The sequence below is a fragment of the Nonomuraea sp. bgisy101 genome (genome assembly GCF_057708945.1).
In genome coordinates this window covers 1-56,880 of sequence record NZ_JBYITD010000051.1, presented here as the reverse complement: position 1 = coordinate 56,880, position 56,880 = coordinate 1, and the positions used below count along the sequence as shown (strand labels likewise).

The window sequence follows — 56,880 nt, the reverse complement described above, 5'->3', positions numbered from 1 at the left end:
GCCTGCTCTCGATCCGGACATGACCATCACGCCCTGAGCGGCGTGCCCGCCGCCCAGGGCGTGATGGGCGGGAACAGCGCGGCGGCCCGCTGCCAGTTCGGGTTCTCGCAACGCGCGCATGTCAGGGTCTCGTGCCGCGACCACGAGGCCCATCGCCCCAGGGCCGTTGTCTCCTGGCAGGAGCATGGTCGACAGGCTGTCGTAGTGGTCCAGCGGCCACACGTACGGCTCGGGCGGCGGACCTTCGAAGTATCGTCCATAGGCGGTGAACCTGGTCTCCGTCCATTCCTCGTCCAGGGGCGGCGCGCCGATGTCGGCGAGCATCCGGCCCAATCGTGAGTTGCGGCCGCCGGCGTCCACCACCAGATCGGCGCGGAAGACCTGCCGCCCGCGGTGACCACGCCGTTGACGTGCGGCCGGCCCGGTACCCTCGAGTCGCCTGTCACCAACCCCGACACTGTGACGCCCCGGCTGACCGTGATACCACGGGTGCGGGCGGCGACGGCCGCCAGCGCCGTCTCCAGCACCGGACGGCAGGCCCCGAGCAAGTCGAACCGCTCATCACCGGGCAGCCGGCCGCCCACGGCCGGGATCGCCCAGGCGCCGGCGACCGGGCTGTGCGTCGCGGCTCCGGCCCTCTCCAACTCGGAAAGGACCCCGGCAACTCGCGTCGCAGCAGGCTCCTTGCCCCCCGCCGAGCAAGGCGCGCGGAAGACGGAACTGCGCCACGCCCGGCCGCTGCCATTGCTCCCAGGCATGGACGGCGCCGCCGGAAGCCCTGGGTCCTTCTCCAGAACCTCAACCTCGTGCCCGTCGAACGCAAGCAGCAGCGCCGCCGACAATCCGGTGACGCCGGCTCCTAGCACGATCACATCAGGCATTTCGGCCTCCAGCACTCCGTCATCAGTAGCGGACGAGGTCTCACGTTTGCCCCGGACGATGCTCACTTCCTAGCTAAGTCGGTCAATGGCCGGTTTCTACTCACTTGCGGGAGTGAGGTCCGCGGCCAACCGCACCGCGTTCCGCCTGGCCGATCCCGGTCCGCGCCCTGGCGAGTGCGCGTCACGACGCTGCCGCACCAACGGGCGGGGATCGGCCAGAAAGTGGTCTGTGGAACGGACAGTGCCCACGCCTAGATTCGGCCTCGCCCGCCAACTCCGGATCAGGAATGCGGTCAGTCAGCTGACCCACATGGCTGGACGAACGCTCGTCCTGCCGCGTTGTAACTAGGAGAACGTCATGAAGCCCGCCCTCTCCATCAGTGCCGTGATCGCGGCTCTGGCCGCCACTGCTGTCGCCGCGCCCGCGGCCGCTTCCGCCAGTGCCCCGGCTGGCGCCGCCACAGGGACGTCAGCCGCCGCCCCGCCCGCCGGCACCTTGAACCTCAGCAACCGCCGAACCAACCTGCAACTGGAGGTCGGCGACGTCGGTGCCAGCGGCAAGGGCAAGGTCTTCAGCAGGTTCGCCCGCGGAGGCGGTGACACCGAACAGCAGTGGAACTTCATCAACGGCGGCAAGCTGGTGAGCAGGAAGCTCGTCCGAGGGCAAACCGTGTGCTTGGAGACCGACAGCGGCAATCGACTGTTCGTCGCCCGATGCGTGGGCGGCAAGCAGACCCAGAAGTGGGCGTTCAAACTGGCGCTCGACGCTCCGGGTGCCTTCAAGGACGCCTTCGTCATCCAGAACTTCGCGACGAAGAAGTGCCTGACCAGCGCCGAGGCGAATGCGCGGCGCAACGCCGCGGTAGGAGTCGGCTCCTGCAAGAGCAGCAACCCGCTCCAGCAGTGGTTCGCCGCACCGCTCGCGGGCGACTAGTGTCCTGCGCGGCGGTCTAGGTCCATACGACGGCTTACCAGGCGCCTGGAGGCGTCATTGACCTTGGAGCGATGTCAGCATGCTCAGCGAGACCGACCAGAAGATCATCGATGAGCTCCAGACCAGTTCGGCGAAAGGCAGCGCTCTGCTCCTGCTGACGACCATCGGGGGCTGGACGGGCTACAGCCCGGCTCCTGGCCGCCGCGGCGACCAGCGACGACTTCCCGATGCCGGGTTCGCCATCGACCAGGACCACGCCGCCGGTGCCGGCTCGCAGCTGGGCGATGGCATCTCGCAGCACCGCCATCTCGGCCTCGCGTCCGACCAAGGGTGCCGAAGGGTGGAAGGACATCGTCGCGTTCCCCTGCTGCATCGGGACTTGGGGGATCCGTGACCAGTATCCCGCGCATTCGTCGTCATTGACCAGATGTCCCGCTGCCGTACCTGATGTCTCCCAAAGGGTACTTGCACTGCGGGATCATCCTCATCGTGCGGATCACGTCCTGTTGAACTGCCGGCCACGGCCCGCATCCGTGGCCTCACGATCTGACCGGGAATGCGCGCCGCCCTCGGCGTGGCTGACGCTCTATCCGGCTCACGATCCACTCCTGGGAGACGGAGCCAGGTAGCTGACTGAAGCCGCAGGTCACCAGGGGCGGCCCGTCGGCGCGGCGCCCCCGTTGCTGGAGGCAGGTGGTGAACGGCGCCGTACTCCAGATCGCCGCCAGGGCGAATCGCCGCGACAACGCCGGCATGGGCACGCCTGGGCATGAGCACTGCCCGCGCCGGCGTGGACAGGAGTTGGTGGCCGAATGGTCTGGGAAACGAGCAGTCCTTTGAGGTCGTCTAGGCCCAGACGACGAAGGAGCCGTACATGATGGAGATCGAGGCGAAGACCCTCACCCCGACCGAGTCGACCAACCGCAGGACCGTCGCCGAGATCTACTCGGCGCTGGCCACCGGCAACATGGAGGCGTTCGAGGAGCGCCTGGCGCCCAACGTGAAGTGGACGGTGATCGCCGGCGCCGGGAGCGGCGGCACTTTCTACGGCAGGCACAGGATCGTCGGCATGGCCCTCGCACCGATCGCCGCGGACTGGGCCGACTTCGAGGTGACCCCCTTCGAGCTCACTCCGGCCGGCGACAAGCTCTTCGTCGTGGGCGAGTACCGTGGGGTGCACCGAGCGAGCGGGAAGGTGGGAGCGGCCAGGTTCGTCCATGTCTGGCACCTGAGGGATGGGTTGGCGCAACGATTCGAGACTGTCTACGACAGCCACGCCATGTGGCGGGCGACACAGTAGCCTCCGACTTGCCAAGCCGAGACATATCCCGGCCTCTCCCGCTTCAGGCGTGATGCCTTGCGACGGCTGCTCAGATGCCATCGACGGTGACGACTGTCGTCAGTAGTTTCGTTGGTTCCGGGCGCCGCCGAGCTACATCACATTGACGGCCCGTGTGAATGCCCGGACGTGATGCGAGGCCCGCTTCCTGAACCGTCGTGCCTGGCAAAATGAGCACCTTGTGGACACGGACCGGCCTGGGAATTGAGCAACGATCCACCCGAGGCTGGTCCGGCACGATGCCTGACCGAGGGAGCATACGCACATGCTTGCCAAGCCTTCCGCTCCGCAGGAGCGCAGCGCCACCGCCCGCGCCCGGCTTCTGGCCGCTGCCGACGAGCTCTTCTACGCTGAGGGCATCCATGCGGTCGGCATCGACCGCGTCATCCAGCACGCCAGCGTCGCCAAGGCCACCCTCTACAACACCTTCGGTAGTAAGGAAGAACTGGTGCGCGCCTACCTGCGGGCCCGCCACGCCGCCACGCGGGAGCACATGAGCCGCGAGCTCGAACGGCGCTACCGCACGCCACGGGAGCGCCTTACCGGGGTCTTCGAGGTGCAGGGCCTATCCTTCACCGCCCAGGGCTTCCGCGGCTCCGCCTTCGTCACCGCCGGCGCCAACACGCCACCCGGCGGGGCTGTCGAGGAGGTGTCCTCCGACTACCGCGCCTGGCTCCACTCGCTCTTCCACGATCTCGCCGAACAAGCCGGGGCCAACGACCCCAAGGGATTGGCCCGCCAACTCGTCCTGCTGTACGACGGCGCGGGCATCAGTGCCTGGCTGGATCACGACCCGAGCGCCGAAGCCATTGCCCGGACCGGCGCTCAAGCGCTGGTCGACATCGCCATACCCGAGCCCATAGCCGTATCTTCGTGATGACTTTTGGTCACTTCTGGGGAGCGGGATTCGCGGTGGCGCGGTAGTGCCACATGGGCGGCCGTCCTCGGTGTCCAGCCGTCGCAGGCGGCCAGGCGTGATCCGGCCGCTGCAGAGCAGGAGCGCCTCGTACACACGGCGGCATTCGTGTGGCTGGCCGAGCGCCGACACGGCGGCGTCGCGCAGGCGGGTCGCTGACAACCATGCCCAGTCACGCGAAGCCTTCCGAGCCGACGGCGTTCGGTCCTTGGCCACGTAGTACGTCGAGGGAGCCAGCTCGAGCACCTGGCAGATCGGCTCGATGCCGAACTCGTCGCGATGGGCGTCGATGAAGGCGACTCCGCCGACTTCAAGATCTCATTCGCCCGGCGCAGCTCACGAACCTCCCGCTCGAGCTCGGCGATCCGCTGCGCGTCCTGGGTCGACGTGCCGGGCCGCTGCCCGCCGTCGATCTCCGCCTGACGCACCCAGCTGCGCAGCGCCTCGCGGTGCACGCCGAGCTGCTGGGCCACCGCACGCTCACGAAGCTCATCGGGGTACTTCCTGGGGCTGGCATCGCGTGTGAATCTCCCTTCCGCCAGCACGATCATGCTGGCTTTAGGGCCTCCCACCAACCCGGACCGGTTCAAGGATATGAAGTGGTCAGTAAACGGCCTGGGATTCGGACATCGCACCGCCCGAGTATGGGGGCGCAACGCGCACCGAACGTTCGTTCTCAAGCCGAAAGGTCGTCAACAATGTCTGCTCGCGCCAGGACGCGTCGGGGTGCCCCGACGCACGCGCTCTGTTCGGGACCGCAGCCGCCGCGGCCCTGACACTGGGCCTGCTCTCCCCGCCTGCCTCCGCCACAACGGTGGGCACGTCCGGCGCCACCGCCGGGGAGTCAAGGCGGCGGCCCTCCTGTTCAACATTCAGAACTACCAGACCAAGCAGTGCATCCACCTCAATGGCGACGTCGTGGGTACCCCCTGCGAGTTCAACCACACCTACTCACTCTTCCGGCACGGCAGCGCAAACAGCATCCGCCACTACGGAATGGAGTCGACCCATTACCCAACCCATTACTGCCTGGACGCGAACGGCAACGGCGACGAGCAGCCGGTGAAGATCAACCCGTGCAACGGGGGCAACTACCAGAAGTGGACCCGCTACAGCGACGGCCACGTGAAGAACTGGGCCACCAAGAAATGTCTGGACATCAAGAGCGAGCGTCTCTTCATCGTGTACACCCGCAACTGCATGCCCGACAACCAGTGGCAGAAGTGGGCATTCAAGTAACTCCTTGAGGTCGTGGTTGGATCTGCGCTGTAGTGGCTTGGCCGGGCTGGGGCTTGGTGGCGTAGCGGCGGGCGTCGGTCAAGGCGGCGGGCGTCGGTCAAGGTGGTGGCCAGCCGGTAGGAGCCGGTGAAGACGGTGCCGTCGGTGCAGGCCACGGTGATCTGCGCGTCGATGATCCGCACTTTGACACCGTGCCGATTGCTGACAGGTAGGAGCCGTCGGCCAGGCGGGACAGGATCGGCGCGCGGTGATTGCTGCGCAGCCGGCCCAGGATCTGGGCTCCGGTGCCCGTCACCGCAGCGAGGAAGTCGTTGCCGTCAAAGCCCTTGTCCCACAGCACCAGCATGTCCGGCCTCAGCAGGTGCAGCAGCCGCTTGGCGTAGTCGGTCTCGCCCGTGGCGGTGGGGTGCGAAGACGGCGCCGATCAGCGCCCGGGTGCCGGTCTCCACCAGGGTCATCAGATCCAGTTGGGGATAGCCGCCATGAGCCCGCCGATCGAGCCAGGCCCGGTTCCGGCCGGCATCGGGAACCTTCAGTGAGCTGCAGCCGTCGAAGGAAACCGTCCGATAGCGGCCGAACCGCACCTCGGGCGTCACCGGCTGCGCCAGCGGGCCGCACACAACCTCGAACAGCGCCCGCATCGGCGCACCGCCCACCCGGCGGCGCAGGTCGCGTAACGCCTTCGCGGCCGGTGAAGCAACAGCGGGCAGCCCGGCCAGAGCGCTGGTCATCTTGTCCCAGACGAGCGGTAGCCGACCTCCGGGAACAGGCACATCGCCAGCAGAAAATACACCCCGACCCGCGAGGGAAGCTCCCGGAGCCGGTGCTGCACCCGGCATGTCTCCGCCAGCACCGCATCCACCAACTCGAACGGCACCACCTGGGTGAGCTCTCCCCGGTGGCCCGGTGCGAACACTCCCGCGGCCACCCGCACCACCCGGGAAATGACAAACTGATCCCCCACCGGGACTCCACTCTTCGGATGATCTTCGCCGACATCTGATCTACAGGAGCCCCGTTGCATCTCTCATCCGATTGACGAGAACTGAAAAGCCTTAACTACCTGGCCTTGAGGCAGGGCCCCTGAACTGGTCGACCCGTTGCAGGTCCATGGCGATGACGCGACATATCCGAAGGGAGCGGACGGCGCCTCCTGAGCCGCCGTCACACGATGCCGAGTCGCGGACCACCACCATGATCTGGCCGTGATCGTGAGCACCGAGGCGGCGCAGGCGTCCATGGCGGTGGTCGTCCGTTGTGCGTCTTGGAGCCGAAGACCACCTCGTCGGAAACCGCCCCCGCAGTGAATCGACGCCCATGTTCCCCGCCGTCTCGATCGCACCCTCAAAGCCGAGAGTGATGACGAGTGAGGTGACCCGGTCAGACCGGCCGCGCTCAGGTGCCCGGACAGTTAGTGAACAGCTTTCGGATTGGTGGACGAATAATTTCGTCTACCAGACTCTGGCTGCTCAGAAACGTTTCTCCGAAAACTTGAGGAGCTATCAGTGTTCAGACCAATTGCCAAGGCGACGAGTTGCGCCATGGCCGCGGTCGCCCTCGCCGGGATCACCGCCGTGGTGACCGCAACCCCGGCACTCGCAGACGGCACCGCCTGTAAGAGCGGAACGCTGAAGTCCGTACGCTCGGACGCCATCAACGCCGAGGGGTGGAGTGCCGAGGCGCGGGTGAAGGTCTGCATCCAGACCAGCAATACAACCAGAAAAGCCCTCGTTTCCAGCTGGATCACCTGGGTGGACACGGACCCCGTCTGCAGCATCAGGTTGCAGTATCTCGGGCCGCGTGGCTGGAGCGACGACGGAGACCCGGTGCCCTGGTACGACAACCGCTACAAGTACCCGCACCCGATGGGCGGGGTGATCGGCAACTACACCGGCCGCGTCAAACTGTGGTGCAAAGGCGAGCGAGCCTACCTGGACTCACCCAGCCGGCATCTGACCTGGTAGTGACACGCCCGCAACTGGCAAGGAGGCGTGCGAGTCCCGGGGGCGACCGGAGTAAGGGACCGCAGTGATCACGCGTGTGCCTTCCCGACTGACGTTGGCGCGTCGGCAGGGAAGGCACATCCCTTTCCGACCGCACCCCTCGCGTTTCCTGGCAAGGCCGCGGAATGGACGTCATCTACGCGGACCAAAGAATCAGGGCACAAGAGTGAGGAGCATCATGCCAATCCCCACGACCGGGGACACCTGGCCGAACCCGTTCATCGCCGTCGCCGACGGAGAGCGGCACGCGATCTACGCGGAGCTCACCGACAAGGGGCCCGTCCATCGCGTGACCCTGCCGACCGGCCGGCAGGGCTGGATGGTCACCAGCCACGCCGAGGCCAGGGCGCTGCTGTCGGACCCGCGGCTGGTCAAGGGCGGCTGGCAGACCGGCGTGTACGCGAGCAAACTGGGCAACGCGATCCGCCGCGACTCGCCTCGATGACGTCTACAACACGACGGATCTCGGACCGCCGGCCGACCAGCGTCACAGCGGGCTCGGCCGCACGCGTGACGCTGTGCCCGCCGTCTCTCCGACGCCTGCTCCGGAGGTGCTGGTGGACCGTGCGGGAGGGACACAACCGGTCAGTTCATCCACGGCGTGCTTCCTCTCCTGTCGCATCACTGTCCCGAGGCCTGCGACTACTCGACCATCCCCGCCGCAGCGCCGCAGCGGATTCACGCATTCTCCCATCCTCCTCACCCAACGGCGGACACCGGGACTGTCCAGTAAACGGCTCTGTCTCTCCTCTTCCTGTCCCAACACTGACGCGTCGGGCGTTTGAACCAACGCGGCCGACGTCGGCCGTCCAATGCGGATTCTGTTTCATGGGTTGTTGCATTCGGCTGGACGACCGAAACACCCACATGAAACGATCTCGGGGCGCGCGACGACGACTTCGTGCGCATGGAAAGCCAACGACTGCCCCATACGGCCGCGAACAGCGCGGCGACAGCGCCGACTCCCCCGTGCGGGGAAGCCGTGCACGTACAACACGCTGCAGTCGGGGTCGTACGGACGGCACCGAAGGCTGCCAGTTCCTCCGCCCCTCCGGCTGAGCATGGCACCACAGCATCGGGCTTGCGACTACTCATTCGGGAAGCCCGTTGTCCGCTCAACCCGCGCGCAGCCCCGTGATGAGGGACTCCGCGACATCCAGCAGTTCGCCGCGCGATCGTGTCGTCGCCTGCACGTCGACGAACACTTCATGAGCGCCCGCCGCGCTCAGGGCGAACAGGTACTCGATGATCTGGCTGACGGTACCGGCATGGGGCACGTGGGCAGGGTCGGCCGACTCATCAACGATCATCGGATTGAGCCGTATCACCATGCGCAGAGCCGATGGGTCCCGGCCGGCCCGCTCGGCGGCCTGCCGCGCCGTGCCCCACAACAACTCCAGGTACGGCTGAGGCAGTGCCACCCCCAGCCAGCCGTCGGCGCGCCTGCCGACGCGTTCCAGGGCCGCATGGGTGAAACCGGCGAGCAGGATCGGCGGACGGGGTCGTTGGGCGGGCTTGAGGTGAACGTGGGAAGGCGGCACCGTCCACAGCGGCCCCTTGTGCTCCACCACCTCCTCGACCCAGAGGGTCTCCATCAAGTCGAGCGTCTCCTCCAGCCGGACGCCCCTCCCCTGCCAGGGCACCCCCGCCGCCGCGTACTCGTCCCGCAACCAGCCCAGCCCGATGCCCACGTCTAGCCGCCCGCGGCTGAGCAGGTCGAGCGAGGCCAGGCTGCGAGCGAGCACGACGGCCGGCTGCCACAAGGCGTTGAGCGTGCTGGTCCCCAGCCGTATGTCGCTCGTGCTGAGGGCCGCCAAGGTCAGGGCGGACAACGGATCGAAGAACGTTGTGAAAGCCTCCGGGATCGTGCCGTCTCCTCCAGGATATGGATCACTGGGTGCCAGTGGCACGAGGATGCGGTCACTCGCCCACAGGCTGTCGTAGCCCATGCTCTCCAAACTCGCACTGGCACTGCCGATGAATTCCGGGTCGGCGAAGGCGCCATATTGTGGTACCGCGAAGCCGATGCGCATGCAGGATCCTTTGACCTTGAACGAAAAGTGGTTGTGGCGTGGAACGCCGCGTCCATTGCGGCGATCGCCACCAGGCAACGCCCAGGCACTCACTTCGGTGCGTCGCCCGGACGAGCCCCTAGAGACGCTTGCGGTAGACCACCAGGTCACATGGGGTGGCCGGCAACGGAGCCAGCGCCGGGTAGGACCCCTCGACCGGGCTGACGCCGGTCGCCGCGTCGGGTGTACCAGACGGGCAGGAACTCTTTGGATGGATGCGTCCAGGACCGGGGCGTGACGATTTCGAGCTGCATGACCGGGCGTCCGCTGTCGAGGGCGCGACACTCGGCGAAGGCGACCAACTCGTGGCCGATGCCGTGGCCGCTGTGCGCGGTATCGGCCGCGAGCATGCCGAACTCCGCCGCGCGGTGATCTAGGGGCGGATGCGGACGCAGCCGACGATGTCCCAGGCAGGCCACTGCGACCTGCGCGGCGGCGGTCAGCTCGGCGACCTCCTCGAGGATCGTACGGGCCGCGCCCGCATGCCACAGGCCGCTCTCGGCCTCGGCGTAGACCTCGTTGACCAGGCCGGACAGCCGCGCGAGCACGGCGGGGTCGGCGTGCGCGCCGGACGGCAGCAGAGATAGACGAAAATCGTGCACGATGCCCTCGTTGGTGGGTGGGTGCCACAGCGGCACCGTATCGGCCGGGTCTATGCCGTCGCTCGCGTCACGTCAACCGGCGTCCGGCCGCCAGATCCAGTCCCGCCGCTGTACAGCGGGCGCAGCCGGCGCGGCGAGAGCCGTCGGCAGTTCTTCCATGTCAAACTCCTTACTGGTGAGTTGCCGTTCCCCAGCAGCCAGTGATCTTCGCGAAATCGGGCCGCAGTGGTCTTCCGTATAGTCGGTGAGCGAACTGTCCACTTGCCAGCTCGTCCATTGCCCATGAACCGTCCGTTTCCGGGACGTGCGGCGTGGCGCGTGCCGTCAGCCGATGGCCTCCGTCGCCAAGCTGAGCGGCCGCTTTCCCGGCGGCCCGCTGGGCACGACCCTGAACGCGGTCGCGCTGCCCGATGGCAGCACCGATCCGTACATCCGGCAGGAGCGCTACCGCCAGCGGTTCACCGCCGATCTGTCACCGGGGCGCACCACCTTGGACGCCGCACCAGCGGCCGTTGAACGACCGGGCGCTCAATGCCTCCCGCCCCGCCGCCGTCGCCGACGTCATCCTCCAGGCCGTCAAAGCCATCGCCTGACGACCCTCGCCGCCGTGGGGCCGGCGGTGACGGCCGCCCAGTCGCGACGGAGATCGGACGCGAAGCCGCGCAACTCGATGATCGGGCTGAGCGGCTGCTCGGTGACCCAGTCCTGTGGTTCCGGCCCTCGCTGAACAACATGCACCGCGCGAACAAAAAGTGGGCAGGTGAAGATCTGGAAATGAGCAGCCGCCTCAGGTGCCCTTATACGAACGCGTCTCTCCTCCCCCACGCGGGGCCGCGGCGGAGATCCGCGCAGCGGGTGAGCGACGTGCATCAGCACCTGGATTCAAGGCGGATATCTATGATCAACTGGGTCGGCTTCATTCCTGCCGCTCTCCTCATCTCCCTCATCCCCGGAGCGAATCAGCTCCTTGGCCTGAGCAATGCCGTGCGCCATGGCACCGCGTATGCCCTGGCCGGAATCGGCGGGCGGCTGGCTGCCTTCGTCGTCCTCATCGGGCTGGTCGTGGCTGGGCTCGGCGCGATATTGGCCACCTCGGCCACGGCGCTCACGGTGATCAAGTGGGTGGGTGTCGTCTATCTCGCGTGGATCGGGTTCTCGAGTCTGCGCCGTGCCCGGCGCGCGCCGGCTGCCATCTCAACCGTCTCCCCGTCCGACACCGGCCAGAGGCTGCGGCCGCTCATCGTCAACGAATTCGTCGTGGGGATCAGCAATCCCAAGGCTCTGCTGCTCTTCGCCGTCTCTGCCTCATACGCTGCGTCGCCCGGCAGCAGGACGGAGCCGGTGACCTCGGCGACCAGCGTGGCTGCCTCTTCCGAGCGGAATAGGGGGACGTTCACGGAAGGTCACTCTCGAGGTCATTCTGCGGGCGGTCAAGGTCGTCGCCTGACGCGACGGGCCGACGGCGGGTGGCCTGTCCGGGGGCGGCCATCCGCCGTTGGCCGGCGGCAGGTGGACAGGAAATGGCCTGGCCGGTGGACAGGGAGCGGGGCGACCATGCCGGGACGGTTCACAGCATTCGATTTTCTGGAGAACACATGATAATGGTCCGGCCCGTCAGCCGGCGCAGTGTGCTGCGGGGCGCGGTGTTGCTCGGCGCCGCGGCGACCACCGTGGGCGTGACAGCAGCCCCTGCGGCCGCCGGTCCTGCCGGGATGCCGTCCTACCGCTACCTGCGTGACGCCCTGAACGTTTCGAAGTTGCGTTACAACCGCGATGGCGAGTTCATCTTCCCTACGATCCGGGGGGTGGGAGACAAGATCAGCGATGCTCGCGCCCGCTACTACCTCTACTACGCCCCGCACGAGAATCCCGGCGGCATCTGTGTGGCGTTCAGTGACTCTCTGAACCGGGAGTTCGTCGAGCACACCGCCAATCCGTTGATCGACAGATGGCTGCCGAGCACCACCGTCAGCCACGTCTCCTCTCCGCACGTCATCTGGGATTCGGCCACCAAGCAGTTCTTCTGCTACTTCCATGGTGAGAACACCGTGACCCGGGTGGCCCGCTCCCAGGACGGCATCAACTTCACCGACGAGACGCCCATCCTGAGCACTCGCCTCATACCGGGGACCTCTGAAACGTCATATGCGCGGGTGTTCGAGCACGCTCTGCCGGGGCGCAACAACAGGTACGTCATGGTCTTCATGGGTGTCAGGAACGGTCGGCGAATCTTCTACGGCTGGTCTCCCAACGGCTGGGACAACTGGCAGTTCAGCTCAACTCCGCTCGTCAACCACGAAGCCGACGGCGTGAGCGACATCTCAGGCCCCACGTTGGTCAAGCGCAATGGCACCGTGTACGTCGCATACCACGGCAGCGACGGCAAGATGCGCATCACTGAAGTCGGCGAGAACTTCGACAAGGAGGTCCACCTCGGCGTTTTCCACTCGCCGATCGCCTCGGACGAAGGCCGGGTGGCCGCGCCGTCCTTCGGCACGCAGGACGGCACCGAGTACATGTTCTACGAGGCCGGAGCGCGTCTGAAGGCGCGCATCTGCATAGCCCGGGCCGTCTGAGCGGCCTCAGCGCTCGCGCTCGCCGGCCTCTCTGAGCTGGGACTGGGAGGTGACGCCGAGGAAGGGGAAGGCCTGGTAGGGGCGTTCGCCCGGCGAACCCCCTGCCAGATGTGGTCCCAGAGCCGGAACAGGCTGACCAGGCGGCCGGAGCGGGTCCGCACCGGGTGCAGATGCGGCTTCGGGACTCCAGCCAGCTGTGTCGGGGCGGTAGACGTAGCGCAGCAGCTCCGTTCCGCCGCCCCCGTCACTGCAGTCGCGGACGGTGAGCTCCGTGCCGCTGTCGTGCACCGTGAGCCCTGCCCCGGTGCCCCGGCGGGTGGCCAGCGCGGTCATACGGCCTCCTTGACGCGCGGCCATAGCATGGCGCCACCGTCCATGGCGCGCACGAAAGGATCGTCACCGGTGAGTTCGCCGGCGGCGGAACGCGGAGGCGTAGGTGGCGGCGGCGAACTCCAGAGTGCGGCGCGCTTCGGCGAGGCTCACCGCAGGTTCGGTGCCGTGCCGCAGCGCGTCCAGGACCGCCGCGATCTGCAGCAGGTGCCCGCTCTCGACGTCGCCGCGTCGTCGCTCCGCCATTGGTCGGCCAGGTGCTCGTGGCCAGGGGCGGGAGTGAAGCGCCAGTGCTTCTCGCGGTAGCCGTGGAGGTGCTCCAGCTCGACGGTGGCGTGCTCGAAATCGAAGCGGAGGCGTGAGGTTTCGCGCGGGGCGAGCAGTTAATTGACGACATGGTGTCTGACGACCTTCTGCGGCATATGTGACAGCGACTTGCACGGCGTCGTCCGAGCCCGGCATGGGACGACCAGGAGGCGGCCACTTCGAGGAGGTCTGAGCGTACCGGGCCGCTGCGAGCGCATCGCCACGCTCGGCGGCGGCGCCCCCCGTTTCCCCGAGCGCGGCGCAACCCGAGCGAAGCTGCTCGCCGCTCTTGCCGGCTGAACGGGCGCCCGTCCTGCCCGAATAGGACGGCCGCCGTGGGCGAGAAGGGGTCGTGTCATCGGGTGATCGTGCCGAGCAGTTCCGCCCTCCTCAGGCCGGTCGCCGACGCGTCCGCCCCCCAGGGACTGGAGGGCTGGCTGAGGGAGCGGTGAGCGATCACCGTGATGTCCTTCGCTGAAGAGGGTGTGGCAGCGGGTGATTGGACGGTGGAGATCATGCCGTCCGCTGTCTCCGCTTCCCAGACCACTTGGCTGCCCAATATCCGGCCATGTGCTGTTCACCGCCGCCGTGGACACCCCCAGACGGGCCACGGTGCTCGCCCATTGGCCAGACAGAGGCCGGTCTGTGAAGTGGACAGTGCCGGACGCGACGCTGGGCCGGTGTGTTTGCGACAAGTGACGATGCCGGACATGGCCGGACGGGCGGAGTGGTGATGGTGGGAGAGCATGCCGAAGCGGCAGGGCTGCATGAGATCGTTCCTGGGGTCTTCGCCTGGGTGCAGCCGGACGGCACCTGGTGGGTGAACAACGCCGGAGTTGTGGCGGGCGACGACGGCGTTGTGGTCGTCGACACGTGCGCGACCGAGCAGCGTACTCGCCGATTCTTGGCGGCGGTCGCTGCAGCGGCCGGCGACGCCCCCGTGCGGATGGCGGTGAACACCCATCAGCACGGGGATCACTCCTCCGGCAACAGCCTGCTGCCGGACCACACCGTGATCTTCGGACACGAGGCGATGCGGGACGCGCTGCTGGCCGATCCCCTGATCGACGGGTGCCCGCCGATCTGGACCCCGGTCCCGGACTGGGGGAACGTGACGCGCCGCGTTCCTGACGTGGCGTTCCGGTCCGAGCTGACGCTCCACTCCGGCAGGCGCCGTCGAGCTGCGGCATCCCGGCCATGCCGCGCACACGACCGGCGACGTGGTGGCCTGGCTTCCTGAAGAGCGTGTGCTGTTCACCGGCGACCTGCTGTTCAACGGCCTCACGCCCATGGTTTTGATGGGGTCGCTGGAAGGGGCGCTGAAGTCGCTGGACTGGCTCGCGGCCTTCGAGGCCGAGCACGTGGTGCCGGGACACGGGCCGCTCGCGGGCAGGAGCGATCTGCCGGAGATTCTGGCCAGGCACGAGCGTTACTACCGCTTCGTGCTCGACGTCGCCGCGAAGGGACGCGAGAGAGGCCTTGCGCCGCTGGCCGCCGCGCAGGAGGCCGATCTCAGCGAGTTCGCCGAGTGGGCGGACGCCGAGCGACTGGTGCTCAACCTGCACCGGGCCTACGCCGAGGCGGCGGGCGGCGAGGTGGACCTCCTCACCGCCTTCGGCGACGCCATGACGTGGAACAGCGGGCCGCTGCCGACGTCCGTCTGAGCCGGGCAAGAACGAGCGTCCAGCAGCGTCGTGCTGCTCGGACGGGCACTCGAATTGGTCAGGTATTGAGCTGTCTTGCTTCCGATCTGAAGTGAAGTCACTGACGGGGCAAGGAGTTCCTACGTTGACAAGCAAGGTACTGACCGGACTGCTGGCCATCGGCGCGATACTGGGCGCCGGCGCGTGCGGCGCGGACAAGACGGAGGCGACGGGTGCGACCGGCGGCTGCGACACCAGCAAGGGCACGCTGGTCGTCGGCGTGATCGCCCCCATGTCGGGCAAGCTGTCGGCCATCGGGCTGGGCATCCGCAACTCGGTGCGGCTCGCGGTCGAGCAGGCCAACGAGAAATGCGCGGTCAAGGGCTACAAGCTCACGATGGACGCGCAGGACGACGAGGCCAATCCGGACAAGGGCGCGACGGCGTCCCAGCGGTTCGCGGACGACGTGGACGTCGTGGGCATCGTCGGGTCGTACAACTCCGGGGTGGCCAGGGCCATCCAGCCGAAGATCGCCTCGTCGAAGCTGGTGCAGATCTCGCCCGGCAACACCGACCCCGCGACCAGCGCGACCGTGGCTTCCGGGCTCTTGCGCTTGACGTCGGTCACCACGTCGGCGAAGCGCGACTTGACCGCGTCGAGGCGGGTGAGGATCTTGTCGGCCGTACCCTCCTTGTACGTCTGGCGGCACGGGTCGCCGGTCGGCTGCCGCAGGCCGAGGGTGGCGCAGGTGGTGACGAGCTCCGTGAAGCCGATGTCGTTGCCGCCGATGGTCACCGTGACCAGGCTGGTGTCCTTCTTGAGCGCGCTGATCTGCTTCGGCTCGCCACCCTCCGCGTTCCAGATGCTGCGGGTGGTGGCGCCGCTGCACGCGACGTTCTGGTAGCTCTGCGGTTGGGCCACCGCCCGCAGCACGGACGGATAGTTGGTCGCGCCGCGGCCGCACCTCGCGTCCTGGACGGGAGTGATGCCGTAGCCGGAGGCGTAGGAGTCGCCGAGCGCGACGTAACGGATGCCGGACGCGGCGCCGCTGCCGGCCGAGGCGGCTCCCGGGCCTGCGGTGACAAGCGCGGCACAGGTGCCAAGGACGGCGCTCGCCGTCACGGTCGCGCGCCGGACGGTGCGCAGGCGGTTGTAGGGGGACATGAAGCAAGCCTCCAGCGGAGTATGAGCATGATGGGGAGACCTGACCCGTCTTCGCCCTGGGGCGGGCGCCGCCCAGAGCGTGGTGGCGGGTCCAGATCTTCCTGAGGCACCCTCGTAGCCGGAGCTGTCCATTCGCCAGCGCGTGTCATGTCCATTCCGTTTTTCCTGGCGTCGGCTTGAACGGCCCAGGAGCAGAATGCGTAGAAGTACACGGAATGTACGCCTGGTCTGGCTGTCTGGAGTTACTACAGTTGTCCCCATGAGTTCGGGGGACGAGCAGGATTTCATGGTGTTGGAACGACGTCTGCAGGCCATGCGTGAGCGGACCTTCGTCGGCAGGGAGGAAGAGCTCGGCGTCTTCAGGTCGGCGCTGCGCGGCGCCTGCAGCGTCCTGTACGTCCACGGTCCTGGCGGCGTGGGCAAGTCCGCGCTGCTGAGGCGCTTCGAGCAGGAGGCGAAGGCGGCGGGGCGGCCCGTGACAACGCTGAACGCATACACGCTGGAGCCTACGCCCGCGGTGTTCGAGGCCGAGGCCGGATCAGTGCTCGGCGACGAGCGCGGGGTGCTGATTATCGATACGTTCGAGCGAGTGCAGGGTCTGGAGGGCTGGCTGCGCGAGCGGCTCCTCCCACGCTTGCCGGTCGGCGCGCTGGTCGTGGTGGCCGGGCGCATCGCGCCGGACCTGCTGTGGGCGGCCGACCCCGGCTGGGCGGAGGCGCTGCGGGTGCTGCCGCTGCGCGACCTGGCCCCCGCGGACGCGGCGGCGTTGCTGGACGTCCGCGGCGTGGCGGACGACCTGCGCGGGCCGTTGCTGGCCTTCGCGGGTGGCCATCCCCTGACCCTGTCCCTGGGGGCGGCGGTGGCGGTCAAGGACCGTGGGGCGAGCTCGCGCTGGACGCCCGCGCGGGACGTGATATCCACCCTGCTCGACCAGCTCGTCGGTGAGGTGCCCAGCGCGGCCCACCGGCACGCGTTGGAGGTCTGCGCGCACTCGTACGTAACCACCGAGGACCTGCTGCGCGAGATCCTGCCGGACGACGCCACGGCCCTGTTCGCCTGGCTGCGCCGGTTGCCCTTCGTGGAGTCCAGCCGGCTCGGTCTGTTCCCCCACGACGTCGTCCGCGAGGTGCTGGAGGCCGACCTGCGCTGGCGCGACCCGCAGGGATACGCGGACATGCATCGGCGCATCACCGCCTTCCTGGCCGACCGCACGCGTGTCACGAGCGACGCCGAGGTTCTCGGAGCCGTCGGCTCGCTCTTCTATGTGTACCGCGTCGTCGGATCGACGGCGGAGTTCCACAGCTGGCGGGGCGACGGCGAGGTGTACGAGGACGCCTTCCGCCCCGAGGACGCCGAGGCGCTGGCACGGATGGCCTCGGAGGTGGAGAACGACGAATCGGGCACCGCCGTGGCCTACTGGACCGCCCGGCAGCCGCAGGCGTTCCGCCTCTACCGCAGGGCGGAGACCGGCGAGCTGGTGGGCTTCTGCTCCTGGCTGCGGCTGTACGAGCCCTCCGAGGAAGAGGCGCGTATCGATCCGATCGTCGCCACGGCCTGGGCCAACGCCCGCGCCATGGCGCCACTGCGGCCCGGCGAGCACCTGGCCGTCGGCCGGACGTGGGTGCGCGCGGAATACAGCGACGCATCCCCGGTCACGGACCTGATCCAGTGGCGAGCCGTCGGCTACTGCCTGCGGGCCGACCGCATGGCCTGGTCGTTCATGGCCATGCGCGACGACGACCCCATGCGTGACTACCTGCGGACCTACGACATGCACGACGTCGGAGAGCACGCCTGGCTCGGCAACACCGAGTACGCGCTGTTCGCCCACGACTGGCGGGCGGTCGCCGCGCAGGCCTGGCTCGACCGGCTCGACCGGCTGCTGCTCGAGGGCGCGCAGGAGGCCGTGGCCGTCCCGGCCTCCAGCATGGCGGTGCTGTCACAGGCGGATTTCGCCGACGCCGTACGCAAGGCGCTGCGTCACCTGTCCCGCCCCCGTGAGCTGGCCGCCAATCCGCTGACCCGCACCAGGATCGTCGTCGAACACGGCGGTACGGATCCCGCCAAGGCGCTGCGGGATCTCATCGAGCAGGCCATCGGCCGCCTGAGCGGTGATCCGCGTGCGGACAAGTTCCATCGGGCCCTGGTCACGACCTACCTCCGTGGCGCCCCGACGCAGGAAGCCGCCGCCGAGCGCCTGGGGCTGCCCTTCACCACTTACCGCCGCCATCTCGCCGCCGGCATCGAGCGCGTGTGCGAGGAGCTCTGGCACCACGAGATCTACGGGGCGGTCGACGGCTGAAGGTGGGTCGCGGCCGTGCCAGACGGTGTCCCAGCGTACCTTCCGTGCCCTTGACCCAGACGAGCCAGACGGCCACGCCGTTCTTGTCACCGACCTTCTTGCCCGGCTCACGCACCTCCTGCTCCGCATTGGCCAAGGCGGTCAGCGTGGTCTCCGCCTCCGTGTCCAGGAACTCGTCGAGCTCGAGCTTCGGCACGCGCTTGAGCTGGGCTCGTACGGCGCCGCCCGCCATCATCTGTTCGACACCACACCGCCGAGCGGCCTGCCGCCGCGACGATTCGGTCCGCGTCAGTTCGGCGGCTGCCCCGTCTCATGACCTTGGCGTTCCACCGCCGAATCACGCCTCGGCGGTGGACGGCCGGAGCATCACGCCCAACGTCGCCGTCACGTCACTTCTCACCGTGGATCGACAGAGGATCTCGCGCGAACCGGCCCTCGATCTCCCTGGTTCCCAGACGACCGCGCCGCTCCATCGGCCAGAGCGCGGGCTGCGGGCCGTCACGGAAGCGGGGCCGGATGTTGACCAGGTAGTCCTGGACCGCCTCCACCGCCCACGGCATCAGGCTGAGGACCGTCCGCCGTCGTGGCGGAAGGCCCTTCGCGCCCTTACCCGCCCGTACGTACAGGGAGCCGAAACGGGCCCAGCTCCGGTGCGTCTTCGTGCGGGTGGAAGTCGGTGACGTCCAAGGCGGACGCCTCCGAACAGCGCAGTCCCCAGGCGTAGAGGACCTTGAAGACGGTTGCGTCCCGGTAGCGGGCCAGGGCTCCCTTGTGACCGCGGCGCAGCGCCACGTCGACCTGTGCGTCGGCGTGGTCGAGAAGGTCCTGGATCTCTTCGCGGGTCATCGGCCGGCGTCCCGGGTCGCCGTGGTAGCCGACCAGATGGATGCCCATGTTCCAGTCATGGCAGACCTGCTCGGGCGCCCTGCCGAATTGAGACCGGCACTGCGCCGGCCACCCGCTGCGCGGCTCGGTGACGTAGCCACAGAAGAACCGCAGCGCGGCCTGGTAGCTGCGTACAGTCGAGTGCGCCCCGGCGCAGGTCGACGGTCAGATGGATGGATGATCCACCTGTCGACGTGTTCGGGTGACCACTGCCACGGGTAGGCGCCGGCGAACCTGGCGAAGCGGCGCACGATCTGCTCGCGGAAATCAAGCGTGGACGCCTGGAAACGTCCCGTGCCGCGCTGTTGCCGCAGCCAACCTTCGAGCATCGCGTCGAAGACGTCGTCCTCGGAGCAGGTCAGGATGGTCTCGTCCCCGTGCGTCCGCCTCGCGGACGCCACGCTCAGCACATCAGACATCGCCGTAACCGTTCCCTTTTCCCTTCATGTGCTGTTGACCGCGCCGATCAGGTTCCGGCCAGCTCAAGCGGCAGAGGCGCTGAGCCCGATCTCACTGGAGGCCTTGACGAACACCACATCCCCTGGTTCGACAAGCCCGGCGGCCAGGCTGTCCCATCGCGCGTCACGCCCTGGTCGACGATGACCACCCGGTCGTAGGTGAACGCCGGCTCGATGCCCGCGCGCAGCTTCTCCAAGGAGGTGACCCGTGAGACGCCGACGGAGGAGCCCATGTTGGCCGGTTTGACGTACATCGGCCGGCCACCTGCCCTGCCGGTCGATGATGACGAGGGTGGGCTTGTACAGATCCCTCGGCAGGGCGTCGAGCACTGCCTGCGCCGACTGGTGCGACACCTCGTGCTCGGCGGACGGCCCGCCTGCCAGCACGGCCACGCGCAGGCGTTCAGTCATGATCGATCTGCCTTTCCATGGGCGAGTGCGCCTAAAGCGCCGGCGACCACCGTCTGGACGCCGTTCTTCAGGGTGGCGATCGGTCATGCCGGGCGGCGGAGGCCGCAGAACAGGGCGCGATACTGAACACCGAATGATCTATCAAATGGGCAGAAGTCCGTACGACGCTGCGAGGGCCTTGTAAGCCCCACCGCTGCCCCGTCGCAGCCGGACATCCTGGAGACCGAGACCCCTATGGTCGCGCAACTCTCATCTCTTGTGCGCCGCGTGTCCTTGGCCGGTGCCACCATGGCGCTCACCCTGGCCGGCGTCACCAGCGTCACCACCCCTCCCGCCTGGGCCAACGAGCCCTTCTACCCCAAGGCGCCCGTTGACCTGATCATGCCGGCCATGCCGCAGTGGAACTTCGCGCAGGCCAACAACAACCCCACCTGCTGGCCTTCGGACTCCCTCGTCGGCTCGAATTTCGCCCAGTCCGCGTCCGCCGGCCGCAAGGCCTGGCCGGACGCCGACTCGGGCTGCCCCGCGGTCAACTCGTCGTTCCCGACCTACGTCTCGGCCAGGAAGTGCGCCGAGGGCGTAGTACGCACCAGTTACACGCTCTACTTTAAGAAGGATGGGTTCGCCCCCGGCGAGCTCGGACACGGTCACGACTTCGAGTACGTCATCGTGGAGTGGCGCAAGCGTGACGGCGCCTATTACCGGGACAAGCTGATCATGAGCAGGCACGGCAAGCACTTCGGCCGCAACTGGGCCGATGTGGAGAGCTGGAACGGCGCGCGCGCCGGCGCCGGCCTGGGCTTGGAGCATCCGGCCATCTACGTCGGCTGGGGCAAGCACGCCATGTTCAACAGCCAAGGCGGCCTGAAGGACCTCACCTCCCAGTTCACCAACGACGAATACCGCAGCACCACCTGGCGAGTCTGGCCCAAGAACACCTGGCTGGTCGGCGACAAGCTGCACGCCGGCCTGTGGGATCGATACAACTGGGGGTCTGCGACCAGCACCCCTGAGGTCGTCTCCCGCAACCTGTGCAAGTACACCTGGATCTACGAACCTGGCGTATGACCAGCTTCCGGCCGACCGGGGTTCCGGGGAGTGAGACCTGACCCAGGCGGCCGGAGCCTTTCAGGGAGCCTGCGAGTGGGCAGGAGTGGCGTACCTGTTCTACCTCGGCGGGCGAAGTCTGTGGTCATCGTGGCGGCGCCCAGCCGAGTCCGACCGGCCCGGTCGGCACAGACCCGACACCGGGGGAGTCCTGGCACTCGGTCGCGAAGAGTTCCTCGTCGCCGCCGGCAATCCGAAGGCCGTGCTGCTATTCGCCGCCTTGCGCTGCCCCAGTTCGTCTCGGGACCCGGATCGATCGTCGGTGGCCTGCTACGAGGGCCTGTCCCGCTCGAAAACACGGTTTCGGGCTCTGAGCTGGGATTCTGCTGCGCGATCAGTTCGGAGGCTGTCACCATCGCGGAGTATTGTTGTCGCTGATCTACCGGGTGGTTCGGTGCTTGTGCAGCCTTGTGGCGGTGCTGGTCCGCTCTGATCCGTCCAGGGACGTTGAGCTGCTGGCGCTGCGTCATGAGAATCAGGTGCTCCGCCGTCAGCTCGGTGGCCGGTCGCGGTGGGGTCACGTCGACCGGCTCTGGCTTGCGGCATTGTCTCGGCTGCTTCACCGTCGCCGGTGGGAGGAGGTGTTCCCGGTCACCCCGGCGACGATCTTGCGCTGGCATCGTAGCCTCGTGGTGCGAAAGTGGACCTTCACCGACAGGCGGCGCCCGGGACGGCCTTGTACCCGCCGGCCGGTCAAGGCGCTGATTGTTCGGATGGCGCGGGAGAATCCAACCTGGGGGCACAGGAGGATCCAGGGCGAGTTGGCCCGCCTGGGCTACCAGGTCGCGGCCTCTACGGTGTGGGAGATCCTGCACGCGGCCGGTATCGATCCGGCGCCCCGCCGGGCTGGGCCGACGTGGCGGCAGTTCCTGTCCGCTCAGGCGCACGCGATCATCGCGTGTGACTTCCCGGTGGCCGAGACCGTGCTGCTCAAGCGGCTGGCAGTATCTAGCCCGCAAGCTTAACCGCTGCATGACGTTTTGAGCTGCGACCAGCTCAGCGCCCGGAGAGCGTTTCGCGCATGCCTGCCGGAGTGGGCGGGCGGACGCCGGTGCGGTGGGGCGCTCGCTGCGCAGCTACATAGGCAGGTCCGCGCAGCTGCCGATGCCAGGCGACCGGGTTCACCCGGTCACCGACATCTACTACGGCGTGCAGATTTCCCCACTGCCGTGCAGGAGGACCCCCGTCTGTCGTCATCGTATACGGCCTTGCTGCTCCACCCGCAGACGTCGATACCGAAGAGATCTTCCTCTACGGTAATATAGCGCTTTCCCCGAAGATCGATGCCCTTACGGTCCTTACCTCCGACGATATTGACGTCCAGCCACACCCTGTCTCCGGGAGTGCGGACTACGCCCATCCGGAATTTTGTGGCCGACTCCTTGTTTCCGCTGCACTGGGCGCGAGAATTGCCGCTGGTGGTCGTTAAGATGCAGTAATCGGCAACGAAAAACGTGTTGTTCGTGTTGATCATGATGTTGTAGCGACCTTCGCCGACCTGCGCACTGGCACTGGGGCGCCCGTCCCAACGAGCAGGATAGTCGCGCTAACTAACGCCACAAATCCCGCGAGGCTACTTTTGATCATTTGCTTTGCATGCACCTTTCTAGCTCCAACTTGACCCGAATCCGGATTTCGCACTGATGTGGCGGCACTTGATACATCCTGGCGGACATATGTTTTGCCGCAGCGCCATCGTGGCGTCGAGATCAACACTAGCCCCCATATGAAATCGGCGACATGCCACATGACTATCCATTTTCTGCCCATTCACTGCTCGCCCTGCGGTGAAGGCATGCGAGAAACTGCCGGAGCCAGGTGTCCAGCGCCTTTCTGGATAACCCGGCTTCGCTGGCCGTCTCCGGCAAGCTCGGCTACCAGCCCGACGGCCTGTCGGTGCACCAGGTACGCGGCCAACGGGCCGTCCTGCAGCGCCTGCGCCTCGAGAGCGGGAACCGCAGCTACGAGCGGTAAAGGTGCTGCTGGACGCGCTGGTAGACGGTATCGGGCGTTTCGTCGTTGCTGAATGGCTGGGCTCTTACTTGCGGGATTTGCGGGGGGCGGCGGAGCGGGGCGGCTCGGCGCGCATGTGGTTGCGGACGCGGGTCATGATGTCGCCGAGGTCGCGCAGGTCCTCTTCAGCGAGGGGGTTGAACAGCAGGCGGCGCACGACCTCGATGTGGCCGGGCAGGACGCGCCCGACGAGGGCGAGGCCACCGTCGGTGATGGTGACCAGTGTGGCACGCTCGTCGTCGGGGCTGGGGCCGCGCGTGACGAGGCCGGCCTTCTCCAGCAGGCCAGCCTGATAGGTCAGGCCGCTGCGGCTGTAGACGACGCCGTCGGCCAGTTCGGTCATGGTCAGCTGCCTAGCGTCGGCGAGGTGGGCCAGGAGCTGGAACTGCACGTAACTCAGGTCGCCCTCCGCCCGCAACTGCTGCTCGACGGCGTGCTGGAGCAGGCTGACGGCCTCCATGAGCGCGAAGTAGGTGCTCAGCTGCGCGGGGTGGAGGGCGTCGGTGTCAGGCATCCGCCCATCCTATATGTTTCGAATTCAAAGCACACCTCGAAAGCGCGGTGGCGAACGTCACATCCTTCCCGGGATTGCTTTGAACTCGAAGCAGGTTACTGTCTTCGCATCGCTTCGAATTCGAAGCAACAACTCGAGGAGAGATCATGAAGGCAGTCCGGTACCACCGCTACGGCGACAGCGACGTCCTGACTTACGAAGAGGCGGACCGCCCCGTCCCCGGCACGGGGCAGGTGCTGGTGAAGGTGGCCGCCACCTCGTTCAACCCGGTCGACGCGGCGATCCGCGCCGGATACCTGCAGCAGGTGTTCCCGCTGGTCTTCCCGCACGTGCCAGGCATCGACGTCGCCGGCACCGTCGCCGAGCTCGGCCCGGACGTCACCGGCTGGAGCGCCGGAGACGCGGTCGTGGCATTCCTGCCGATGAGCGCGCCCGGCGCCGCCGCCGAATACGTGCTCGCGCCGTCCGAGGCACTGGCCGCCGCTCCGCGGACGGTGGATCTGGCCGACGCCGCCGCCCTCCCCGCGACCGCCCTGACGGCCTGGCAGGCACTGTTCGAGCACGCCGAGCTGAGGGCCGGGCAGACCATCCTGATCAATGGCGCCGGCGGCGCGGTCGGCGGGTACGCCGTCCAGCTCGCCAAGCGGGCCGGAGCCACCGTCACCGCGACCACGAGCGCGCGCAGCGCCGACCGGGTCCGGGCCCACAGGGCCGACCGGATCATCGACTACACCGTCACCCCCGTCACCCAGGCCGCCGGCGTCCGGTTCGACGTCGTGCTCAACCTGGTGACCACCTCGGCGGAGGAGACCGCCGCCCTGGTCGGCCTCGTCAGCGACGGCGGGGTCCTGGTCAGCACCACCACCCCCGCTCCCGAGGACACAGCGCGCGGGGTGCGGACGGTGCGGGTGTTCGCCCGCAGCGACGCCGCCCGGCTCGCGGAGCTCGTCGCCCTCGTCGACGCCGGCGAGCTGCGGATCGACGTCGCCGACCGGCGCCCGCTGGCAGACCTCGCCGACGTCCACGAGCAGGCCGTCACCGGGAGGCTCACCGGCAAGACGGTCATCACTGTCTGACCCTTCCTCACCCTCATCCGACACATCCAAGACGGAGTACTGTCATGCCTTTCGCTCTTGATCCCCAGGTTGCCGATGCCCTTGCGCCGATCGCCGCGGCGATGGCCGGCAGCACGCCCCCGCCGGTCGGGGACGTCGCCGGCCGCCGCGCCGCGCTGGAAGGGCTCATCGCCCACGCCGACACGGCCCAGCCGAGGCCTGCCGACGTCACGATCACCGACCACCACCTGCTCGCCTCCGACGGCGAGAAGATCCTGCTGCGCTGGTACACCAAGCAGGGCGCGCCCAGCGAGCCCGGACCGGCGGCCGTCTACTTCCACGGCGGCGGCATGATCCTCGGCCACGTCGGGCTGTTCGACGGCGCTATCTCCCGCTACGTCTCCGCCAGCGGCACCCCGATCCTCTCGGTGGACTACCGGCTCGCTCCCGAGCACCCGCACCCGACCCCGGTCGAGGACGCCTACGCCGGCCTCGTATGGCTGCACGAGAACGCCGCCGTACTCGGCGTCGATCCGGCCCGCATCGCGGTCTTCGGCGACAGCGCCGGCGGTGGGATCGCCGCGGCGGTCTCGATCCTGGCGCGAGATCGGCAGGGGCCCGCGATCGCCCAGCAGATACTGGTCATGCCGATGCTCGACGACCGCACCCTCACCCCCGACCCGCAGCTGGCGCCGTACGCGCTGTGGTCCTGGGACGACAACCGCACCGGCTGGGGCGCGCTGCTGGGCGACGCCATCGCCGGCCCCGACGTGCCGGCCCACGCCGCACCCGCACGGGTGGCCGATCCGGCCGGACTGCCCCCGGCCTATATCGAGGTCGGCCAGCTGGACATCTTCCGCGACGAGGACCTCACCTACGCCCTGCGGCTCAGCCAGGCCGGCGTCCCGGTCGAGTTCCACCTTCACCCGGGCGTGCCGCATGAGTTCGAGAGCATCGCCTTCACCTCCGACGTGGCCAAGCGTGTCATGGCCGACCGGATCCGGGTCCTCTCCTCGCTCTGACGGAATGCGCCGGTGCCAACGGCGGGGCCGCCCGACCGGCCCCTGCCGGTGGCACACCGGCGGAGCCGTCCCCGCCGGAGGACCTGGCACAGGTGCACGGAATGACCTCTGGCCAGTCACATACACCTATGTCGCTGGCCATCTCTCCATCGATCACATCGCAAGGAAACGCACCATGACAACCACCCTTTTCACCCCGGACGACGCCGCGATCCTGCTGATCGACCACCAGGTCGGCACCATGCGATGGGCTGCCTCGACCCCGTTCGAGGAGCTCAAGACCCGGGCGCTGGCCCTGGCGCGCGGCGCCAAGGCCCTGGAGATGCCGCTGGTGCTGACCTCCTCGCTGGAGGAGCAGGCTCAGGGCCCGCTGCTGTCGGACTTCGCCGACGTCGCCCCCGAGGAGTATGCCGGCCGCATCCGCCGCCAGGGCACCGTCGACGCTCTCCAGGACCCCGCGTTCGCCGCGGCGGTAGAGGCCACCCGCCGGCGCAATCTCATCGTCGCCGGCGTCACCAACGACGTCTGCACCGTCTACCCGGTGCTCACCGCCCTGCGGCAGGGCTACCGCGTCCAGGTGGTCGCCGACGCCGGCGCGTCCATCACCAAGGATGCCGATGACATCGCCCTGCGCCGCATGGAACGCGCCGGCGCCGACATCACCTCCACCAACCAGGTCCTGGCGGAACTCGCCGCCGACTGGGCTTCACCTTCCGGCCAGAAGGTCCTGCCCATCATGTTCGACCTCATCCCGGCCTGAACCCAAACCGGCATCCGACCCGCCCGACATCGACCAACGGCCGGCCGCACGCATCGGTCCACCGCCCAGGCGTTTGGCCACCTCGATCAGAGACCAGCCATGAGCGACGCCATCGGATGCTCCCGGGTGGCCGATGCCATGTGTGAGCGGCATGGGAGGATGCGTTACCGCTCCGGCGCTGTGGCCTGCCTGGCCGAGTAGTCGCCGGCCTCAGGACAGTGATGCGACGGGAGAGGAGGCATGCCGTGAACGAACTGACCGGTTGTGCCCCTTGCGCCTGGTCCACCAGTTCCTCCGGAGCAGGCATCGTAGAGACGGCGGGCACAGCGCCACGCGTTGGGCCGAGCCGGCTATGACACTGGTCGGTCGGCGGTCCGAGGTCCGTCGCATCCTGGACGTCATCGAGGCGGAGCGCGGCGAATCGCGGATGCTGATCCTGCTTGGCGAGGCCGGCGCGGGCAAGACGAGGTTGGTGGCTGCCGTCGCCGACCATGCGCGTGGCAGCGGAAGAGTCGTACTGACGTGTCAGGGCAGCGAAGCGGAATCGCAGCAGTCCTTCGCGTCCTTGCACCAGTTGCTTCTTCCTGTCCTGCCGGAGGTCGGCACTCTTGCCGAGCATCTGCGGGGGGCGCTGGAGAGCGCGGTGGGCATCGCTCCGGTGGGCGGGCAGCTTGATCCGATGCTGCTGCGGGTGGCCGTCCTGACGTTGCTGACAGGCGTCTCCCGGCGGCGGCCCGTCCTGCTGGTCGTGGACGACGTCCAGCACTGCGACCGCGACTCTCTCGACGTCCTCGGCTTCGTGGCCCGCCGTATCGCGGCGGAGGACGTTTCGGTGCTGCTGACTTCGCGTGGGCAGACGCCTCCGGACGGTGTCGCAGGGGACCTGCCCACGCTGCTGCTGGGGCCATTGAGCGAGCAGGCCGCGGCCGAGCTGGTGGACGCTCAACCGCACCCGCCCACCGGCCGTACGCGGATCGATGTGCTCCTGCAAGCCGGCGGAAACCCGCTGGCCATCATCGAGCTGTGCCGGGCGGCCAAGATGGGTGGCACGAGAGCGCTGCCCGGTGGTGGGCTGCCTCAGACGGAGCGCATCCAGCAGATGTACGCAGCGCGTCTGCACGGCCTGCCGGAGATCACCCGGCGGCTGATCCTGTACGCGGCGGCGTCGGAGTACGAAGACCTCGCCACGATCATGGCCGCCGCCGGCGCGGGGCCGGATATCGCGGTATGGGCTCCCGCCGAGGCCGCCGGCCTGGTCACCGTCGCGGACGGGCGAGTCGCCTTCCGGCATCCGCTGGCACGGGCGGGCTCGTATCACGGGGCCCCGGCCTACCTCCGGCAGCGGGCGCATCGCAACCTCGCGGCCGTTCTGACGGCGGATCCGGCCCGCCGGGCCTGGCATCTGGCCGCCGCGTGCCTCGGCCGCGACGAGTCGGTGGCGGCGGCCCTGGAGGACACCGCGGAGCTCGCCGAGCGGCGTGGCGGGTTCTTCGCGGCGGCGCGGGCGCTGGAGCGGTCGGCGGAGTGCAGTCTCGCCGCCGGGGACCGGGCACGCCGGTACGCCAAGGCGCTCAGGGCCGCCAACAACGCCGGCGACCCATCGTGGGTGCGCGAGCTGTACGACAAGGTCACGGCGCTGACTCATGATCCGGACGTGCTGGGCCTGGCGGCGTGCGGCGCCGGCATGGCCCTGTCGTTGTTCGGCCACCAGCGGGAGTCGTTCAAGGTGCTGCTCGAAGCGCTGGAGCCGAAGCCCCCGAAGCATGGTACGACGGCGCTCGCCCTGACCGCCGTGCTCCAGGGAGTCGCGTTCCAGTCGGGGCTGCCCGAGGTCAGGGAGCGGATAGCGGGCCTGCTCGACCGGATCGAGACCGGGGGCGGCGACACGCCCTACGCGGAGCTGGGGACCATCGCGGCCTTCGACGCGGTCCGGGCCTCCACCCTGGCCGGGGCCGAGCCGACGAACGCCCCCGAGCTGTTGCGGCGGACCTTGCGGCCGAATCCGCCGGAGCCGCTGGTCGGCGTCGCGCAGATGAACCGGTTGAGCGCCGTTGGCTGCATCGCCTGGGCGGCCGACGAGTCCGAGCTGTGCGTGGAGTCCCTCCGGCAGGCGTACGCCATGTTCCGCACGTACGGCTCCATGGGCGTTGCCGCTCCTACGCTGGCGTTGACGGGTTCGGCGCTGATCGACACCGGGCGGTGGGCGGAGGCCGACGACCTGCTGGAGGAGGCCGGGACGCTCGCGGCCGTCCACAAGCTGCGGCACCTGGAGATCGACGTCGAGGCGCTGCGGGTGACCCTCCAAGCCCTGCGCGGTCAGCCCGTCGTCATGCCGGCCGACCCGGCTTGGACGGCCGTCGGCCTGGAGGAGAACCGGGCCACACACGCGCGCTTGCTGCACGCCGCCGGCATCGCCGCCGTGTCGGCGGGCGACTTCGACGGCGCGTTTCGCCAGTTCCGGCTGCTGTTCGACGAGGACGGCGCACCTTTGCACTACTTCCTGTCGCACCGGTCGGTCGCCGACCTCGCCGCGGCCGCCCAGCGGACGGGCCAGGGGGAAGAGGCGGCCCGCATCGTGGCGGCGGTGCGCACCGCGTTGGGCCCGCGGCCGACGACCCGGATGACGCTGCTGCTTCACCACGCCGCCGCACTCATCGGCGACCCGAAGGACGCCGAGCACCACTTCCGGCTCGCCACGGTGAACCCGGCGGGCGAGGAGTGGCCGCTGGCCCGGGCCCAGGCGAGGCTGCACTACGCCCAGTGGCTGCGCAGGCGGCGGCGCCCGCTGGACGCCCGCCCGCTCCTGGCCACGGCGCTGGAGTCGTTCAACCGGCTCGGCGCGATCGGCCTGGCCGAGGAGGCACGAGGTGAGCTGCGGGCGAGCGGCGTCGCCGGCTCTCCCGCACCGGCCGATGCGCTGGCGGGGCTGACCGCCCAGCAGCGCCAGATCGTACGGCTGGCAGCACAGGGACTGCGCAACCGGGAGATCGCCGAGCAGCTCATGCTCTCGCCCCGCACGGTCAGCTACCACCTCTACAACGTGTATCCGAAACTCGGTGTGACCAGCCGCAACCAGCTCCGCGCTCTGCTGGGCGATCTGTGACCGCCACGGCGAGCCGTCCGGCGGATGGGCCCATCTCCGAAGGCGGCAAAGATTCCGGGTCGTCGCAGACGGAGGGCAGCGCCGAGGGCGATCGGCCCAGCGGCCGGTGGACCGCTGTTCGTTGATCACTACGACGACAGGAGAGGTGAGGCGCGTGAGTTTCGAGCCCGTCACGGGCCCAGGAGAGCCCGACCGCTCGGCCGTCGTCCTCGATCCCCTCGTTCAGCGGCTCGTCGACGCCTCGGCCGCGCCGCCCTACCTGCACCAGCTCGGTCCGCTCGACGGACGGCAGGCGCTCCTGGAGATCCAGGGCCACGCGCACGACGACTTCGATGTGGACGCCGAGTACGCCGTGGCGCCGGTGGGCCCGTCCGGGCTCGTCGGCTTCTGGATCTTCCGGCCTCCACGGACGGCCGGTCCTCTACCCATGGTCGTGTACCTGCACGGCGGCCGCTGGATGCTCGGCGACGCGCGGACGCACGCGCGCATGATCTGTGAGCTCGCAGCCGCCAGCGGCGCCGCTTTCGTGGTCCCCGAGTACACCCGCACCCCGGAGGCCCGCTACCCGGTCGCGCTCGAAGAGTCCTACGCGGTGCTGACATGGCTGGTCGAGCAGGCGTCGGGCCTGGGCCTGGATGGCCGGAGGGTGGCGGTGGCCGGCGACTGTGCCGGTGCGACCATGGCGACGGCGCTCACCATGATGGCCAAGCAGCGCGGTGGCCCCCGCATCCGCGCGCAGCTGCTCTACTATCCGACGACCGCCCCGCACTGCGACACCGCCTCCCGGAAGCAGTTCGCATCCGGCTACCTCCTGACGCGCGCGGCTGTGGAATGGTACTGGCAGCAGTACACCGACGACGGCGATGAGCTCGCCGAACCCACTGCCTCGCCGCTGCGGGCCACCACGGCGGACCTGTCGGGGCTGCCTCCCGCCCTGGTCGTATCGGCGGAGGCGGACGTCGTGCGGGACGAGGGCGAGCAGTACGCCCGCCTGTTGCGGCGGGCGGGCGTACCGGTGACCTGCGTGCGCTACCTGGGGACGGTCCACGACTTCGCGTCCCTCAATCCGCTGCGCGACAGCCCGCCCACCGTGGCCGCGCTCAGGCAGGGCGGCAGCTTTCTCAAAGCCGCCCTGGCCGACCGGCGCTGACACCGACAGGCCGTCTCCCCGCCCGCGGAGGAGATAGGTCCCCTCTCTTCAGGATGCAGCCGGCGACAGACCAGTCAATTTACTGATGTGTCCGGAAAGGCAGGTTTGCCAGCCTGAGGTGCGTGAGGCCGCAGCGGCACGTCATGCACAGGGAAAGAGGCCAGGATGTCCACTGTCAAACCGGTTCTCGAAAGGGCCGCGCAGGCCTTCGCCGAGGCCACCGCCAACCCGCCCTTCCTCTTCGACCTCGATCCCGCCGACGGCCGCAAGGCCGTGGACGAGGCTCAGACGCCCGAGATCGAGGTGCCGGGCACCAGCAAGGAGATTCTCACGGTCGCCGACGGACTGACGGTGAGCGTGTTCCGGCCGGCGGGCGTGAGCGGCCCCCTGCCGGTGATCATCTATGTGCACGGGGCGGGCTGGGTGTTCGGCAACGACCACACCCACGGCCGTCTTGCCCGCGAGCTGGCCCGCGGCGTGGGCGCGGCGGTGGTGTTCGTCAACTACAGCGCTTCGCCCGAGGCCCGCTACCCGGTCGCGATCGAACAAATCCACACCGCCGCCCGCTGGGTGGTCGAGCACAGCGCCGCCCATGGCCTGGACGCCTCCCGCCTGGCGGTCGCGGGCGATTCGGTCGGCGGGAACATGGCCATCGCGCTGACGTTGATGGCCAAGGAGCGTGGCGGGATCGCGCTGGCGGCGCAGGTGTTGTTCTATCCGGTGACCGACGCCGCCTTCGAGACCGGCTCCTACCACGAGTTCGCCGAAGGGTATTTTCTGCGGCGCGACGGCATGCAGTGGTTCTGGGACCAGTACACCACCGATCCCGCCGAGCGTGCGCAGATCACCGCCTCGCCGCTGCGGGCGAGCCTGGAGGAGCTGGCAGGGCTGCCGCCGGCGCTGGTCATCACCGCCGAAGCCGACGTACTGCGCGACGAGGGTGAGGCGTACGCGAGCAAGCTGCGGGCGGCCGGGGTCGCGGTCACCGCTGTGCGCTACCAGGGTGTCATCCACGACTTCGTGATGCTCAACGCCCTGCGCGGCACCCACGCCGCCGAAAGGGCCATCCGCCAGGCCGTCGACTTCCTGTCCACCGCGCTGAAGACCCTCAAGGAGGGATCATGACCACGTCGCCTACCGTCGTTCTCGTCCATGGGGCTTTCGCCGAGTCGGCCAGCTGGAACGGCGTCATCACCAGGCTGCGTGAGCATGATCTGAGCGTGATCGCCGCCGCCAACCCGCTGCGCAGCCTGTCGGGTGACGCCGACGTCGTCGCGGGCCTGGTGGCCTCGATCGACGGCCCGGTCGTCCTGGTCGGCCATTCCTACGGCGGCCAGGTCATCTCGGGTGCCGTCCGCGGCGACGACCGGGTCAAGGCGCTGGTGTTCGTGGCCGCGTTCGCCCCCGAGGAAGGCGAGAGCATCGCCGAGCTGAGCGGCCGCTTTCCCGGCAGCACACTCGGCGAGACCCTGAACGCGGTCGCGCTGCCCGACAGCAGCACCGATCTGTACATCCGCCAGGAGCGCTACCACCAGCAGTTCGCCGCCGACCTGCCGCCAGAGCGCGCCACCTTGGACGCCGTCACCCAGCGGCCGTTGAACGACCGGGCCCTGCAGGACAAGTCCGGTGCACCGGCCTGGCGGCACCTGCCATCCTGGTTCGTCTATCCCGAGCTCGACTTCAACATCCCGCTTGCCGCCCACCGGTTCATGGCGGAACGGGCCGGCGCCCGCGAGCAGGTGGAGATCGGCGGCGCCTCGCACGCGTTGCCCGCCTCCCAGCCCGCCGCCGTCGCCGATGTCATCCTCAAGGCCGTCAAAGCCGTGGCATGACGCGGCACACCCGCGACTCGCCCCCGCAAGACCGCCATCTCCCGGCGACAACCTCGAAGGAAAACCGTCATGTCTCGTTCCTCCCCCACCCGCTCGGTCGTTCGCACCCTCGCCACCATGGCCATCGCTCCGATCGTGGTCGGCTCGCTGCTGACCGCCACCGCGGCGAGCAGCAGTGCCGCCGCCTCGCAGCACGACGAGACATCCAAGGCCAAGCCAACCATCGTCCTTGTCCACGGCGCCTTCGCCGACGCCTCCAGCTGGTCCGACGTCATCCGGCGCCTGCAACGCGACGGCTATCGCGTCATCGCCACCGCCAACCCCCTGCGCGGACTGAGCAGCGACGCCGCCTACCTGCGTAGCGTCCTGGACACTGTGGACGGGCCCGTGGTCCTGGTCGGCCACTCCTATGGCGGCTCGGTCATCAGCCAGGCCGCCGCCGCCGACCCGGACGTCAAGGCGCTGGTCTACATCGCCGCGTTCATCCCCGACGCCGGCGAGAGCGCCGCCGAACTGGCCGGCAAGTACCCCGGCAGCACCCTGGGCGAAACCCTGAGCAAGGCCTCCTACCCCCTGCCCGACGGCGGCACCGGCACCGAGCTGACCATCAACCAGGACAGGTTCCGCAAGCAGTTCGCCGCCGACGTGCCTGCCACGACCGCCGCGATCATGGCAGCCACCCAGCGGCCGGTCTCCACCCTCGCCCTGGAGGAGAAGGCCACGAAGGCCGCCTGGAAAGACATCCGCTCCTACGCCCTGATCGCCGGCAAGGACTACAACATCCCGCCCAGGGCCCAGCGGTGGATGGCCAAGCGCGCCCGCTCCCACACCGTCACCATCAAGCGCGCCTCACACGCGATCTCTGTCTCCGAACCCGCAGCCGTCACCGACCTCATCCGCCGCGCCGCCGGCGACATCCGCTGACACACCTCGGCCTCACCGGCCACGGCCGGTACCCGCTCACCGAAGGCGGCCTCCTACCGGAGGCCGCCTTCGGCCGTTCTCTCTGACGCCACGCGGCCGGGCCGTCCCCCTCGCCGGTACGGCGCTCGCGTCGGCGCCGTCAGCAGGGGATCGCAGAGCCCTTTTTCCCTGGCCAGGGACGACTGGGCAGTTTTCGGCCTGTGAAATGAGCATGCAGTCCACCTAGCCTGCCACCACGAGGTAACGAAACGGAGTCTCATGCGTACTATCGGTCTCATCGGCGGGCTGAGCTGGGAATCGACCGTCATCTACTACCAGATCATCAACCAGCGGGTACGGGAGCGCCTGGGCGGCAGCCACTCCGCGAACAGCCTTATCTGGTCGGTCGACTACACCACGGTCGAAGATCTCATCTTCGCCGACCGCTGGGACGAGGTGAGCACGCTGCTCGTTGACGCCGGGCGGAAACTGGAGGATCTCGGTGCTGACGTCCTGCTCATTTGCAGCAACACCTTCAACCGCGTGGCTGATCAGGTAGCGAGGACCTCGAGTGTTCCCCTGCTCCACATCGTGGACGCCGTAGGCGCCGAAGTCCGCTCCGAGGGCATGCGCAAGGTCGGCCTGCTGGGAACCCGTTTCACCATGGAAGAGCCCTTCTATCGGGACCGGCTGGCCGCGCAGGGCTTTGAGGTAGTCGTCCCGGAGCGCGAGCAGCGCGAGCTGATCCATCGTGTGATCTTCGATGAGCTGGTGCGCGGAGTTCTGAAGGAATCATCCAGGAATGCCTATGCACAGATCATCTCCGATCTCGCCGACGACGGCGCCGAAGGCGTCGTCCTCGGCTGCACGGAAATCGAGCTCCTGATCGATGAAAGGTACAGTTGCATCCCGATGTTCCCGAGCGCGCGGCTGCACGCGGAAGCAGCGGCCGACTTCGCCCTCGCTCCGGAGTCGGCGCATCGCCTCATGGCAGCCGGGAGCCCATCGGACCGGAGCACATGAGCAGTCGCCGCGCATGGGCAGAAGGTGGACATCATCCGGCCTGGTGAACGGACGGCCCTCGGGCCGACCGTAAGCGGTATGACCATGAACGTGATCGTTATCGGAGCCGGGCCTGCCGGCCTGGCCACCGCAATGCTTCTCGCCGGACGGGGCCACCAGGTCACCGTGCTCGAACGCGACCCCGCAGAACCACTCTCGACGGGCCCGCAGTCATGGGAGTCCTGGGAACGACCATGCCGGAGTGGAGACCCGCGACGGGGAGGTTCTCCACGCCGACCTGGTCGTGAACGCGAGCGGCCGTAACTCGCAATTCTCCAGGATGTTCGCCGAGCTCGGCCCGATCCGCGACACCAAGGAGCGAGCCGAGGCGGGGTTCGTCTACTACGCCCGGCACTACCGTGACAGCGGCAACGGGTTGCCTGAGGCCACGCGCTGGCCGCTCATCCACCAGGAGACCGTCACCGCCGGCACCCTGCCTGGCGACAACGGCACCTGGTCCCTGATCCTCGTGGCCTCAAGCCGCGACCAGGACCTGCGGGCCTTGCGGGAGGTGGACGCGTGGGACCGCGCCATCGAACTGTTCCCCGAGTACGCCCACTGGGCACGACATGGCGAGCCGCTCACCGGCGTACAAGTCATGTCGGCCGGCCAGACCAGGCGGCGGGACTTGGTCGCCGACGGGCTGCCGGTGGTGACAGGCCTGCTCGCCGTGGGCGACGCCTGGGCGACGACGAACACCACCTTCGGGCTGGGGCTGTCGATGAGCCTGGTACAGGGCGCCCTGCTGCGGGACGCGATCGACACCGTGGACGTGGTGGATCACGTCAAGCTGGGCCTCGCCTTCGCCGAGTCGCTGGAGACCACGGCCGCACCCTACTACCGGGCGCTGGCCGACTGGGACACGCACCGGCTCGCCGAGATCGACTCCGTGCTCAAGGGCGAGCGGTACGAGAGCGCCGACCCGGCCTGGCTGGTCATCAGGGCGCTGGACGCGGCCAAGATGTCCCACCCCGACCTGGTGCGGGCCCTCGCGGACGTAGGCTCGATGCTCGAGCCCGCCGAGCACGCCCTGGCCAGACCCGGCCTCATCGACCTGATCATGAGCCTGGGCGCCGACGCCTCCCGCTATCCCGCCCCCGGACTGTTCCGCCGCGAACTGCAGGCCGCCATCGGCTGACGGTCCGCGCCACCACCGGTTCGACGCCGAACTGGATCCGGCGTCCGGACGCCGGCTGATCGCGACGAAAGGGCGCCCTGCCGCTCCATGCAACGGCGGGGCGCCCTTTTTCGTCAAGGCTTGGCCCTAGACAGACGTCGGCAGCGGGCCGCCGTTCCAGGTCATCGTGTCGCCGAAAGCGGCGAGGAGATCCACCTCGCCGCCGACGGCCTCGGCGTAGGCGCGATGGAGGTTGAGCACCAGGCGTTCGGCGTCCCCCCATCCCGCGAACTCACCGAGGTCGGCTTCCTGAGCGGCTGCCAGCGGTGTGAGCCCGTTCTCGCGCCCCTTTCGGGCGACCTCGAGCACGAAGCGGTAGTAACGCTCGTGAACGGCCAAGATCTCCGGCAGATCGCTCGCGGCCGCGAGAGGCCCATGCCCCGGTACGACGTGCTCGGCCTCGAAGTCCGCCAGCCAATCCAGCGACTTCAGCGCCCCTTCCACCGACCCCATCAGCAGCAGCGGTGTGAGGCCGTTGAACACCAGGTCGCCGGTGTACAGCACACGCTCTTCAGGAAGCCAGACCACCACGTCCCCTGCCGTGTGCGCGGCATGGCCAAGGTGCCGCAGCTCGATGCGGCGCTTGCCGGCGAAGAGGGTCAACTCGGACTGAAACCCCACGGACGGGACGCGGCGCGTCACGTTCCCCCAATCGGGCACCGGCGTCCAGATCGGCGGGCACTCGTCGATGAGGGGGTCGGCCAGCAGCGCGTCCCGCATCGCCGCATGCCCGAAGATCACCGTCTGGTCCGGCAGCAAGCTGTTTCCGTATGAATGATCCCCATGCTGGTGCGTGTTCACCGCCATCCGCACGGGGGCATCGCCGGTCGCCTCGGCGACCGCCTTCAGGAATCGGCGGGTACGCTGCTCAGTCGCGCACGTGTCGACGATCAGAACGCCGTCGCCGCCCGCCACGGCTCCGGCGTTGTTCACCCACCAGGTGCCGTCCGGCTGCACCCAGGCGAACACCCCCGCGCTGACCTCGTGCAACCTCGCCGTGTCAACCTGCTTCTCCACGATCAAAACTCCCTTCTCCAGCCATGCCGGCCCATCCTCGGGTTCGGCGCTGTTGATTTCACAGACCGATCCATGGCCGATCAGTGCTCCACAACGGTTCCTTGGTGCTTCCGAGCGCGCCATGTCGACCACTGACCCGCAGACCGACCACGCTGCGCTTTTCGGCCGCGTCGCGCCCAGAATGAGCCATCCGGTAGTTCATGTTGCAGGCCGTTTCCCGGCCGATTCCCGTCCGGCAGCACCGCGTCGCCAGGGTCAGACCGGCCATGCCGTCCTCGCAGACCGCCCCACGAACGCCGCCTGGCGACGAGCCCGCCGCAGCGCACAGGACCCCGCCGTCCCAGGCGATCAGTCAGACGGAATGTGGACAGGGAACGGTCTGGGGAATGGCAGGACGATGGCGCCACGGTGGGGTCTCGTTCGCGCCCGCGTCTTGAAGGAGTCACGTGTCCGGGAGTGTGTCATGCGTGTAGAGGTCAACGGAATCGGTCTCGAAATTCAAGTCAGCGGGGAGGGCGCGGCAGTGCTGCTCGTGCACGGCTACCCGGACACCCCCTCTGGCGCCACCAGGCGGCCGCGCTCAACGCCGCCGGCTACCGTACGATCGCCCCGACCTGCGCGGCTTCGGCGCCTCCGACAAGCCGCAGGACGTGGACAGCTACGACCTGGCCCTGCACGTCGGCGACCTGCTGGGCATCCTCGACCACTTCGAGGTACGGCAAGCGCACCTGGTCGGCCATGATTGGGGAGCCACGCTCGCGCAACCGACCGCCATAGCCGCGCCCGCCAGGTTCACCAGCCTCACCTGCCTGTCCGTCGGCCATCCCGGTGCCGTGGGGTCCGCCGGCCTGGAACAGCGGGAGAAGTCCTGGTACTTCCTGCTGTTCCACTTCGCGGGAATCGCCGAGGAGTGGCTGAGCCGGGACGACTTCGCGAACATGCGGGACTGGCTGTCCACCCACCCCGAACCCGACGAGGTCATCGACCTCATGCGCGATCCCCGAGCACTGACCGCGGGACTGGCGATCTACCGCAAGGGGGTTCCGCCCGAAATGGTGCTCGGCAGGCCTGACGACATCCCACCCCTTCCCGTACCCACCATGGGCGTGTGGAGCGACGGCGACCGCTATCTCACCGAACAGTCCATGACCGGCACAGCCGAGCACGTCACCGGCTCGTGGCGTTACGAGAGCCTGGACGGCATCGGACACTGGATGCCGCTCGAAGCACCCGAAGCCGTCAACAAGCTGCTGCTCGACTTCCTCTCGTTCGCTGACCAGTGAACACCCAGGAGCCGTACATGATGGAAACCGGGACGAAGACCCTCACCCCGACCGAATCGACCAACCGCCGAACCGTCGCCGAGATCTACTCGTCGCTGGCCACCGGCAACATGGAGGCGTTCGCGGAGCGCCTGGCGCCGGACATCAAGTGGACTGTGGTCGCCGGCGCCGAGACCGGTGGCACCTGATACGGTCCGCAGCACGTCCTCCACAAGGCGTTGGCACCGATCGCCGCGGACTGGGCCGACTTCGAGGTCACCCCGTTCGAGCTCACTCCTGCCGGCGACAAGCTGTTCGTCGTGGGCGAGTACAGGGGCGTGCACCGGGCCAGCGGCAAGGTGGGGCAGGCCAGGTTCATTCATGTCTGGCATCTGCGGGATGGGATCGCGCAGCGGTTCGAGACCGTCTCGGACACCCACGCTCTGTGGCGTGCCACGCTGTAGCCCGCGCGGCTTCGTCCTCAGCCCTGGTTCGTTCCGTAGAGTTCGCGGTGCCAGAGGCCTTCGCAGATGCGGTCGATGCCGGTGAACAGATGGCGGCGGTAGGTGGTGAAGGGCAGATCGAGGCGTTCCGCGGCGGCTTCCTGGGTGGGTGCGCCCCGGCGGTAGGTGACGTCGACGGCTCGCTGGAACTTGGTCGCGCGCGGGTCTTGACCCAGGTCGTCGATGGCTTGTTCGAGGAGCTGGCGCAGAGCTTTGGCGGGGTCGAGGTCGGGGTGTTCGGCGACGAGCCTACTGCGGGTGAGGGGGCTGGCGGCCAGCTCGGCGGGCCGGGACAGGTTGCGCAGGGCCTTGCGGACGGCGTCGGTGAACTCTGATTGTGACAGCACCTCCAGCTCGGGTGTCTGGGCGGCGGAAACGTCTTGCGCGCCGGTCAGCAGCAGCCGGTTCAGCCACGCCTGAACGGGTACCGCCCGCCAGTCGTGGGCGAACAGGGCGTACTCCGTGTCTCCCAGCCACGCGTGCTCTCCGATGTCGTGCATGTCGTAGTGCCGGAGGTAGTCACGCATGGGGCTCTCACTCGGCATGGCCATGAAGGACCAGGCCATGCGGTCGGCCCGCAGGCAATACCCGATGGCCCGCCATTGGATCAGGTCCATCACCGGCGACATGCCGCGGTACCGCTCGCACACCCAGGTCCGGCCGACCGCCAGGTGCTCGCCCGGCCGCAGCGGTGCGATGGCGCGGGCGTTCGCCCAGGCCGTCGCGGTGATCGGGTCTGCCGCCGTCTCCTCGTCACGGGGCTTGTCGAGGCGAACCCAGGAGCAGAAGCCCACCAGCTCGCCGGTCTCCGTACGCCGGTAGAGGCGGAACGCCCCGGGCTGGCGGCTGGCCCAGAAGGCGACGCCGGCCGCCGACTCCTCGCCATCCGCCTCGGCGGCCAGCCGCACCAGAGCTTCGGTGTCCTCGGGCCGGAAGGCGTCCTCGTAGACCTCTCCCTCTCCACGCCAGCTGTGGAACTCCGCCGTCGATCCGATGTCGCGGTGCAGGAAGAACAGCGAGCCGACGGCCGCCAGCACATCGGAGTCAGCCGCGGTGGGAATCTGGGCGGCCAGGTGGGCGTGGATGCGATAGTGCATGTCGGCGTACCCCTGCGGGTCGCGCCAGCGCAGGTCGGCTTCGAGCACCTCCCGTACGACGTCGTGCGGGAACAGGCCGAGACTGCTGGATTCGACGAACGGCAGCCGCCGCAGCCAGGCGAACAAGGACGCGGCGTCCTCCGGCACGACCGCACGCAGCAGGTCTTCGGTGGTCACGTAGGCGTGCGCGCAGACTTCCAGGGCGTGCCGGTGCGCAGCGCTGGGCACGTCGCCGACGAGTTGGTCGAGCAGGGTGGCGACCACGTCCTGCGTGGGTATCCAGCGGGAGCTCGCCTCGCGGTCCTTGATCGCGACCGCCGCGCCCAGCGACAGGGCGAGGGGATGGCCGCCCGCGAAGGCGAGCAGCGGCCCACGCAACTCGGCGGCCACGCCGCGGGCGTCCAGCAGCGCCGCGGCGTCCGCCAGCCCGAGGTCACGCAGCGATATAACCTCCAGCGCGCCCGCCCAGCCGGGGTCGGCCCGCCACAACATGTCCGGAGGGTTCCGGCCGGCCACCACGACCGTCGCATCGACCGGCACGCGGGGCAGGAACCGCTCGCGCAGCCAGCCCTCCAGCCCCTGGATGCGCTCGAAGGTGTCGATCAGCAGCACCGCGCGCTCGTCGCGCAGCACCGATCCGGCCTCGGCCTCGAACGCCGCCGGAGTCGGCTCGAGCGTGCGCCCGTCCAGCACCGTCACCGGCCGTCCGGCGGTCGCCGCCTCCTCTGCGAAGCGCCGCACCAGCGCCGACTTCCCGACCCCACCGGGACCGTGTACATACAGGACACTGCCGCCACCGCGCAGCGCCGAGCCGAAGGCGCTGAGCTCCTCTTCCCGTCCGACGAAGGCCCGCTCCCGCGCGGCCTGCAGCCGCCGCCCCAGTAACGCGACGTTCTGATCATCCCCCGAAGGCATGGGGATAACTGTAGCTTTCCGGACGCTCTGATTCGGCGGTTTGCCACCCGTGCCAAAGACCGCGGGTGTCCCTCCGCATGAGCACCGAATGGACATGAAACGCACTGGTAGATGAGCAGTCCGCTCCGCGAAGGTGCTGCAGGAAATCCCGGCCTGCCACCGTCGCGGATCGCCGCCGGCCCGGCCTGACGGCCTGGCACCGGGCGGTGGCGGGTCATGACCGCTGCATCACCTTCACCCCTGGAGACTTCATGTTCCGCTATGCCCGCTTTCGACCCGTTCAGCGCGCGACCGTGGTGACTACCGCTGTGCTCGGCGCCTGCGCAACGCTCGTCACCGCGGGCGGGGGAACCGCCGCAGCTGCCGGAACCAGCGCGAGCAGCTCGATCGCCGCGCGGTACGTCGCACTCGGCGATTCCTACGCCTCCGGATACGGCATCGACGGTGTGGAGAACGCGGCATGCGACCGTTCCACGAGCAGCTACCCGTCCATCGTGCGCAGCACGTACAAGTCGCAGAGTTTCAGGAGCGTCGCGTGCAGCGGCGCCACCACGCGTAGCATCTGGAACGCGCAAGGCAGCCAGGCTCCCCAGATCAAGGCGCTCAAGCCGGACACCAGTCTGGTCACGCTGACCCTCGGCGGCAATGACATCGGCTTTACGCAGCTCGTCGTCACCTGCGCTTCTCTCATGCAATCACAGCCGAACGGCGACCCCTGCCGCCAGAACTTCCAGAAAGGCGGCGAAGATCAGATCCTCGCCCGCATCGACGCTTTGAAGCCGCGGATCGCCTCCGTGCTGACCGACATCAAGAGGAAGAGCCCCAAGGCCACGGTCGCGCTGGTCGGCTATCCCTCGCTGCTGCCGGACAGCGGCGAGAGCTGCCGCTCGACGCAGGTGCCCTTCGCCGACGGTGACTTCGGCTACCTGCGCAACATCACCAAGAGGCTCAACAGCGCGCTTCGCGAGCAGGCCGCCAAGGTCGGCGCCGTTTACGTCGACACCTATACGCCGACCATCGGCTACGACATGTGCCGGGCGCAGGGGCGCGTGATCGAGCCGCTGTTCACCGCCGATGGCCGCGTCGCCCCAGCCGCGGCCCACCCGAACCTCGGGGGCACTCTCAGCATGGCGGCCATCATCAAGGAGAAGCTGGACACGCTCGGCCGCTGATCATCCCCCAGGAGCCACCGGAGGTCGCACAGGCGGCCGTCGCCTCCGCAGGCGGTGGCCGCTTCCTCGTGTCCGGCTGCCCTGGCAGGTCACTGCATACGCTCTCTCTGTGCCGCTGACCGCGTCGGTCAGGCCCTGGCCAGTTCGTGCGCGCAGGCGCCGAGCCCGATCTCGCTGGAGGCCTTGACCAGTACCACGTCCCCCGGTTCGAGAAGCCCGGCGGCCAGGCGGACGGCCCCGGCGACGTCCTCAGCGAGGTGGACGGTGACGCCCAGGTTCGCGGACTGCGCCTCCTGCGCCATCGCGACCGGATCCCCCGAGCCGACCGCGATCAACACGTTGATCCCGAGCTCGGCCACGAGCCGGCCCACCTGCGCGTGCCGGGTGCGCGAGGTGTCCCCCTGCTGCCCCATCGCGCCGAGCACGGCCATGGAACGGCGGGCGCCGGCCAGCGCCGTCAACGTGCGCAGCCCGGCGCGCATGGACTCGGGGTTGGCGTTGTAGGCGTCGTTGACGATGGTGACGCCATCAGGTCGTTCGAGGATCTCCAAGCGGCCCGCGGAGCGACGCCTGGCCGCGTTCAGCCCGTCGGCGACCTCGTCGGCGGACAGGCCGAGCGTCGTGGCCACGGCGGCGGCGGCCAGGGCGTTGCTCACCTGGTGCTCGCCGATGAGGTCGAGCTCGACGCGGGCCCGGCCGGAGGGTGTGACCAGCTCGAACGAGGGCCGTGCCCCGTCGTGCATTCGCACGTCGGCGGCACGTACGTGCGCTCCTGCCGACCTGCCGTACAGGGTGACCTGCGCTCGGGTGCGGCCGACCATGCCCACGACGTACGGGTCGTCGGCGTTGAGCAGCGCGAATCCGTCGGTGGGCAGCGCCTCGACCAGTTCGCCCTTCGCGGCGGCCACGTCGGCCAGCCCGCCTCCCATTCTCACCACGTGGGCGGCGCCGACGTTGAGCACGACGCCCACGCGCGGCGGCGCAAGCTCGGTGAGGTACGTCAGATCGCCCTTGCGTCCGGCACCCATCTCCAGCACCAGGTACCGGGTCGTGGCATCGGCGCGCAGCACGGTGAGCGGCAGCCCGATCTCGTTGTTGAACGACTTGTCCGTGGCGATCGTCGGCGCGTGCCGTTCGAGCACCTGGGCCAGCAGGTCCTTGGTCGTGGTCTTGCCGACGGAACCCGTCAGGCCGATCACGGCCGGGCTGATGTGGCCGAGCATGTACCTGGCCAGCAGGCCGAGCGCAGGCTGGACGTCGGGAACCACGAGGGCGGGCACGCCGACGGGCCGGGAGGCCAGCACGGCCACGGCGCCGTCGGCGACGGCCTTGGCCGCGTAGTCGTGACCGTCGACCCGCGCGCCCACCGTCGCGACGAACAAGCCGCCCGGCACGACGTCGCGGGAGTCGACTGCCGAGGGCGCCGTCACCAGCGCCTCCGGGTGGCGGACGTCGCTCAGGTCGGCACCGAGAACCTGCGCGATCTCACTCAGCCTCATGGGGATCATGAGCCACTCCTCGTGAACGCCAGGTCGATGAGGCGTCGTAGTAGGTCGGGATACGGAACGCCGCTGGCCGCCCAAGCCTTGGCGTAGACGGAACGGGAGGTGAAGCCGGGCATGGTGTTGATCTCCAGCACATACAGGCTTCCCGCTTCCTCCTCGTACAGGAAGTCGACGCGGGACAGTCCGTAACCGTCGATCACGCGGAAAGCACGCAGTGCCAGCTCGCGCACGTCCTCGGCCACCCGCTCGGGCAGCGCGGCGGGGATCGTGGCGATGTTGCCCTGGCTGAGGTATTTGGCCTCGTAGTCGAGCCACTCGCCACTCATGTGGAGCTCGCCGGGCACCGACGCCTCTGGGGCGTCGTAGCCGCCGAGGACGCCGCAGATGAGCTCACGCGCGTTCACGCCCTGCTCGACGATGACGACCCGGTCGTAGGTGAACGCCAGCTCGATGCCCGCGCGCAACTCCGCCATGGAGGTGACACGCGAGACGCCGATAGAGGAACCCATGTTGGCTGGTTTGACGTACATCGGCCACTCGAGCGACTTCACCAGGTTCCAGGGGTCGGTTGTGGCACCCCATTCGTGCTTGGTGAACCACACGTACGGGGTGACGGGAATGTCCTCGGCCAGGAACGCGCGTCGCATCGCGACCTTGTCCATGGCCACGGCCGAGGCGAGAACGCCGCAGCCCACGTACGGGATGCCCAATGTCTCCAGGTGTCCCTGCAGGACTCCGTCCTCGCCGAACGGCCCGTGCAGGACGGGGAAGGCCACGTCGAACAGGTCTCGGCCCAGCTCCAGCGGCCACCTGCCCTGCCTGTCGATGATGAGGGCGGTGGGCTCGTACAGATCCCTCGGCAGGGCGTGGAGCACCGCCTGCGCCGACTGGAGCGACACCTCGTGCTCGGCGGACGGCCCTCCCGCCAGCACGGCCACGCGCAGGCGTTCAGTCACGATCGATCAGCCTTTCCAACGTTGAGCCCGCCGCTGTCCGCGACGGACCTGGCGAGCATCGGCTCATCGCCCGGCCGGTTCCCAGGCCATTCGCTGTCCACTTCCTGGCCAGGGCAGCCCGTGGCTAGTGGCCGAGGTATGCCTCGCGTACGCGATGGTCGGCGAGCAGTTCCCTGCCCGTGCCGGAGTGGGTGGTGCGGCCGAGGTCGATCACGTAACCCTGGTCCGCCAACGTGAGCGCCGCGAGGGCGTTCTGCTCGACCATGAGAATCGTCGTCCCCAGCTCGCGGAGCACGCCGACGGTGTCCAGAATGTGCTGGATCATGATCGGGGACAGGCCCATGGTGGGCTCGTCGAACATGAGCAGCCTCGGCCTGGCCATCATGGCCCTGCCGATCGCCAGCATCTGCTGCTCGCCACCGGAGAACAGCCCCGCCCGCTGTGCTCGCCGCTGCCCCAGGACGGGGAAGAGCTCGTACACGCGGGCCACGTCCGCCGCGATGCCGCGGTCCCTTCGCAGGTAGGCGCCCAGGAGCAGGTTCTCCTCGACGCTCATCCCGGCGAACAGCCTGCGGCCTTCGGGGCAGTGCGCGATGCCGGCGGCGAGTACGGAGTGCGCGGGCAGGCGGTGGATCGGCTCGCGCTGGAAGAGGATCTCGCCCCGGCGCGGGCGGATCAGGCCGGAGATGGTTCTGAGCGTGGTGGTCTTTCCTGCGCCGTTGGCGCCGACAAGGCAGACGATCTGCCCTTCGGCGACGGTGAAGCTGACATCTTTGACCGCTTCGATGGCGCCGTGGGCGACCGAGAGTCCGTTCACTTCGAGCATTCGGTGGTTCCCAGGTAAGCCTCGATGACCCGAGGATCGGTGCGCACGGCTTCCGGCGGGCCGCTGACCAGTATCCGTCCACGCACGAGCACGTGGACGTGGTCACAGAGGGAAAAGATGAACTTGGTGTCGTGTTCGATCACGACCACGGCGATCCCGCGGTCGCGGATGGCGCCGATCAGCGCCCGGATGGCGGTGGTCTCCGCGCCGTTCATGCCGGCGGTCGGCTCGTCCAGCATGAGCACCGCCGGGTCGCCGGCCAGCGCTCTGGCGATCTCCAGGCGGCGCTGGTCGCCGTAGGCGAGGCTGTGGGCGGGAACGTGGCCGTCGGGGTCGAGGCCGACGAAGGCCAGCTCGGCGCGGGCCCGCCCGGTCGCCTCGGCCTCGCTTCGGCGGAAGGCCGGACCGTGGAACAGGGCGCTCATCAGCCCCTGGTTGATGCGGGTGTGCCGGCCGACGAGGACGTTCTCCAGCGCCGACATGCCGGAGAAGAGCCGGATGTTCTGGAAGGTGCGCGCCACCCCGAGGCGGGCGGCCTCGGCGGGATCCGCCTCGAGCGGGCGGCCGCCGAGCAGGACGCGACCCGATGTGGGGGCGTACAGCCCGGTCAGACAGTTGAACAGCGTCGTCTTGCCCGCTCCGTTGGGCCCGATCAGACCGATGATCGCCCTGTCAGGTACGGTCAGCGTCACGCTGTCCAGCGCGACGAGCCCGCCGAAGGCCATGGAGACGCGCTCCGCGGTCAAGCTCATGACGACGACACCAACCCTTGCGGCCGGAAACGCATGATCAGGATGAGGGCGAGCCCGAAGAGCATCAGCCGGTAGTCGCTGAACTCCCGCAGCTTCTCCGGAAGCACGAACAGCAGCGAGGCGCCCACGACCGCGCCGGGCACCGTGCCCATCCCGCCGAGGACCACGGCGGCCAGCAGCGTGACGGATTCACTAAAATCGAAGCTCTCGTACCCGACCGTGCCCAGCTTGTGCGCGAAGACCGCGCCCGCGAGGCCCGCGAGCGTGGCGCCCACCAGGAAGGCTACGATCTTGGCACGTCCGGTCCGCACGCCCATGGCGCGGGCCACGTCCTCATCCTCCCTGATCGCCAGCCATGCCCGCCCCGTACGGCTGCGCCTGAGGTTGGCCAGGACCACCATCGCCCCGGCGACCATGAGCACGGAGACCATGTAATAGAGGGATCCGCCCGCAAGCCCGCCGACGGGCTCGTCGAACGCCTGGCCCAGAACAGTGATCGGCGGGATGCCGGGAATGGAGTTGGCGCCGCCGGTAAGTCCGCCGATGTCGTTCTGCGCCGCCCGGAAGAAGATCTCGCCGAACGCGAGCGTCACGATGGCCAGGTAATCCCCTCGTACGCGCAGGGTGGGCGAGCCGACCACCACGCCGAAGAAGCCGGCCGTCACCGCCCCCGCGAGGGCTGCCACCGGGAAGGGGACCGTGTGGGCCAGGTTCGCCGCGGTGAAGGCGCCGATCCCGAGGAAGGCCACGTAGCCGAGGTCGAGCAGCCCGGCCAGGCCCACCACGATGTTGAGGCCGATCGCGGTGGCCGCGTAGACCCCGATGCTGGACGCCACGGTCATCCAGTAACCCGTGCCCGCCTCGGTGAACGGCAGCATCAGTGCGCAGGCGAGCAGGACCGCCATGCTGAACACCCGGTGCCGCTCGGCCAGGGCGGCGATCCACGCGAGAACCCCGTACGAGGCCAGCACGCCGACCACGGCCAAGCCGAAGCCGCAGAACGCCAGGAACTCGGCGCCGCCGTACGGGTTGGTCGCCCGGCTCTGCCCGCCCGCAGTCAGCGTCGCCGAGACCAGCCACAGCAGGGCGGCGAAGGCGGCGAGCAGGACCGGCCAGGCCACCGCCCGGTCTGGAAGCCTCCACACCGGCGCCGGTGCGACAGTCCGGCCCGGCCACACCAGGAGGGCACCGCCGGCCAGCGTGACCGGACCGCCGATGGACAGCGTGCCGAGGACGGTGAGGAACCACACGTGCACCAGCGCGATGGCGATCACACCGACGCCCACGGGCTTGCGGGCGCGCGGGAGGATCGCGATCAGGCCCAGCAGGACCAGATGCAGGCGGAACCCGGTGACCAGGTGCGGGGCGTCGAAGAACTGCAGCGTGGCCCGGTCGGGGTAGGCTCCGCCGGGTAGTACGACGCCGGCCCAGGGAAGCAGGGCCCCCGCCACCACGAGCGCGGCGCCCGCTGCCGGACGGGAATTCCACGCTCGACGCGATCCGCGCCCGCCGTCGTGGAGTTTCCGGTCGTCGGAGACCGGGAGAACCTCCGAACTGCGGAGTTGGAGACCCTCTGGTGTCATGCCCGCACCCCTTCCGGCCGACCGAGGAATCCTTGGGGACGGAACATGAGCACCAGGATCAGCAGCACGAAGACCCAGGCGTAGTCGTACTGGGCCCCGCCCCAGGCGTACTGTCCGGCCAGCGACTTCACCATGCCGATGCAGAAGGCGCCGAGCATGGCGCCCCGGATGCTGCCGATGCCGCCCAGCACAGCCGCCGTGAAGGCGAAAATGCCGTTCTGGAAGCCCATCGCGGTGTCGATCTGGCCGTAGTGGATGCCGTACAGCACGGCGCCGAGCCCCGCCAGCACCGCACCCAGGACGAACGTCGCCAAGATCACCCGGTTGAGGTCGATCCCCATCAGGCGGGCGGTGTCCGCGTCCTCGGCAACGGCCCGCATGGCCCGGCCGAGCCGCGAACGCTCCACGTACAAGTGGAGCGCCGCGGCCAGCAGCGGAGAAACGGCCACGGCCAGCACCCCGGTCCACAGCACGATCGTCGATCCCACGACGAGCTGGGAGTCGAAGAAGACCCGGGGAAACGGCAGCGGCGCGGTGGCGCCCGGGTAGAACACCCGGACCACCTCCTGCAGCAGGATGGACACGCCGAGCGCGGTGATCAGCGGTGCCAGCCTGTGCGCGTCCCGCAGCGGCCGATAGGCCAGCCGCTCCATCAGGACCGCGACGGTCACCGACGCGGCGACCGCCGCCACGCAGAGCACCGGCAGCGCCACGTACCAGGGGACCCCGTCGGGCAAAAGGTACACGGAGGTGAAGTGGGCGCCGAAGGCGCCGGCCATGAACACCTCACCATGAGCGAAGTTGATCAGCTTGATGATGCCGTAGACCATGGTGTAACCGAGCGCGATCAATCCGATCAACGCGCCGAGCACCAGACCGTTGACAATCTGCTGGGCCAGGGTCGCCACAGGTCACTTCGCCTCGAACTGGCCGCTCTCGACGTCCTTCCAGTCACCGTTGGTGACCTTGTAGACCGTGAACAGCTTGTTCTTGCTGTCGCCGTACTCGTCGAAGCCGACCACGCCGTTGGCGCCCTGGTCGGTCGAGTACGCCTGGACCTCCTTCACCAGCGCGGTGCGCTGCTCGGGCGCGCCCGTCCAGGCGCCGTTCGCGGTCACCTCGCCGATCGAGAAGACGAGCACGTTGGCCGCGTCGTAGGCGAAGGCGCCGAAGCCGCCATAACCCTCGGCGAAGTTCCTCTTCTTGTACGCTTCGACGAACGCCGCCCCGGTGGACAGCTTGTCGATGGGCGCGCCGACCGAGGCCGCGATGTCCCCGTCTCTGCCGCCCAGCGCGATGAACTGGGCGTCGAACAGGCCGTCGTTGCCCGACATGGGCACGTTCAGCCCGAGGTCCTTGGCCTGCTTGGCGAGCGGGCCGCCGATGGAGTAGTCGGTGCCGGTGAAGATCGCGTCCGGCCGCAGAGATTTGATCTTGGTCAGGACGCTGGAGAAGTCGCTGTCGTTCTCGTTGACCTTCTCACGGCCGACGATCGTGGCGCCCAGCTTCTCGGCCTCCTTGGCGAACTCCGTCGCCATGTTCTCCGCGACCGCCTTGCCGTCTGTGACGATCGCGATCCGCCTCATACCCTCGCCCCCCACCAGGTAGCGGGCATTGAACGGGCCCTGCAGATCATCGGTGCCGACGACGCGGAAGTAGTTGTCGTACTGCCGCTTGGGCGCGGTGGCGTATTCGGCACCCCTGGTCAGCGCCGGGTCGGTGTTGCCGGGCGAGATCTGCACCAGCTTGGTCGAGGCGATCTTCGGCTGGATCGCTCGGGCCACCCCGGAGTTGTAGGAGCCCACGATGCCGACGACGTTCGCGTCGTCCGCGAAGCGCTGAGCCGCCGCCGCGCCCTTGTCCGGGTTCGCCTCGTCGTCCTGGGCGTCCATCTTGAGCTGGTACCCCTTGACCGCACACGTCGTGTTGGCCTGATCGACCGCGAGCTGCACGGAGTTGCGGATGCCCAGCCCGATCGCCGAGAGCTTGCCCGACATAGGGGCGATCACGCCGATGACCAGCGTGCCCTTGCTCGTATCGCAACCGCCGGTGCCCCCTGCGACCTCGGTCTTGCCCCCTCCGCACGCGCTGGTCGCCATCGCCGCGCCGATGGCCAACAGGCTCGACAGTACGGCGGTGCTCTTGCTTCTCAACGGAAACTCCTTGCCTTCAGTGGTGACTCGCGCTTCAGACCGGAGGCAAGCTATGGTCCCTAACCGACCATTTGACAGCTCAATCGCTGGCCGGTAACTGTCCAGCTCCGCCACCTCCGCGGGCCCGGTTTCGCTGCTGAAACCGATCCTGGGTTGAGTTCGAGCCAGATGCCTGCCGGCGATCCGGCGGCAACTGTGCGGGCCGGCGCCCTTGCGCGACGCCGGCGCCTCAGGCAGTTCAGCGGGTGAGGAGGTCTCGAAGAGCCTTGGCAATGACGGAGGGCGCTTCCTCGGCCATGAAGTGGCCGGAGGTGACGGTGACGTGCCGCAGGTCTGGCGCCCAGGCGCCCCACAGGGCCGCCGCGTCGAAGCCGAGGACGGCGCCCCAGTCCTGCTGGAGTACGGTGACCGGCATCCGCAGCCGGTTGCCGGCCGCCCGGTCGGCCTGGTCATGGTCGACGTCGATGCCGGCCGAGGCGCGGTAGTCGGCCACGATCGAGGGCACCGCTTCGCGGCAGGCCTCCAGGTAGGCGGCGCGAATGTCGGCGGGGATCGCATGCGGGTCGTTGGTCCAGATGTCGAGGAAATGACCGAAGAATGCGTCCGGGCTGGCGCCGATCAGCTGCTCGGGCAGGCCCTGGGGCTGGGCCATCAGGTAGAGGTGGAAGCCGATGGCGGCGCTCGTGCCGTGCAGCACCTCCCACATGTCCAGGGTCGGCAGCACGTCGAGGGCGGCCAGATGGGTGATCGTCTCGGCGTGGTCGAGTCCGGCGCGGAAGGCGACCAGGGCTCCTCGGTCGTGTCCGGCCAGGGCGAAGCGCTCATGACCCAGCGCGCGGGCCAGGGCGACGATGTCGTCGAGGTGAGGTGCCCCTGATCTTCCGGACACGGTGCCAAGTAAGGTGCTGAGTAGTCTGGAAGGAAGGGGCCGTGGCGGGCAAGAACTATTCAGAGGAGTTCAAGGGCGAGGTCGTAAAGGCCTGTGGGTGCTAAGAACTCGGCTACCCTACGCGACCTGCGCGTATTCGTGGATCAGCCCTCCGAGGCGGTCACGCCGGATGACCTTGATATCGTCCTCGATCGGGTCGGGAAGGGCTCGTAGCGGAGCGGCCCGGCCCAGGGAGCGATGCGGGCGAGGCTCATTGAAATGGGCCTCGTAGGTCGCCAGCACGCGCCGCAAGTGGCGGGCGTTGACGATGAGAATCCGATCAAGGAGCTCTCGGCGCAAGCCGCCGATCCACCGCTCGGCGAACGCGTTGGCCCGTGGAGCCCGAGGTGGCGTCTTGAGGATACCGATGCCCTCGGCCGTGAAGACGTCGTCGAACATCGTGGTGAACTTCGCATCCCGATCGCGGATGAGAAACCTGAACCCCTCCGCCCTGTCCCCCAGCTCGATCACCAGGTTCCTGGCCTGCTGCGCAACCCACGACCCGGTCGGATGCTCGGTGACGCCGAGGACGTGTAGCCGGCGGGTGCTGAGCTCCATGACGACCAGGCAATAAAGGCGCTTTTAACAGCACGGTGTCGCAATGGAAGAAATCGCACGCCAAGATCCCCGTAGCTTGAGCACGCAGGAATTCACTCCAGGTCGGTCCCACGCGTCGCGGCGCCGGGTCGATGCCGGCCTTCTTCACGATGAGCCACACCGTGGATGCTCCCACCCGGTAGCCCAGAGCAGCGAGTTCGCCGGCGATCCGCCGGTAACCCCACAGCGGATTCTCCCGGGCCAGACGAAGTAACAAGGCCCGGATGGAGGCGCGGGTGGGAGGCCGACCCTGGGCGCGGCGTTTGAAGGTCCAGCGCCGCCGTACCAGATCGGCGTGCCGGCGCAGCAGCATGCCCAGCGTCACGAACAACCGCCGACGACCGGCTGGAGACAGCAGCCGCGCCAGCGCGCTGATCACCGCACGATCCGCCCACGACGGCCGGGGCCTTGCCACCTGCCGACGCAACACCGCGAGCTGATGACGCAAGACGAGGATCTCCGCGTCTTTCGACCTCTGCGAACGACCCAGCAGCACCACCCAACCCGCGAGTTGGACGAAGATCAGATAGAGCAGCCGCAACGCCATAGACAGCGATCACGCCTGCAGGAACGGGAACGCCAAATCTCAGGTCAGCCCCGACGGCCGAGTTTCGGGCACCCACAAGTTCGTCGAGGAGGGCCGTTACTCAGGACGAAAAGGGATCAAGGGATCACAAGGACTCCACAGGGGACGCGTCCCGTCGTCCCGACTACCAGCCCTAATGACGGAAGGGCGCTTATCAGACACAAAGACGATCTTTACTGTGCCTTTACAACATGCCATGATCGCCTCGTTTTGTCCGATTAGACGCGAAAGGGTATATGTGAAACGCACTCGCACGTCCGGCTTATCAGCCGCGACGCGTCGCCGAGGCTCCATCCTGGCAACCTTCGCACTCTCGGCTTCGCTCCTTGCGCCATCGGCGATCGCCGAACCCACGCCGACTGCGACGGCAACCACACCATCGAACACATCTCACACCCCAAACCCGGTGGACGCCGCCAAGGCCGAGGCCCAGCGCACCGAGAAGGAGGTGGAGATCCCCAGCCTGCACACCGAGAACATGACCACCGTCGCCATGCCTGGCGGTAAGACGGTTCGAACCTATGTTTCGAGCTCCATCGTCCGCGTCCACCGCGACGGCGCCTGGCACAAGGTCGATCCAACGCTGGTCGTGGAGAACGGCGTCGTCAAACCCCGGATGACCAAGCTGGACCTCCGACTATCCAATGGCGGCAGCGATGTTCCTCTGCTGACCGCCAAGGGCGACTCCCTTGGGGTCAAAGAAGGCCAGCCTGGCGAGATCAGAATCGCCGCGCCCGGCAAGCTGCCCGTACCGGAGCTGTCCGGCAACACGGCCACCTACAGCTCCGCTTACGGTCGCAACGTCGACCTGGTCGTGATCGCGACCCCCGAGGGCTATCAGCACCAGATCGTGATCCGTGAGCGGCCTGGCAAGCCGCTCAAGCTTCCCGTGCCGATCGACCCGCCCTCCGGCATGCGGCTGGGCAAGTCCTCCGGCGGCAAGCCTGCCGCCCTCGCTGACGGTAAGAAGGTCGCCGACCTATCGACGCTGCCGGTCCTGGATGCCAAGGCGATGGCCGCACCGGGTACCGGTAAGGCCGGTACCGCGACCGCTGCCCTCACTGGTAGCGGCGACAATTCCAGTCTCGTCCTCACACCGGACGCCACGTTCCTGGCCGACCCGGCCGTGACCTACCCGGTGACGGTGGCCGCCGGTAACCCGACCCCCTGGCACGGGGCCGGTGCTCCCGACGACACCTTCATCGCCAACGGCGGCAACTACGTCAATGGCAGCTACTCCGCGAACTCGGCCGCTTTGTTCGCCGGGCGACGGGACGGCTACAACTACCGTTCCTACCTGAAGTTCAATCTCTCCGGCGCACCGTTCTTCGGCCGGCAGATCCTGGACGCCAACATCATCCTGTGGAACTACCTTTCCCACCAGTGTGGCTCCAACGTCGGCGACATCTCCATGCATCGCATCGCCAGTAGCTGGACTGTCAACACGCTGACCTGGTCCAACCAGCCGCTCGCCGTGGCGGATGGCCACGTGATCAATCCCCATGGCCTCGACCAGAGCTGTTCAGGCTGGATGGACGAGGGTGAACTCTGGTATTCCATCGAGGAGATCACCCAAGCTTGGGCGGACGGACAGCCCAACCACGGGGTGATGATCCGCGCGGTAGGCGAATCCGGTGCGAACAACTGGCGACAGTACCTGTCCGGCAACTGGGCGGGCGGCTCCGACGGCAGCCATCACCCCTACTTCTTCGTCGAATATGAGGCTCCAGACCCCTCGATTGGCGCCGTTGGATGGTTCGCGCCAGACGAAGCCGGAATGGAAAATCGCGCTGATATCGAAAGGTATGCAGCCAATCCATCTGCGGTAGGTGCCACGGATGCTGAACCGGTAGTACCCTCCCTCTCGGATGTGGAGGCCATCGAGGCGCGAGATACGGTCGGTCACGCTGACACTGAGCTTCCGGTAATCGACGCGATCGAAGAAGATCCCGACGATCCTTCTCCAGATCCTGATGCACTCGCACCCGCTGTCATATCAACGGAGCCAAACGCAAGCGCAACGTCCGTACCCAGAAACACGGCAATCCGAGTTAAATTCAGTGAAGCAACGACAGAAGCTCACATCGTAGTCAAGGACTCTGCAGGTGCGAACGTAGCCACACAGTCCTCAACCCAGGATAACGGTCGTATTCGGATCGAGACCCCTCTAAGCATTCTAGCCCCAAGCGCTACCTACACAGTCGAAGTGAGCGGCGCCAAGGACGCGGCTGGCAACACTATGACAGTTCCGCATCAGTGGAGCTTCATGACAAGTGCAGCTGTCTCCACGATGGGCCTGGTCGCAGCCTATGGCCTGAATGAAGCTTCGGGTGCAAGTGTTCCTGACTCTTCTGGAAACGGGAATTCGGGCACAATGAGTGGGGCTTCGTGGGTTCCAGGAAAATACGGGCGTGGACTCTCGTTCTCGGGACTATCTGAAAGCTGGGTCACGGTAGGCGCCAGCGACTCCCTGAAGCTCAGCCAAGGAATGACGCTTTCGGCATGGGTGAATCCCACTGACCTCTCCAGCTATCGCACCGTGGCCATGAAAGATCACACAGCCGGATCCGCGTATGGGCTATACGCATCCAACGGGGAAAAACCGTCTGCGTGGATGCTGTCAGGCGGCGCAAGTGAGCATCATATTGTAAACGGTGGGTCTACGCTGCCTCTGAATAGCTGGAGCCATCTAGCAGTTACATACGATGGGGCGATTTCTCGGCTCTACGTCAACGGCCTGGAAGCAGGACAATTGACAATGTCGGGAAACCTAGCGGATGATGGCGGGGATCTTCACATCGGTGGCAACACCCGCTGGGGTGAGTTCTTCAATGGGATCATTGACGAGGTTCGCATCTACGATAGGGCGCAAACTTCGGATGAGATCCAAGCGGACATGAATATCCCTGTTAGCACGCCGACGCAGGCGAGCACCTCACTGAATACGGCAGCAACTCTCGCAGGCATTCCCGAGGCTGAGAACGTTCCGCCTAAAGCTGGAGGTGCTTTTGAGCGGATGACTCCACAGAAATGCGCCGAGCAGAGGGCACTCGCCGGTCGTGGCGTCGGCTGGGTCATGAATCACTACTCATGGTGCCAGATAGGGAAGGTCGTCGCGGCTGTCGATCACGGGCTCCAGTTCGAACGCTACATGGCCGATGTGATGCTAATCGGCTACACCTTTACTGGCGTCGGAGGACGCGACAGGAGCAAGGGGGAGACGTCTCGAGATTTAGTTGTCGAGGCATATGTCTACAATCACAACGTCTACGGCACAATGCCGCCGACCAAGACCATGGTTCTGAAAATGGGAATTGGGAACAACCCGCGATGCGAGAGTGTTTCCACGTGGAACGGACAGCCGTGGTCCAACCAGAAGCAAGCGCTAATTAGCAGCTGGGTAGCCAACGGCCGCGCCACGTTCCGATTCAAGTGCGATCCCGCCAAAGCTTCCGAAAAGAGGCCTATTCGTTGGCAGGAACCTAATGCGCAGGGAAACACCTGGGAGGAGGTGGACAACCTCGAAAAGGTATCGAACGGGACCTTCCAGGCATGGGTAGACTTCCCTGACTGGCCAAACACCCGCGGGTATCGATACGTCATGGCCAATAAGGATATTCAAGGTTTCAAGGGAAATATTATTCGCTGCGATACCGCTGAATACATCAAAGCCATTGGCGGATGTACGTTCTATCTGACCAAGCCGGCGATTAAGTGGTCCTATACAGCGCAGGCTTCCAAGCGGCTTCTAGAAATGAAGCAAGCCTACCAGCACTACTGGAACGCCTGCACTGACCCGGACGGGGAGACCTGGCCGGACAACCCGGATAAGCTAATACGAGGCTGCGACGTTCCCGGGAGCTCAATTCCATACGATCATCTGTATATGCAGCGAGTCGCGAAAGCCGAAGCCGATTCGAACCACACCAAGACCACGCCGATCTGCAAGTCTATGTTCGGTGAATATCCGAGCCTCGGCAAGGAGTGCGACGAATTCCCCTTCGCCTCAACACGCGAGCGTACGAACGGACCCAATACTAAAAAGTGGTCGTTCTGTCCTATTATAGCCAAGCATAATAGTGACGCAGGCCTGGCGCTCGAGGCTTTTTACCAAAAAGATCGAGTGCTCACAGGAGATCTATTCTCCAATCGCTTCGACCAAAAGTACGATGAGCCTATCTCTAGGGAAGATCTCTGTGGGGAATCGGCTTACTAGAAGGTGAATGCCGTGATAGGGTGCAGGTGCTTGTTTCATCCGCACCCTATCATGGAGTGGGCTGCATGGATATAGATGACATTCTCGATCACTACGAGACGCTCCTGACTGAGCATGAATGGCTTCTGTGGGTTCCTGCGAGCTGGAGTGTTGTACGCCCCACAGGGGGCGTCTTGGAGTTGGAAGAGGTCGCTAGACGGGTTGCGCGTGATTGCGCATATCACTTCGAGTATCTTCCCGCACGAGAGGCTTCGGATCTTGTAGAGGATCCATGTTTGTTGATCCAACAGCTTCCATGGGGCTACTGGTTCCTGGACACGAATGACATAGCCGGTACGCAGCGCAAGCTCCTTGGGGATCTTGGAACACAAGCCCAATTCTGGTCGGTAGGCTGGCTGCAGGCCTCTCGCGGATACGAATTCATTTACGCCGAGCGGGGGCAAGAGAGGGTTCGCCGAAGCGACTTTAGATCACCCCTTGATGCAACTCCAGATGTCCCTCAATCGCTTGCGGCAAGTATGGATATTGTGAGATCCGCCTGGATTGTTAAGCCCCGACGGTATATCGAAGCTGGGATCTTGTCTGTCATTACGCTCGAAACTAGTGCGATACTTGAGTCGGACTGGTTTTATGAAGATCAGCTGACCTTGGTTTGTAGCGGACTATAGATTGTTCCAGGCACGTGTGCCAGCGACTTGTGAGTCAGGTTTCTTTGCGAAGGGTCTGGGGCGCGGTGTACCGCATCAAAAACTCATTACATCGGGCTTGAGCTGGAAGTTCTCTGGAGTGGTTACGCTCGGTACATGCCAGGTCAGAGCAAGTCGGCACCTACACGTCGATGAGTGTCTCGCGGTTGGCGCTGGTGAGCTGACGGATGTGGGCTCCATTGGAGGGATCTGTCATCCGCTGACGGATTGGCTGACGCCTGGCCAACGAACACCCCAAAACGGCCCAGCTGACAACCGGCCTCGAACAACCCGAGACGAACCCCACCTGCCCTGGCAAGAAAAGGCAAACCGCACTCTGCGCGCCCCCATCTCTGCACCAGACACG

Annotated in this window: 49 protein-coding genes and 7 pseudogenes; 31 read left to right on the top strand and 25 right to left on the bottom strand. The window is 67.7% G+C overall.

Annotated elements, in window-relative coordinates:
- Window positions 1-26: 26 nt before the first annotated feature.
- Complete coding sequence (locus AC3EO4_RS50610) at window positions 27-881, bottom strand: FAD-dependent oxidoreductase (protein ID WP_379573456.1); 855 nt, start codon at window positions 879-881, stop codon at window positions 27-29.
- Window positions 882-1,239: 358 nt separating this feature from the next.
- On the opposite strand from AC3EO4_RS50610, the gene AC3EO4_RS50605 reads away from it, so the two are divergent.
- Window positions 1,240-1,815: a hypothetical protein gene (locus AC3EO4_RS50605; protein WP_379573455.1), complete on the top strand. Its 576-nt coding sequence runs from the start codon at window positions 1,240-1,242 to the stop codon at window positions 1,813-1,815.
- Window positions 1,816-1,849: 34 nt separating this feature from the next.
- Here AC3EO4_RS50605 and AC3EO4_RS50600 read toward each other — a convergent pair whose 3' ends face one another.
- The gene (locus tag AC3EO4_RS50600) at window positions 1,850-2,122 is read right to left on the bottom strand and encodes an AAA family ATPase (RefSeq protein ID WP_379573464.1); all 273 of its coding nucleotides are present in this window, start codon (window positions 2,120-2,122) and stop codon (window positions 1,850-1,852) included.
- A 567-nt stretch (window positions 2,123-2,689) separates the two neighbouring features.
- Here AC3EO4_RS50600 and AC3EO4_RS50595 point away from each other — a divergent pair.
- Window positions 2,690-3,115, top strand: a complete 426-nt coding sequence (locus AC3EO4_RS50595) for a nuclear transport factor 2 family protein (RefSeq protein WP_379573454.1) — start codon at window positions 2,690-2,692, stop codon at window positions 3,113-3,115.
- Window positions 3,116-3,419: 304 nt separating this feature from the next.
- Window positions 3,420-4,031: a TetR/AcrR family transcriptional regulator gene (locus tag AC3EO4_RS50590; protein ID WP_431903220.1), complete on the top strand. Its 612-nt coding sequence runs from the start codon at window positions 3,420-3,422 to the stop codon at window positions 4,029-4,031.
- 210 nt (window positions 4,032-4,241) lie between these two features.
- Here AC3EO4_RS50590 and AC3EO4_RS50585 read toward each other — a convergent pair.
- Window positions 4,242-4,543: pseudogene (locus tag AC3EO4_RS50585) on the bottom strand (transposase); the annotation flags it as partial.
- A 49-nt stretch (window positions 4,544-4,592) separates the two neighbouring features.
- On the opposite strand from AC3EO4_RS50585, the gene AC3EO4_RS50580 reads away from it, so the two are divergent.
- Complete coding sequence (locus tag AC3EO4_RS50580) at window positions 4,593-5,309, top strand: RICIN domain-containing protein (RefSeq protein ID WP_431903218.1); 717 nt, start codon at window positions 4,593-4,595, stop codon at window positions 5,307-5,309.
- A 317-nt stretch (window positions 5,310-5,626) separates the two neighbouring features.
- Here AC3EO4_RS50580 and AC3EO4_RS50575 read toward each other — a convergent pair.
- Window positions 5,627-6,333 (bottom strand): annotated as a pseudogene (locus AC3EO4_RS50575) (transposase domain-containing protein).
- Window positions 6,334-6,814: 481 nt separating this feature from the next.
- Between AC3EO4_RS50575 and AC3EO4_RS50570 the strand changes: the two are divergent.
- Window positions 6,815-7,273, top strand: coding sequence for a hypothetical protein (locus AC3EO4_RS50570; protein WP_431903216.1), 459 nt, complete (start codon window positions 6,815-6,817; stop codon window positions 7,271-7,273).
- Window positions 7,274-7,490: 217 nt separating this feature from the next.
- Window positions 7,491-7,757 (top strand): hypothetical protein, encoded by a 267-nt coding sequence (locus AC3EO4_RS50565; protein WP_431903214.1) that lies wholly within the window; start codon window positions 7,491-7,493, stop codon window positions 7,755-7,757.
- Between the two features lie 670 nt (window positions 7,758-8,427).
- Here the strand turns inward: AC3EO4_RS50565 and AC3EO4_RS50560 are convergent.
- A complete protein-coding gene (locus AC3EO4_RS50560) occupies window positions 8,428-9,345 on the bottom strand; it encodes a TIGR03619 family F420-dependent LLM class oxidoreductase (RefSeq protein ID WP_431903212.1) in 918 nt (305 codons plus the stop codon).
- Between the two features lie 146 nt (window positions 9,346-9,491).
- Window positions 9,492-9,986 carry a hypothetical protein gene (locus tag AC3EO4_RS50555; RefSeq protein WP_431903210.1) on the bottom strand — a complete coding sequence of 165 codons (495 nt, stop codon included), beginning with the start codon at window positions 9,984-9,986 and terminating at the stop codon, window positions 9,492-9,494.
- Window positions 9,987-10,317: 331 nt separating this feature from the next.
- Between AC3EO4_RS50555 and AC3EO4_RS50550 the strand changes: the two genes are divergently transcribed.
- The 3 genes from AC3EO4_RS50550 (at window position 10,318) to AC3EO4_RS50540 (ending at window position 12,562) form a co-directional block, all read left to right on the top strand.
- Window positions 10,318-10,713, top strand: coding sequence for a hypothetical protein (locus AC3EO4_RS50550; protein WP_431903208.1), 396 nt, complete (start codon window positions 10,318-10,320; stop codon window positions 10,711-10,713).
- Between the two features lie 170 nt (window positions 10,714-10,883).
- Window positions 10,884-11,585: a LysE family translocator gene (locus tag AC3EO4_RS50545; RefSeq protein ID WP_431903206.1), complete on the top strand. Its 702-nt coding sequence runs from the start codon at window positions 10,884-10,886 to the stop codon at window positions 11,583-11,585.
- Window positions 11,507-12,562 (top strand): glycoside hydrolase family protein, encoded by a 1,056-nt coding sequence (locus tag AC3EO4_RS50540; protein ID WP_379573445.1) that lies wholly within the window; start codon window positions 11,507-11,509, stop codon window positions 12,560-12,562. Before AC3EO4_RS50545 ends, AC3EO4_RS50540 begins: the two co-directional genes overlap by 79 nt.
- 6 nt (window positions 12,563-12,568) lie before the next feature.
- Here the strand turns inward: AC3EO4_RS50540 and AC3EO4_RS50535 are convergent, their stop codons facing one another.
- Complete coding sequence (locus AC3EO4_RS50535; protein ID WP_431903204.1) at window positions 12,569-12,895, bottom strand: hypothetical protein; 327 nt, start codon at window positions 12,893-12,895, stop codon at window positions 12,569-12,571.
- Between the two features lie 63 nt (window positions 12,896-12,958).
- Window positions 12,959-13,138: a hypothetical protein gene (locus tag AC3EO4_RS50530; RefSeq protein ID WP_379573443.1), complete on the bottom strand. Its 180-nt coding sequence runs from the start codon at window positions 13,136-13,138 to the stop codon at window positions 12,959-12,961.
- A 793-nt stretch (window positions 13,139-13,931) separates the two neighbouring features.
- On the opposite strand from AC3EO4_RS50530, the pseudogene AC3EO4_RS50525 reads away from it, so the two are divergent.
- Together AC3EO4_RS50525 and AC3EO4_RS50520 are read left to right on the top strand one after the other, a co-directional pair.
- A pseudogene (locus tag AC3EO4_RS50525) lies at window positions 13,932-14,862 on the top strand (MBL fold metallo-hydrolase).
- 271 nt (window positions 14,863-15,133) lie between these two features.
- Window positions 15,134-15,406 (top strand): annotated as a pseudogene (locus AC3EO4_RS50520) (ABC transporter substrate-binding protein); the annotation flags it as partial.
- A gap of 17 nt (window positions 15,407-15,423) precedes the next feature.
- On the opposite strand, the pseudogene AC3EO4_RS50515 reads toward AC3EO4_RS50520, so the two are convergent.
- Window positions 15,424-16,005, bottom strand: a pseudogene (locus AC3EO4_RS50515) (SGNH/GDSL hydrolase family protein); the annotation flags it as partial.
- 259 nt (window positions 16,006-16,264) lie between these two features.
- Here AC3EO4_RS50515 and AC3EO4_RS50510 point away from each other — a divergent pair.
- The gene (locus tag AC3EO4_RS50510) at window positions 16,265-18,307 is read left to right on the top strand and encodes an ATP-binding protein (protein WP_431903201.1); all 2,043 of its coding nucleotides are present in this window, start codon (window positions 16,265-16,267) and stop codon (window positions 18,305-18,307) included.
- Window positions 18,308-18,696: 389 nt separating this feature from the next.
- Here the strand turns inward: AC3EO4_RS50510 and AC3EO4_RS50505 are convergent, their stop codons facing one another.
- From AC3EO4_RS50505 to AC3EO4_RS50490, 4 genes and pseudogenes are all read right to left on the bottom strand, one after another.
- Window positions 18,697-18,867 carry a hypothetical protein gene (locus AC3EO4_RS50505; RefSeq protein ID WP_379573441.1) on the bottom strand — a complete coding sequence of 57 codons (171 nt, stop codon included), beginning with the start codon at window positions 18,865-18,867 and terminating at the stop codon, window positions 18,697-18,699.
- A gap of 46 nt (window positions 18,868-18,913) precedes the next feature.
- Window positions 18,914-19,201: a hypothetical protein gene (locus AC3EO4_RS50500; protein ID WP_431903199.1), complete on the bottom strand. Its 288-nt coding sequence runs from the start codon at window positions 19,199-19,201 to the stop codon at window positions 18,914-18,916.
- A gap of 457 nt (window positions 19,202-19,658) precedes the next feature.
- Window positions 19,659-19,883 (bottom strand): hypothetical protein, encoded by a 225-nt coding sequence (locus AC3EO4_RS50495; RefSeq protein ID WP_379573463.1) that lies wholly within the window; start codon window positions 19,881-19,883, stop codon window positions 19,659-19,661.
- 67 nt (window positions 19,884-19,950) lie between these two features.
- Window positions 19,951-20,061: pseudogene (locus AC3EO4_RS50490) on the bottom strand (D-alanine--D-alanine ligase family protein); the annotation flags it as partial.
- Window positions 20,062-20,328: 267 nt separating this feature from the next.
- Here AC3EO4_RS50490 and AC3EO4_RS50485 point away from each other — a divergent pair.
- The 3 genes from AC3EO4_RS50485 to AC3EO4_RS50475 all read left to right on the top strand — a co-directional run bounded on the left by AC3EO4_RS50485 (window position 20,329) and on the right by AC3EO4_RS50475 (window position 23,142).
- A complete protein-coding gene (locus tag AC3EO4_RS50485) occupies window positions 20,329-21,129 on the top strand; it encodes an NPP1 family protein (RefSeq protein WP_379573439.1) in 801 nt (266 codons plus the stop codon).
- 407 nt (window positions 21,130-21,536) lie between these two features.
- Window positions 21,537-22,133 carry a helix-turn-helix domain-containing protein gene (locus AC3EO4_RS50480; RefSeq protein ID WP_431903197.1) on the top strand — a complete coding sequence of 199 codons (597 nt, stop codon included), beginning with the start codon at window positions 21,537-21,539 and terminating at the stop codon, window positions 22,131-22,133.
- Between the two features lie 853 nt (window positions 22,134-22,986).
- Window positions 22,987-23,142, top strand: coding sequence for a hypothetical protein (locus tag AC3EO4_RS50475; protein WP_379573437.1), 156 nt, complete (start codon window positions 22,987-22,989; stop codon window positions 23,140-23,142).
- Between the two features lie 64 nt (window positions 23,143-23,206).
- Here AC3EO4_RS50475 and AC3EO4_RS50470 read toward each other — a convergent pair whose 3' ends face one another.
- On the bottom strand, window positions 23,207-23,695 hold the full coding sequence (locus AC3EO4_RS50470; RefSeq protein WP_379573436.1) for a MarR family winged helix-turn-helix transcriptional regulator: 489 nt from the start codon (window positions 23,693-23,695) through the stop codon (window positions 23,207-23,209).
- Between the two features lie 146 nt (window positions 23,696-23,841).
- Here AC3EO4_RS50470 and AC3EO4_RS50465 point away from each other — a divergent pair, with 146 nt between their 5' ends.
- From AC3EO4_RS50465 to AC3EO4_RS50415, 11 genes are all read left to right on the top strand, one after another.
- Window positions 23,842-24,771, top strand: a complete 930-nt coding sequence (locus tag AC3EO4_RS50465) for an NADP-dependent oxidoreductase (protein WP_379573435.1) — start codon at window positions 23,842-23,844, stop codon at window positions 24,769-24,771.
- 44 nt (window positions 24,772-24,815) lie between these two features.
- Window positions 24,816-25,772 (top strand): alpha/beta hydrolase, encoded by a 957-nt coding sequence (locus AC3EO4_RS50460; RefSeq protein ID WP_379573434.1) that lies wholly within the window; start codon window positions 24,816-24,818, stop codon window positions 25,770-25,772.
- A gap of 175 nt (window positions 25,773-25,947) precedes the next feature.
- Window positions 25,948-26,532, top strand: coding sequence for an isochorismatase family protein (locus AC3EO4_RS50455; RefSeq protein WP_379573433.1), 585 nt, complete (start codon window positions 25,948-25,950; stop codon window positions 26,530-26,532).
- Window positions 26,533-26,884: 352 nt separating this feature from the next.
- The gene (locus tag AC3EO4_RS50450) at window positions 26,885-29,635 is read left to right on the top strand and encodes a helix-turn-helix transcriptional regulator (RefSeq protein WP_431903194.1); all 2,751 of its coding nucleotides are present in this window, start codon (window positions 26,885-26,887) and stop codon (window positions 29,633-29,635) included.
- A gap of 154 nt (window positions 29,636-29,789) precedes the next feature.
- The gene (locus tag AC3EO4_RS50445) at window positions 29,790-30,785 is read left to right on the top strand and encodes an alpha/beta hydrolase (protein WP_431903192.1); all 996 of its coding nucleotides are present in this window, start codon (window positions 29,790-29,792) and stop codon (window positions 30,783-30,785) included.
- Window positions 30,786-30,950: 165 nt separating this feature from the next.
- On the top strand, window positions 30,951-31,910 hold the full coding sequence (locus AC3EO4_RS50440) for an alpha/beta hydrolase (protein WP_379573430.1): 960 nt from the start codon (window positions 30,951-30,953) through the stop codon (window positions 31,908-31,910).
- Window positions 31,907-32,617 carry an alpha/beta fold hydrolase gene (locus AC3EO4_RS50435; protein ID WP_431903190.1) on the top strand — a complete coding sequence of 237 codons (711 nt, stop codon included), beginning with the start codon at window positions 31,907-31,909 and terminating at the stop codon, window positions 32,615-32,617. Before AC3EO4_RS50440 ends, AC3EO4_RS50435 begins: the two co-directional genes overlap by 4 nt.
- A gap of 69 nt (window positions 32,618-32,686) precedes the next feature.
- A complete protein-coding gene (locus tag AC3EO4_RS50430) occupies window positions 32,687-33,541 on the top strand; it encodes an alpha/beta fold hydrolase (protein WP_431903188.1) in 855 nt (284 codons plus the stop codon).
- A 258-nt stretch (window positions 33,542-33,799) separates the two neighbouring features.
- On the top strand, window positions 33,800-34,543 hold the full coding sequence (locus tag AC3EO4_RS50425) for an aspartate/glutamate racemase family protein (protein WP_379573427.1): 744 nt from the start codon (window positions 33,800-33,802) through the stop codon (window positions 34,541-34,543).
- 78 nt (window positions 34,544-34,621) lie between these two features.
- The gene (locus AC3EO4_RS50420; RefSeq protein WP_379573426.1) at window positions 34,622-34,846 is read left to right on the top strand and encodes an FAD-dependent oxidoreductase; all 225 of its coding nucleotides are present in this window, start codon (window positions 34,622-34,624) and stop codon (window positions 34,844-34,846) included.
- On the top strand, window positions 34,785-35,720 hold the full coding sequence (locus AC3EO4_RS50415) for an NAD(P)/FAD-dependent oxidoreductase (protein WP_431903186.1): 936 nt from the start codon (window positions 34,785-34,787) through the stop codon (window positions 35,718-35,720). The genes AC3EO4_RS50420 and AC3EO4_RS50415 overlap by 62 nt, the downstream gene beginning before the upstream one ends.
- A gap of 126 nt (window positions 35,721-35,846) precedes the next feature.
- Here AC3EO4_RS50415 and AC3EO4_RS50410 read toward each other — a convergent pair whose 3' ends face one another.
- Window positions 35,847-36,779 (bottom strand): MBL fold metallo-hydrolase, encoded by a 933-nt coding sequence (locus tag AC3EO4_RS50410; protein WP_431903228.1) that lies wholly within the window; start codon window positions 36,777-36,779, stop codon window positions 35,847-35,849.
- Between the two features lie 554 nt (window positions 36,780-37,333).
- On the opposite strand from AC3EO4_RS50410, the gene AC3EO4_RS50405 reads away from it, so the two are divergent.
- Genes AC3EO4_RS50405 through AC3EO4_RS50395 form a run of 3 tightly spaced genes read left to right on the top strand, consistent with a single transcriptional unit; the run spans window position 37,334 to window position 38,502 of the window.
- Complete coding sequence (locus AC3EO4_RS50405; protein ID WP_431903226.1) at window positions 37,334-38,059, top strand: alpha/beta fold hydrolase; 726 nt, start codon at window positions 37,334-37,336, stop codon at window positions 38,057-38,059.
- A gap of 17 nt (window positions 38,060-38,076) precedes the next feature.
- Complete coding sequence (locus AC3EO4_RS50400) at window positions 38,077-38,247, top strand: nuclear transport factor 2-like protein (protein ID WP_379573422.1); 171 nt, start codon at window positions 38,077-38,079, stop codon at window positions 38,245-38,247.
- 30 nt (window positions 38,248-38,277) lie between these two features.
- On the top strand, window positions 38,278-38,502 hold the full coding sequence (locus AC3EO4_RS50395) for a nuclear transport factor 2 family protein (protein ID WP_379573421.1): 225 nt from the start codon (window positions 38,278-38,280) through the stop codon (window positions 38,500-38,502).
- 17 nt (window positions 38,503-38,519) lie between these two features.
- On the opposite strand, the gene AC3EO4_RS50390 is transcribed toward AC3EO4_RS50395, so the two are convergent.
- Complete coding sequence (locus AC3EO4_RS50390) at window positions 38,520-40,553, bottom strand: ATP-binding protein (protein ID WP_379573420.1); 2,034 nt, start codon at window positions 40,551-40,553, stop codon at window positions 38,520-38,522.
- A gap of 251 nt (window positions 40,554-40,804) precedes the next feature.
- On the opposite strand from AC3EO4_RS50390, the gene AC3EO4_RS50385 reads away from it, so the two are divergent.
- Complete coding sequence (locus tag AC3EO4_RS50385) at window positions 40,805-41,725, top strand: SGNH/GDSL hydrolase family protein (RefSeq protein WP_379573419.1); 921 nt, start codon at window positions 40,805-40,807, stop codon at window positions 41,723-41,725.
- A gap of 128 nt (window positions 41,726-41,853) precedes the next feature.
- On the opposite strand, the gene AC3EO4_RS50380 is transcribed toward AC3EO4_RS50385, so the two are convergent.
- The 9 genes and pseudogenes from AC3EO4_RS50380 to AC3EO4_RS50340 form a co-directional block, all read right to left on the bottom strand.
- Window positions 41,854-43,233, bottom strand: coding sequence for a UDP-N-acetylmuramoyl-tripeptide--D-alanyl-D-alanine ligase (locus tag AC3EO4_RS50380; RefSeq protein WP_379573418.1), 1,380 nt, complete (start codon window positions 43,231-43,233; stop codon window positions 41,854-41,856).
- On the bottom strand, window positions 43,230-44,186 hold the full coding sequence (locus AC3EO4_RS50375; RefSeq protein WP_431903182.1) for a D-alanine--D-alanine ligase family protein: 957 nt from the start codon (window positions 44,184-44,186) through the stop codon (window positions 43,230-43,232). Before AC3EO4_RS50375 ends, AC3EO4_RS50380 begins: the two co-directional genes overlap by 4 nt.
- A gap of 124 nt (window positions 44,187-44,310) precedes the next feature.
- Window positions 44,311-45,012, bottom strand: coding sequence for an ABC transporter ATP-binding protein (locus tag AC3EO4_RS50370; protein ID WP_379573416.1), 702 nt, complete (start codon window positions 45,010-45,012; stop codon window positions 44,311-44,313).
- Window positions 45,000-45,764 carry an ABC transporter ATP-binding protein gene (locus AC3EO4_RS50365; protein ID WP_431903180.1) on the bottom strand — a complete coding sequence of 255 codons (765 nt, stop codon included), beginning with the start codon at window positions 45,762-45,764 and terminating at the stop codon, window positions 45,000-45,002. Before AC3EO4_RS50365 ends, AC3EO4_RS50370 begins: the two co-directional genes overlap by 13 nt.
- Entirely contained in the window at window positions 45,761-47,347 is a 1,587-nt protein-coding gene (locus AC3EO4_RS50360; protein ID WP_379573414.1) for a branched-chain amino acid ABC transporter permease, read from the bottom strand. The genes AC3EO4_RS50365 and AC3EO4_RS50360 overlap by 4 nt, the downstream gene beginning before the upstream one ends.
- Window positions 47,344-48,255, bottom strand: coding sequence for a branched-chain amino acid ABC transporter permease (locus AC3EO4_RS50355; RefSeq protein WP_431903178.1), 912 nt, complete (start codon window positions 48,253-48,255; stop codon window positions 47,344-47,346). The genes AC3EO4_RS50360 and AC3EO4_RS50355 overlap by 4 nt, the downstream gene beginning before the upstream one ends.
- 3 nt (window positions 48,256-48,258) lie before the next feature.
- On the bottom strand, window positions 48,259-49,500 hold the full coding sequence (locus AC3EO4_RS50350; RefSeq protein WP_379573412.1) for a branched-chain amino acid ABC transporter substrate-binding protein: 1,242 nt from the start codon (window positions 49,498-49,500) through the stop codon (window positions 48,259-48,261).
- A gap of 238 nt (window positions 49,501-49,738) precedes the next feature.
- A pseudogene (locus AC3EO4_RS50345) lies at window positions 49,739-50,356 on the bottom strand (alpha/beta fold hydrolase); the annotation flags it as partial.
- 150 nt (window positions 50,357-50,506) lie between these two features.
- Window positions 50,507-50,986, bottom strand: a complete 480-nt coding sequence (locus tag AC3EO4_RS50340; protein ID WP_379573411.1) for an integrase core domain-containing protein — start codon at window positions 50,984-50,986, stop codon at window positions 50,507-50,509.
- A gap of 1,031 nt (window positions 50,987-52,017) precedes the next feature.
- On the opposite strand from AC3EO4_RS50340, the gene AC3EO4_RS50335 reads away from it, so the two are divergent.
- On the top strand, window positions 52,018-55,827 hold the full coding sequence (locus AC3EO4_RS50335) for a LamG-like jellyroll fold domain-containing protein (RefSeq protein ID WP_379573410.1): 3,810 nt from the start codon (window positions 52,018-52,020) through the stop codon (window positions 55,825-55,827).
- Window positions 55,828-56,880 lie beyond the last annotated feature (1,053 nt).

Bases quoted from the DNA above. Each gene is read 5' to 3' on its own strand.
- AC3EO4_RS50610 (WP_379573456.1), bottom strand. From the start codon at position 881: ATGCCTGATGTGATCGTGCTAGGAGCCGGCGTCACCGGATTGTCGGCG.
- AC3EO4_RS50605 (WP_379573455.1), top strand. From the start codon at position 1,240: ATGAAGCCCGCCCTCTCCATCAGTGCCGTGATCGCGGCTCTGGCCGCC.
- AC3EO4_RS50600 (WP_379573464.1), bottom strand. From the start codon at position 2,122: ATGGCGGTGCTGCGAGATGCCATCGCCCAGCTGCGAGCCGGCACCGGC.
- AC3EO4_RS50595 (WP_379573454.1), top strand. From the start codon at position 2,690: ATGATGGAGATCGAGGCGAAGACCCTCACCCCGACCGAGTCGACCAAC.
- AC3EO4_RS50590 (WP_431903220.1), top strand. From the start codon at position 3,420: ATGCTTGCCAAGCCTTCCGCTCCGCAGGAGCGCAGCGCCACCGCCCGC.
- AC3EO4_RS50565 (WP_431903214.1), top strand. From the start codon at position 7,491: ATGCCAATCCCCACGACCGGGGACACCTGGCCGAACCCGTTCATCGCC.
- AC3EO4_RS50560 (WP_431903212.1), bottom strand. From the start codon at position 9,345: ATGCGCATCGGCTTCGCGGTACCACAATATGGCGCCTTCGCCGACCCG.
- AC3EO4_RS50550 (WP_431903208.1), top strand. From the start codon at position 10,318: ATGGCCTCCGTCGCCAAGCTGAGCGGCCGCTTTCCCGGCGGCCCGCTG.
- AC3EO4_RS50545 (WP_431903206.1), top strand. From the start codon at position 10,884: ATGATCAACTGGGTCGGCTTCATTCCTGCCGCTCTCCTCATCTCCCTC.
- AC3EO4_RS50540 (WP_379573445.1), top strand. From the start codon at position 11,507: ATGGCCTGGCCGGTGGACAGGGAGCGGGGCGACCATGCCGGGACGGTT.
- AC3EO4_RS50535 (WP_431903204.1), bottom strand. From the start codon at position 12,895: ATGACCGCGCTGGCCACCCGCCGGGGCACCGGGGCAGGGCTCACGGTG.
- AC3EO4_RS50530 (WP_379573443.1), bottom strand. From the start codon at position 13,138: ATGGCGGAGCGACGACGCGGCGACGTCGAGAGCGGGCACCTGCTGCAG.
- AC3EO4_RS50510 (WP_431903201.1), top strand. From the start codon at position 16,265: ATGAGTTCGGGGGACGAGCAGGATTTCATGGTGTTGGAACGACGTCTG.
- AC3EO4_RS50505 (WP_379573441.1), bottom strand. From the start codon at position 18,867: ATGCCGTGGGCGGTGGAGGCGGTCCAGGACTACCTGGTCAACATCCGG.
- AC3EO4_RS50500 (WP_431903199.1), bottom strand. From the start codon at position 19,201: ATGGGCATCCATCTGGTCGGCTACCACGGCGACCCGGGACGCCGGCCG.
- AC3EO4_RS50495 (WP_379573463.1), bottom strand. From the start codon at position 19,883: ATGGGCTCCTCCGTCGGCGTCTCACGGGTCACCTCCTTGGAGAAGCTG.
- AC3EO4_RS50470 (WP_379573436.1), bottom strand. From the start codon at position 23,695: ATGCCTGACACCGACGCCCTCCACCCCGCGCAGCTGAGCACCTACTTC.
- AC3EO4_RS50465 (WP_379573435.1), top strand. From the start codon at position 23,842: ATGAAGGCAGTCCGGTACCACCGCTACGGCGACAGCGACGTCCTGACT.
- AC3EO4_RS50460 (WP_379573434.1), top strand. From the start codon at position 24,816: ATGCCTTTCGCTCTTGATCCCCAGGTTGCCGATGCCCTTGCGCCGATC.
- AC3EO4_RS50455 (WP_379573433.1), top strand. From the start codon at position 25,948: ATGACAACCACCCTTTTCACCCCGGACGACGCCGCGATCCTGCTGATC.
- AC3EO4_RS50450 (WP_431903194.1), top strand. From the start codon at position 26,885: ATGACACTGGTCGGTCGGCGGTCCGAGGTCCGTCGCATCCTGGACGTC.
- AC3EO4_RS50440 (WP_379573430.1), top strand. From the start codon at position 30,951: ATGTCCACTGTCAAACCGGTTCTCGAAAGGGCCGCGCAGGCCTTCGCC.
- AC3EO4_RS50435 (WP_431903190.1), top strand. From the start codon at position 31,907: ATGACCACGTCGCCTACCGTCGTTCTCGTCCATGGGGCTTTCGCCGAG.
- AC3EO4_RS50430 (WP_431903188.1), top strand. From the start codon at position 32,687: ATGTCTCGTTCCTCCCCCACCCGCTCGGTCGTTCGCACCCTCGCCACC.
- AC3EO4_RS50425 (WP_379573427.1), top strand. From the start codon at position 33,800: ATGCGTACTATCGGTCTCATCGGCGGGCTGAGCTGGGAATCGACCGTC.
- AC3EO4_RS50420 (WP_379573426.1), top strand. From the start codon at position 34,622: ATGACCATGAACGTGATCGTTATCGGAGCCGGGCCTGCCGGCCTGGCC.
- AC3EO4_RS50400 (WP_379573422.1), top strand. From the start codon at position 38,077: ATGATGGAAACCGGGACGAAGACCCTCACCCCGACCGAATCGACCAAC.
- AC3EO4_RS50390 (WP_379573420.1), bottom strand. From the start codon at position 40,553: ATGCCTTCGGGGGATGATCAGAACGTCGCGTTACTGGGGCGGCGGCTG.
- AC3EO4_RS50385 (WP_379573419.1), top strand. From the start codon at position 40,805: ATGTTCCGCTATGCCCGCTTTCGACCCGTTCAGCGCGCGACCGTGGTG.
- AC3EO4_RS50380 (WP_379573418.1), bottom strand. From the start codon at position 43,233: ATGATCCCCATGAGGCTGAGTGAGATCGCGCAGGTTCTCGGTGCCGAC.
- AC3EO4_RS50370 (WP_379573416.1), bottom strand. From the start codon at position 45,012: ATGCTCGAAGTGAACGGACTCTCGGTCGCCCACGGCGCCATCGAAGCG.
- AC3EO4_RS50365 (WP_431903180.1), bottom strand. From the start codon at position 45,764: ATGAGCTTGACCGCGGAGCGCGTCTCCATGGCCTTCGGCGGGCTCGTC.
- AC3EO4_RS50360 (WP_379573414.1), bottom strand. From the start codon at position 47,347: ATGACACCAGAGGGTCTCCAACTCCGCAGTTCGGAGGTTCTCCCGGTC.
- AC3EO4_RS50340 (WP_379573411.1), bottom strand. From the start codon at position 50,986: ATGGAGCTCAGCACCCGCCGGCTACACGTCCTCGGCGTCACCGAGCAT.